The organism is Arthrobacter sp. NPDC057009 (assembly GCF_042673905.1).
GTDB lineage: Bacteria > Actinomycetota > Actinomycetes > Actinomycetales > Micrococcaceae > Arthrobacter.
Map to the genome: position 1 here is coordinate 1 of NZ_JBHUSB010000022.1, position 57671 is coordinate 57671.

Annotated in this window: 41 protein-coding genes and 2 pseudogenes; 27 read left to right on the forward strand and 16 right to left on the reverse strand. The window is 61.8% G+C overall.

The window, feature by feature from the left end; translation table 11 throughout:
- Window positions 1-90: 90 nt before the first annotated feature.
- Entirely contained in the window at window positions 91-711 is a 621-nt protein-coding gene (locus ACFTR6_RS18645; RefSeq protein ID WP_377958994.1) for a flavin reductase family protein, read from the reverse strand.
- A gap of 43 nt (window positions 712-754) precedes the next feature.
- On the opposite strand from ACFTR6_RS18645, the gene ACFTR6_RS18650 reads away from it, so the two are divergent.
- Together ACFTR6_RS18650 and ACFTR6_RS18655 are read left to right on the forward strand one after the other, a co-directional pair.
- Entirely contained in the window at window positions 755-1501 is a 747-nt protein-coding gene (locus ACFTR6_RS18650) for a haloacid dehalogenase type II (RefSeq protein ID WP_377958995.1), read from the forward strand.
- Between the two features lie 208 nt (window positions 1502-1709).
- On the forward strand, window positions 1710-2012 hold the full coding sequence (locus ACFTR6_RS18655; protein ID WP_377958996.1) for a YciI-like protein: 303 nt from the start codon (window positions 1710-1712) through the stop codon (window positions 2010-2012).
- A gap of 40 nt (window positions 2013-2052) precedes the next feature.
- Here the strand turns inward: ACFTR6_RS18655 and ACFTR6_RS18660 are convergent.
- A pseudogene (locus ACFTR6_RS18660) lies at window positions 2053-2214 on the reverse strand (nucleoside deaminase); the annotation flags it as partial.
- A gap of 239 nt (window positions 2215-2453) precedes the next feature.
- Between ACFTR6_RS18660 and ACFTR6_RS18665 the strand changes: the two are divergent.
- Window positions 2454-2966, forward strand: a complete 513-nt coding sequence (locus ACFTR6_RS18665) for an HNH endonuclease (protein ID WP_377958997.1) — start codon at window positions 2454-2456, stop codon at window positions 2964-2966.
- 20 nt (window positions 2967-2986) lie between these two features.
- On the opposite strand, the gene ACFTR6_RS18670 is transcribed toward ACFTR6_RS18665, so the two are convergent.
- Complete coding sequence (locus ACFTR6_RS18670) at window positions 2987-4042, reverse strand: 2,3-butanediol dehydrogenase (protein ID WP_377958998.1); 1056 nt, start codon at window positions 4040-4042, stop codon at window positions 2987-2989.
- A gap of 14 nt (window positions 4043-4056) precedes the next feature.
- Window positions 4057-5856, reverse strand: a complete 1800-nt coding sequence (locus ACFTR6_RS18675) for an NAD(P)-binding domain-containing protein (protein ID WP_377958999.1) — start codon at window positions 5854-5856, stop codon at window positions 4057-4059.
- 171 nt (window positions 5857-6027) lie between these two features.
- On the opposite strand from ACFTR6_RS18675, the gene ACFTR6_RS18680 reads away from it, so the two are divergent.
- A complete protein-coding gene (locus ACFTR6_RS18680; RefSeq protein ID WP_377959000.1) occupies window positions 6028-7314 on the forward strand; it encodes a GAF domain-containing protein in 1287 nt (428 codons plus the stop codon).
- A 214-nt stretch (window positions 7315-7528) separates the two neighbouring features.
- Here ACFTR6_RS18680 and ACFTR6_RS18685 read toward each other — a convergent pair whose 3' ends face one another.
- Entirely contained in the window at window positions 7529-8512 is a 984-nt protein-coding gene (locus tag ACFTR6_RS18685) for a nucleoside hydrolase (protein ID WP_377959001.1), read from the reverse strand.
- Window positions 8513-8545: 33 nt separating this feature from the next.
- Window positions 8546-9976, reverse strand: coding sequence for an MFS transporter (locus tag ACFTR6_RS18690; protein WP_377959002.1), 1431 nt, complete (start codon window positions 9974-9976; stop codon window positions 8546-8548).
- A gap of 142 nt (window positions 9977-10118) precedes the next feature.
- Here ACFTR6_RS18690 and ACFTR6_RS18695 point away from each other — a divergent pair, with 142 nt between their 5' ends.
- Window positions 10119-10988 carry a ribokinase gene (locus ACFTR6_RS18695; RefSeq protein WP_377959003.1) on the forward strand — a complete coding sequence of 290 codons (870 nt, stop codon included), beginning with the start codon at window positions 10119-10121 and terminating at the stop codon, window positions 10986-10988.
- 476 nt (window positions 10989-11464) lie between these two features.
- On the opposite strand, the gene ACFTR6_RS18700 is transcribed toward ACFTR6_RS18695, so the two are convergent.
- Window positions 11465-12934, reverse strand: a complete 1470-nt coding sequence (locus tag ACFTR6_RS18700) for an RNA-directed DNA polymerase (protein WP_377959004.1) — start codon at window positions 12932-12934, stop codon at window positions 11465-11467.
- Window positions 12935-13955: 1021 nt separating this feature from the next.
- On the opposite strand from ACFTR6_RS18700, the gene ACFTR6_RS18705 reads away from it, so the two are divergent.
- The 8 genes from ACFTR6_RS18705 (at window position 13956) to ACFTR6_RS18740 (ending at window position 29382) form a co-directional block, all read left to right on the forward strand.
- Window positions 13956-15161 (forward strand): DUF6361 family protein, encoded by a 1206-nt coding sequence (locus ACFTR6_RS18705; protein ID WP_377959005.1) that lies wholly within the window; start codon window positions 13956-13958, stop codon window positions 15159-15161.
- Entirely contained in the window at window positions 15154-17064 is a 1911-nt protein-coding gene (locus ACFTR6_RS18710) for a phospholipase D family protein (protein WP_377959006.1), read from the forward strand. Before ACFTR6_RS18705 ends, ACFTR6_RS18710 begins: the two co-directional genes overlap by 8 nt.
- Entirely contained in the window at window positions 17054-20203 is a 3150-nt protein-coding gene (locus ACFTR6_RS18715; protein ID WP_377959007.1) for a helicase C-terminal domain-containing protein, read from the forward strand. Before ACFTR6_RS18710 ends, ACFTR6_RS18715 begins: the two co-directional genes overlap by 11 nt.
- Before the next feature lie 231 nt (window positions 20204-20434).
- Window positions 20435-21901 (forward strand): DNA cytosine methyltransferase, encoded by a 1467-nt coding sequence (locus tag ACFTR6_RS18720; protein ID WP_377959008.1) that lies wholly within the window; start codon window positions 20435-20437, stop codon window positions 21899-21901.
- 27 nt (window positions 21902-21928) lie between these two features.
- The gene (locus ACFTR6_RS18725) at window positions 21929-23419 is read left to right on the forward strand and encodes an ATP-binding protein (RefSeq protein WP_377959009.1); all 1491 of its coding nucleotides are present in this window, start codon (window positions 21929-21931) and stop codon (window positions 23417-23419) included.
- Entirely contained in the window at window positions 23416-26307 is a 2892-nt protein-coding gene (locus ACFTR6_RS18730; protein ID WP_377959010.1) for a Z1 domain-containing protein, read from the forward strand. Before ACFTR6_RS18725 ends, ACFTR6_RS18730 begins: the two co-directional genes overlap by 4 nt.
- Entirely contained in the window at window positions 26300-27328 is a 1029-nt protein-coding gene (locus tag ACFTR6_RS18735) for a PD-(D/E)XK motif protein (RefSeq protein ID WP_377959011.1), read from the forward strand. The genes ACFTR6_RS18730 and ACFTR6_RS18735 overlap by 8 nt, the downstream gene beginning before the upstream one ends.
- Window positions 27325-29382 carry an AIPR family protein gene (locus tag ACFTR6_RS18740; protein WP_377959012.1) on the forward strand — a complete coding sequence of 686 codons (2058 nt, stop codon included), beginning with the start codon at window positions 27325-27327 and terminating at the stop codon, window positions 29380-29382. The genes ACFTR6_RS18735 and ACFTR6_RS18740 overlap by 4 nt, the downstream gene beginning before the upstream one ends.
- Window positions 29383-29461: 79 nt before the next feature.
- Here ACFTR6_RS18740 and ACFTR6_RS18745 read toward each other — a convergent pair whose 3' ends face one another.
- The 3 genes and pseudogenes from ACFTR6_RS18745 to ACFTR6_RS18755 form a co-directional block, all read right to left on the reverse strand.
- Window positions 29462-29935, reverse strand: coding sequence for a hypothetical protein (locus tag ACFTR6_RS18745; protein WP_377959013.1), 474 nt, complete (start codon window positions 29933-29935; stop codon window positions 29462-29464).
- Between the two features lie 145 nt (window positions 29936-30080).
- Window positions 30081-30444, reverse strand: a pseudogene (locus tag ACFTR6_RS18750) (DUF6308 family protein).
- 41 nt (window positions 30445-30485) lie between these two features.
- Window positions 30486-30692, reverse strand: coding sequence for a DUF6308 family protein (locus tag ACFTR6_RS18755; protein ID WP_377959014.1), 207 nt, complete (start codon window positions 30690-30692; stop codon window positions 30486-30488).
- Window positions 30693-30997: 305 nt separating this feature from the next.
- Between ACFTR6_RS18755 and ACFTR6_RS18760 the strand changes: the two genes are divergently transcribed.
- Together ACFTR6_RS18760 and ACFTR6_RS18765 are read left to right on the forward strand one after the other, a co-directional pair.
- On the forward strand, window positions 30998-31591 hold the full coding sequence (locus ACFTR6_RS18760) for a hypothetical protein (RefSeq protein ID WP_377959015.1): 594 nt from the start codon (window positions 30998-31000) through the stop codon (window positions 31589-31591).
- A gap of 170 nt (window positions 31592-31761) precedes the next feature.
- Entirely contained in the window at window positions 31762-33213 is a 1452-nt protein-coding gene (locus tag ACFTR6_RS18765; protein ID WP_377959016.1) for an SIR2 family protein, read from the forward strand.
- A gap of 994 nt (window positions 33214-34207) precedes the next feature.
- On the opposite strand, the gene ACFTR6_RS18770 is transcribed toward ACFTR6_RS18765, so the two are convergent.
- Both ACFTR6_RS18770 and ACFTR6_RS18775 read right to left on the reverse strand, forming a co-directional pair.
- On the reverse strand, window positions 34208-34858 hold the full coding sequence (locus ACFTR6_RS18770; RefSeq protein ID WP_377959017.1) for a hypothetical protein: 651 nt from the start codon (window positions 34856-34858) through the stop codon (window positions 34208-34210).
- Between the two features lie 107 nt (window positions 34859-34965).
- Window positions 34966-35637: an NUDIX domain-containing protein gene (locus tag ACFTR6_RS18775; RefSeq protein WP_377959018.1), complete on the reverse strand. Its 672-nt coding sequence runs from the start codon at window positions 35635-35637 to the stop codon at window positions 34966-34968.
- A gap of 95 nt (window positions 35638-35732) precedes the next feature.
- On the opposite strand from ACFTR6_RS18775, the gene ACFTR6_RS18780 reads away from it, so the two are divergent.
- From ACFTR6_RS18780 to ACFTR6_RS18825, 10 genes are all read left to right on the forward strand, one after another.
- A complete protein-coding gene (locus tag ACFTR6_RS18780; RefSeq protein ID WP_377959019.1) occupies window positions 35733-36695 on the forward strand; it encodes an ARPP-1 family domain-containing protein in 963 nt (320 codons plus the stop codon).
- Window positions 36692-38188 (forward strand): ADP-ribosylglycohydrolase family protein, encoded by a 1497-nt coding sequence (locus tag ACFTR6_RS18785; protein ID WP_377959020.1) that lies wholly within the window; start codon window positions 36692-36694, stop codon window positions 38186-38188. Before ACFTR6_RS18780 ends, ACFTR6_RS18785 begins: the two co-directional genes overlap by 4 nt.
- A gap of 107 nt (window positions 38189-38295) precedes the next feature.
- The gene (locus ACFTR6_RS18790; RefSeq protein ID WP_377959021.1) at window positions 38296-39786 is read left to right on the forward strand and encodes a hypothetical protein; all 1491 of its coding nucleotides are present in this window, start codon (window positions 38296-38298) and stop codon (window positions 39784-39786) included.
- Between the two features lie 27 nt (window positions 39787-39813).
- A complete protein-coding gene (locus ACFTR6_RS18795) occupies window positions 39814-40497 on the forward strand; it encodes a DUF6308 family protein (protein WP_377959022.1) in 684 nt (227 codons plus the stop codon).
- A 123-nt stretch (window positions 40498-40620) separates the two neighbouring features.
- The gene (locus ACFTR6_RS18800; protein WP_377959023.1) at window positions 40621-41367 is read left to right on the forward strand and encodes a hypothetical protein; all 747 of its coding nucleotides are present in this window, start codon (window positions 40621-40623) and stop codon (window positions 41365-41367) included.
- Window positions 41364-43043, forward strand: coding sequence for an NERD domain-containing protein (locus tag ACFTR6_RS18805; RefSeq protein ID WP_377959024.1), 1680 nt, complete (start codon window positions 41364-41366; stop codon window positions 43041-43043). The genes ACFTR6_RS18800 and ACFTR6_RS18805 overlap by 4 nt, the downstream gene beginning before the upstream one ends.
- A gap of 112 nt (window positions 43044-43155) precedes the next feature.
- Complete coding sequence (locus tag ACFTR6_RS18810; RefSeq protein ID WP_377959025.1) at window positions 43156-45819, forward strand: sigma-70 family RNA polymerase sigma factor; 2664 nt, start codon at window positions 43156-43158, stop codon at window positions 45817-45819.
- Between the two features lie 56 nt (window positions 45820-45875).
- Window positions 45876-48704 carry a PD-(D/E)XK nuclease family protein gene (locus ACFTR6_RS18815; protein WP_377959026.1) on the forward strand — a complete coding sequence of 943 codons (2829 nt, stop codon included), beginning with the start codon at window positions 45876-45878 and terminating at the stop codon, window positions 48702-48704.
- Entirely contained in the window at window positions 48701-51985 is a 3285-nt protein-coding gene (locus ACFTR6_RS18820) for a UvrD-helicase domain-containing protein (RefSeq protein ID WP_377959027.1), read from the forward strand. Before ACFTR6_RS18815 ends, ACFTR6_RS18820 begins: the two co-directional genes overlap by 4 nt.
- 216 nt (window positions 51986-52201) lie before the next feature.
- The gene (locus tag ACFTR6_RS18825) at window positions 52202-53464 is read left to right on the forward strand and encodes a hypothetical protein (RefSeq protein WP_377959028.1); all 1263 of its coding nucleotides are present in this window, start codon (window positions 52202-52204) and stop codon (window positions 53462-53464) included.
- Window positions 53465-53614: 150 nt separating this feature from the next.
- Here ACFTR6_RS18825 and ACFTR6_RS18830 read toward each other — a convergent pair whose 3' ends face one another.
- Complete coding sequence (locus ACFTR6_RS18830) at window positions 53615-53752, reverse strand: hypothetical protein (RefSeq protein WP_377959029.1); 138 nt, start codon at window positions 53750-53752, stop codon at window positions 53615-53617.
- An 88-nt stretch (window positions 53753-53840) separates the two neighbouring features.
- On the reverse strand, window positions 53841-54323 hold the full coding sequence (locus tag ACFTR6_RS18835) for a hypothetical protein (protein ID WP_377959030.1): 483 nt from the start codon (window positions 54321-54323) through the stop codon (window positions 53841-53843).
- A gap of 162 nt (window positions 54324-54485) precedes the next feature.
- On the opposite strand from ACFTR6_RS18835, the gene ACFTR6_RS18840 reads away from it, so the two are divergent.
- A complete protein-coding gene (locus ACFTR6_RS18840; RefSeq protein WP_377959031.1) occupies window positions 54486-54926 on the forward strand; it encodes a phosphohydrolase in 441 nt (146 codons plus the stop codon).
- 12 nt (window positions 54927-54938) lie between these two features.
- Here the strand turns inward: ACFTR6_RS18840 and ACFTR6_RS18845 are convergent, their stop codons facing one another.
- Window positions 54939-55187, reverse strand: coding sequence for a hypothetical protein (locus ACFTR6_RS18845; RefSeq protein WP_377959032.1), 249 nt, complete (start codon window positions 55185-55187; stop codon window positions 54939-54941).
- 228 nt (window positions 55188-55415) lie between these two features.
- Here ACFTR6_RS18845 and ACFTR6_RS18850 point away from each other — a divergent pair, with 228 nt between their 5' ends.
- Window positions 55416-56654, forward strand: coding sequence for an MFS transporter (locus tag ACFTR6_RS18850; protein WP_377959033.1), 1239 nt, complete (start codon window positions 55416-55418; stop codon window positions 56652-56654).
- A gap of 268 nt (window positions 56655-56922) precedes the next feature.
- Here ACFTR6_RS18850 and ACFTR6_RS18855 read toward each other — a convergent pair whose 3' ends face one another.
- Window positions 56923-57609 carry a hypothetical protein gene (locus ACFTR6_RS18855; protein ID WP_377959034.1) on the reverse strand — a complete coding sequence of 229 codons (687 nt, stop codon included), beginning with the start codon at window positions 57607-57609 and terminating at the stop codon, window positions 56923-56925.
- Window positions 57610-57671 lie beyond the last annotated feature (62 nt).

Sequence of the window (57671 nt, forward strand, 5' to 3'; positions counted from 1 at the left end):
TCCTCGCGACCCTGCATGACACCAGCATTAATCACCGGCCCCGAAAACCCGGCAGGCACGCCAGACCGTGACGATATATTCAGCGCGCTCCTAGGCCTTGGGCCGGAAATGGCCCGGCCAGTCCTTCAGCCGGATCCGGGTCAGGTCCTGGATGTCGCCGAGTGTGCCCCACTCATCCAGCCCCAGCCGGGCCAGCGGCTCGAGCAGGTCAATCCGCGGGTGGCTGCCGTCCAGCACGGCATCGCTCACGGCGGCATGAGTCACTTCGCCGAAAACCAGGGTGGAGTCCCCCATCGGCAGCACGGAATGGAGGCGGCATTCCAGCACCGCCGGTGATTCCTTCACACGCGGCGCGGCCACGGTGAGGCTCGGCTCCCGGGTCAGGCCGGCGGCGTCGAACTCGCTGACATGCGGCGGGAAGTTGGTGCCGGTGGCGTTGACCTCTTCCAGGAGTGCGGCCGGGGCCAGGTTGACCACGAATTCCCCAGACCCGGTGATGTTGCGGAGCGAATCCTTCTCGCCCACCGAAGTGAACTGCACGATGGGCGGGTTGGTTGAGGCTACGGTGAAGAAGGAGTGGGGAGCCACGTTGTCAACGCCCTCCGGAGAAACGCTCGAAACCCACGCGATGGGCCGGGGCACCACCACCGCGGTAAGCAACCGGTAGAAATCGCGGGCGGACGTCGCCGTGGGACTGAAATCAGTTCGCATGCTGCCAGACTAACGGTCAGGGCAGCCAGGAAGGAGACAGCACATGAGGTTCCAGCCGTACCGTTCACCATCAACCGGGCGGCCTGTGCGCGCCGTCCTCTTCGACACCTTCGGGACCGTGGTGGACTGGCGCACCGGTGTGGCACGGGAGGTGGCAGCTTTCGCCGCAAGACTGGGCAAGGAGCTCGACGGCGAGGCGTTCGCCGATGACTGGCGGGCCCTGTACCAGCCGGCCATGGAAGCGATCCGTTCCGGATCGCGTGGGTTCGTCACCCTGGACACGCTTCACCGCGAAAACCTGGACCAGGCGCTCCGCCAGCACGGCGTCGAGCCGGACCGGCTGGACACGGCTGGGCTGGAGGAGCTGAACAAATCATGGCACCGGCTGCCGCCGTGGCCGGACAGCGTGGCGGGCCTGGCAGCCATCCGCCGCGGCTACATCGTGGGTCCCCTGTCCAACGGCAACACCTCACTTTTGCTGGACATGGCCAGGAACGCCGGCCTGCCGTGGGATGTAATCATCGGTTCTGACATGACGCGCACCTACAAGCCGTTGCCCCAGGCCTACCTCCGGACTGCTGAATTCCTGGACCTCGAGCCCGGCGAGGTGATGCTCGCCGCGGCGCACAACAGCGACCTGCATTCTGCCAGGGAAGCGGGCCTGGCAACGGCCTTCGTGGCACGCCCCACGGAGTACGGCCCCGGCCAGATGGCGGACCTGGCTCCGGAAGGCGACTGGGACCTGGTGGCGTCAAGTGTCACTGAACTGGCGGACCGGCTCGGGGCCTGAACCGTGGACCCCTGCCCCAAACCCGGCCTGCCGCTGCCCTACTGTCTGCTAGGGGGAGACTGCAGTTAAGGGGCGAAGGTCCCCGATGCTTCCGGATCCTGCGGCCCGCGGGGCACACCCTTGCAAAGGGACGACGGCGGATTGAGTCCCGGTGGGTACGCTACTTCTACAACGAGTGAAAACCCCTGAACGAAATGGACGGACACCCATGCACGCCGTGCTCGAATACACCTATGAGGACAACTACCTTCAGACCCGCGAAAAATACCGCTCAGATCACCTCCGGGCGGCGTGGGAAGCAGTGGAACGGGGCGACCTTCTGCTGGGTGGGGCTGTTGGGGAGGGACCCTTTACTGGGCTGCTGATCTTCGCGGGCGAGAACGCGCTCGAGGCTGCACAGGCTTTTGCAGCCGCCGATCCTTACGTCACCGCCGGCGTGGTGACGTCGTGGACCGCCCGCCCGTGGACAACGGTGGTGGGAAAAGAGGCGGCCACACCCGTTCGCCCCTGAGCTGACCAACCCCACCCCACTGCAAGCAGGACCGAGGCGACTCGGCGATGTCCTCCGCCCACAGCGCCGGGTTGTCGGTCTGGAAGGTGCGCATCCTGTCCACGCAACGCTGATCGTCCAGGAGCTCCAGTTCGCCGGCGAACGTGCGCGCCTCCCCCACCACCACGCGGGGGATCTTGAACTGGATGATGGTCCCGGCGCACCGATGGGAATGCCGCCCACGGCCGGACCACCTGCGGGCCTAGCCTGCAATTCTTGGGAACATGGAAACTGGGCAAAAACTGCGCTGAACCTGGGAGACCGGCCTGCGCGAGGCTTATAGGATTCCCTAGTCATCCGGAGCCACGCGCTTCCGGCGAGCTGAAATTGGGGGAATCAATGCCGGAACTCGGCCGTATCTATTGGACCCGGCAGGGGCTTCGCCTGGCCTACTCAGCGGTGATGATTTGGCTCGCATTCGCGGTGATGTCGGCGCTCACCTCGAAGACAACACCGGCTGTCGGAGCGGGGCCGTCCTCCGCCGCAGGGGTTCTGAGCGGCATGGTGGAGAACGTCGTCGCCGCGGTCGCGCTCCCGGGCGTGGCCGCCGTCGTGCTTGGGGTTACCGCCGCCGTCATCACCGGCCGGGACGTCCGCCGCCGGGATCCGGTGCGCCGTTTCACGCGCCAGCAGCGCCGTGAAGGGATGACCAGGGCCGCAGGCCTGTGCGAGCTGGAAGCCGGCTTCGGCCGCCGCTGTGCGCGCCCGGCCGAGCACGGGGACCACTTCTATCCATGGTCCAAGGGCGGTTCCACGAGCCTGCAGAACTTCGTTGCGGCCTGCGCCAGGTGCAACCGGGCCAAGCGTGCCAACATCCCGTCACCTGGCCAGCAGCAACGGATGGAGCGACGACGGCGGGAGTACCTGCCGCCGTCGTCCTCCGTCAGCGTGGGCGAACGGCACCCGCTCCCCTGACGCGCGGCCGCCCGCAGCCCCTACGGGTGCACCAGCACCTTCACCGCCGTGTCCTTGTGGTTGATCAGGGTGTCGAAGCCCTGCTCCACCAGGTCCTCCAGCGCGATCCGGCCGGTGATGAAGGGTTTGAGGTCCACCTTGCCCTCCTGCACCATCTTGATCACGGCGGGGTGGTCCCGGACGTAGGCGATGGTGCCGCGCAGGTCGATCTCCTTGAGCACCAGCTTCTGCATGTCCACTGTGGCAGGCGCGCCCCAGATGGACACGTTGACCACCACGGCGCCGGGCCGGACGGCGTCGAGCATGGTGTCCAGCACCGCGTTCACGCCGGCGCATTCGAACGCGACGTCGGCCCCCGTCCCGCCGGTCAGCTCGCGCACCCGCGCCGGGACGTCCTCCTGGCTCGGGTCCAGCACGTGGTCCGCCACGCCGCTGGAGGTGGCCTTCTCCTTGCGTGCCTGGGTGAGTTCGCTGATGATCGTAGTCACCCCCATGCCCTTGAGGACGGCGGCGGTGAGCAGCCCGATGGGTCCGGAACCGCCCACCAGCGCGGTGTCGCCGGCCTTCACACCGCTGCGCGCCACGGCGTGGTGGGCCACGGACAGCGGCTCGATCAGCGCCGCCTCATCCAGCGGAATGTCCCCGATGGGGTGCACCCACCGCTGGTCCACCACGATCTTCTCGCTCAGCCCTCCCCCGCCGCCGGACAGCCCAATGAAGCCCATCTGCCGGCACAGGTGGTAGCTGCCGGCCTGGCACATGTCGCAGTCGCCGTCCACAAAATAGGGTTCGACGACGACGTTGTCCCCTTTCGCCAGGCCCGTCACCCCTTCGCCGATTTCCGAGACAGTGCCGGAGAATTCGTGCCCCAGGGTCACCGGGGATTCCTCGTGGGACAGCGGATGCGGATGGCCGGGAGGAGGACAGAAGATGGGCCCTTCCAGGTATTCGTGCAGGTCCGTGCCGCAGATCCCGCACCACGCGACGTCGATCTTTACCGCCCCGGCGCGGAGTTCCGGCTCCGGGATGTCCTCGATGCGGATGTCCTTGCGGGCGTGGAATCGTGCTGCCTTCATGATGGGTTCTTCCTTCAGCGGGTGTGGTGGCTGGGCTGCAGTTCGTACACCGGGGTCTCCAGCCCCTCCATCCGGGCCTTGAGCTGCAGTGCCAGGTAGGAGGAGTAGTGCCGGCTCTGGTGCAGGTTGCCGCCGTGGATCCAGAGGTTGGGGACGTTGGTTGGTTTCCACATGTTGCGCAGCTCCCCCTCCCAGGGGCCAGGGTCTTTTGGCGTGTCTGAGCCGTATCCCCAGCATTTTCCTACTTTGTCCGCGATTTCGGGAGAGACCAGGTCCGCCAGCCAGCCGTTCATGGATCCGTACCCGGTGGCGTACACGATGAGGTCGGCCTCCAGCTCGGTGCCGTCGTCCATCACCACCGCGTTGCCGGTGATTTTGGAAACCTGCCCGGACTTCAGCTTCACCCGGCCGTCGATGATCAGCTGGGAGGCGCCGACGTCGATGTAGTAGCCGGAGCCGCGCCGCAGGTACTTCAGGAACAGGCCGGATCCGTCCACGCCGAAGTCCAGGTCAAACCCGGCGGCCTCCAGCTGCGAGTAGAAATCGGCGTCCCGCCGGGCCATCTCCTGGTACACGGGCACCTGTGCCTCCGGCAGGATCCGGTACGGAAGGGACGCGAACAGCAGGTCCGCTTTCTCCGTGGTGACGCCGTTGGCGAGCGCCTTCTCCGAGTACAGGTCACCCAGTGCCAGGTCCATCAGCGATTCGCTGCGGGCAATGTGGGTGGAGGACCGCTGCACCATGGTGACGTCGGCGCCGTGCTCCCACAGGTCCGCGCAGATGTCATGCGCCGAGTTGTTGGAGCCGATCACCACCGCCTTCTTCCCGGTCCAGTCCCCGCCGCCGGGGTGCTGGGAGGAGTGCCGCTGCTCCCCCAGGAAGCTCTCGGCACCGTCGAACGCGGGGATGTTCGGGTAGCCGGAGACGCCCAGGGCGAAGACCAGCTGCCTGGGCCGGAGGGTCACCGGTTCGCCGTTGCGGAGGACCCTGACCGCCCATTCCTGCGTGCCGTCGTCGTACTCTGCGCCCACGCACTCGGTGCCGGACCAGTAGTTGAGCTCCATGATCCGGGTGTAGTGCTCCAGCCAGTCGCCGATCTTGTCCTTGGCGGCAAAGACGGGCCAGTCGTCCGGGAATTTCAGGTAGGGCAGGTGGTCGTACCAGACGGGGTCGTGCAGGTGCAGGGACTTGTAGCGGTTCCGCCAGGAGTCGCCCGGGTTCTGGTTCTTCTCGATCACGATGGTGGGCACGCCCAGCCGCCGCAGCCGCGCGGCGAGGCCGATGCCGCCCTGCCCGCCGCCGATGATCACGCAGTAGGGCTGCTCCTCGTAGCCCAGCCGCGCTTCCTGTTCCTCCTTGAGTTCCTTCCAGGAGCGGCGGCCGCGGACGATTTCGTGCGCCACGCCCTGTTCCCGGCGCGGGCCTTTCTTCTCCTCGAAGCCCTTCAGCTCCTGCATGGTGGTGAGCAGCGTCCAGCATTTGCCGTTCCGCAGCCGGAGGTGGCCGTAGCCGCGGGCAGCGCCGGTCTCGAACGTGATCCAGGCTTCCACTGTTCCGTCGGCGCCGGCGCTGCCGGTGGCGTCCTCGGCGAGCGCCCAGTTCCCGGGCTGCGCGTGGTCCAGCGTGGCCTCGAGCATCCGGCCGATGTCCGCTTTGCCTTCCAGCGTTTTCAGGTTCCAGGTGAACGCCACGAAGTCGCGCCAGTAGCTTTCGTCCTCGAAGAGGTCCAGCGCGGCGTCCACGTCGCGGCGCTGCAGCGCGCCGTCCAGGCTGGCCAGCCAGGCCTGCGCGGCGGCGGTGGGTGTTTCGGTCATCTCCACTCCTTTGTGTGCGGTCCATCAGGTGGTCCGGGCTGCCCCCTCCCGCCGGTGTCCCTGCGGTATGCTGGTGCGGGCGTGAGCTGCATCACTATTGGAACGCGACGGGGGTAACAAGCGCGTTACACGGGCGCTGCCGGCAAGGACGCCGGGGGTGAGGAGGAGACGGTGGACTACGGCCTGAGGTTCTCGGACCCGGCGAAGTACGCGCGCGCCCTGCGCCGGGCGCACGAGCTGGTCATCTCCGGTGTCCCGCGCCCGGAGATCCCCGTGCCGTTGGCTGAGTCGTGGCGCCGGTCGATGGCGCTGGGCATCAGCCCGGACCAGCACAGCCCGCGGCACGTGCACGATCCGTCCGAGGTGCTGCAGCTACGGCGGGAGCACCGGCTGCAGCGGGTGATGCCTGCGCTGCAGGACCTGCTGGCGGACGATTCCAGTTCCGGCCGGCACCTGCTGGTGCTCACCGATGCCGGCGGCGAGATCCTGTGGCGGGTGGGCAGCCGGGAGGCGCTGCGCCGGGCGGACCGGCTGGAGTTCTCCGAGGGGGCGGACTGGTCCGAGGCGGGGATCGGCACCAACGCCATCAGCGAGGCGCTGGTCACCGGCGGGCCGGTGCAGCTCTTTTCCGCCGAGCACCTGGTCCGCACCCACCACGACTGGGCCTGCACCGCGGCGCCCATCACGGACCCTTTGACGGGTGCGCTGCTGGGCGTGCTGGACGTCTCCGGCCCCCTGGACACCATCAGCGCGGACACGCTGCGGATGGTGCGGTGCGCGGTCCGGGTGGCGGAATCGCTGCTGGGAACGTCCGACGGCGGCGCCTCCTTGGGTGCCTCGTCTTCCGTGCGTACGTCCCGGCAGGGTGCGCGGCGGGCTGTTGCCGCTGTTTCTTCGCTGGAGCTGCTTGGGGACCGGCCTGCCGCGGTGTTTGCCGACGGGAGCCGGGTGCCGCTGACGCTGCGCCGGGCGGAGATCCTGGCACTGCTGGATTCACGGTCGCAGGGATGGAGCGCCGACGAATTGGCGTACGAGCTGTACGGGGATGCGGGCACGCCCCAGGCCATCCGGACCGAGATGTTCCGGGTGCGGTCGCTGCTGGGCGTTGCCGTGGAGTCGAACCCGTACCGGCTGGCTGCAGGCTTGGCCGGCTGTTCCGACTCGGGGCGTGTGCTGCGGCTGCTGCGGGAGGGGCTAGTAGCGGAAGCGCTGGATGCGTACTCCGCTCCCCTGCTTAGCCGGTCTGGGGCTCTGGCGGTGCAGCTGCTGCGCGACCAGCTGGACCTGGCGGTTGGCTCGGCGGTGAGGGCCAGCGGGGATGCCAACCTCCTGGTCCGATGGTTGTCCACGGATATGGGGTGCGCGGACGCGGAGGGTGTGAAAGCGCTGGGACAGCTGGTGGGACGTGATGATCCCCGGTATTCGGCGTTCCGCGCTTCCTCTGCCCTCTGTGGGTGAGCCCGGCAGAACGCCGTAATTGGCCTGGCAGGAGCCCATGGCCCTGGCGCCGTGCCCGCGGAACTGGCAGTTTGTTGGCCAAGGACCCATATCCCCCGGGCCCTTGAATCCCGTCGGGGCCGGGAGTCTTGGGCAGATACACGGGTTTGAACCGTTTCCAAGTCGTCGTATCTGCCCAAAAACTCTTAGTGGCAGGTGGGTGGTTTCGCCTGACTCAACCGGCGAGTGCTGCCTCCCCCGCCCATTGCAGGGTCAGCAGCGTCTCCACCAAATGCGGCGCAAAGTCGTCCTCCAGTGACAGCACCACGCGGCAGCGGGCACCGGGCTGCTCCGGGTAGTCCATGTACAGCCCGCGCATGTCGCAGACGGTCTGCCCGCGGCCCGGCCCGGACGTGGTGTCGACGTCGACATGCACCACCGGCGCAACGGCGGCACGAACAGAACCAACAGCGAGCGCCGCGGCCAGCGGATCATGCATGGCGGAGCAGGCACGGCCGAACAGGCCCTCGTAGAAGCGGAAGTAGTAGCCCAGCATCTCCCCCAGCGCCCCCGGCACGGCACCGGATGAGGCGAGCAGCTCCTGCCGGTGGTTCTCCTCCAGCACGTTGGTCATGGTCACGTCCAGCGGCACCAGGGTCACGTTCCAGCCGGCGGCCAGCACCAGGGCGGCGGCCTCGGGGTCGTTGGCGATGTTCGCCTCGGCCACGGGCGTGAGGTTCCCCGGGGCCAGGGCGGCGCCGCCCATGATGGTGATCTCCGCGACCAGCTGCGGCAGGGAAGGCTCCAGCCGCAGCGCCTCGGCGATGTTGGTCAGCGGGCCGATGGCCAGGACCCGCAGGGTCCCGGGATGAGAACGAGCGAGCCGTACCAGCATCTCCGCCGCGGTCTCGGACGCGAGCTCAGCACCCGCCGTCGAAAGCTCAACCTCCCCGATGCCGTTGGCACCGTGCACCCACGGCGCTCCCCCGCCGAAGGAACCGGCAAGGGGGTCGTGCGCGCCGAGGGCAACGGGGATGTGCGCGTGCCCGGCGAGCTCGAGCAGGTCTAGGGTGTTGCGGGCGCCGAGGGCGGCACTGACGTTGCCGCTGACTGCGCCGATCCCCCGCACGTCCGCCTGCGGGGAGGCGAGCAGGTAGGCCAGGGCGAGGGCGTCGTCGATGCCGGTGTCGCAGTCGAGGTAGAACGGGAAGCTGGTCATGAGATGGTTCTTCTTTCGGTCGGTGCTGAACGTCTAGTGGGTTTCGCCCTTGGGGGCGGGGACGAAGAGGCTGACGATGGACGCTGCGGCGGTGATGCCCACCGAGATCCAGAGCGCGGTGGCGTACCCGCCGGCGGTCGCCTGGGCGGCGAACGGCGCAACAACCACGACGCCGAGACTCGCCCCGATGCCGAAGGAGGCGCCGTTGACGCTCGGGAGAGAGGCAGGTGCTTCCTTGGGCGAGAGCAGGACGGAGAGTCCGTTGATGGCGGTGAGGAAGAGGCCGTTGTAGAAGATGCCGAGGGCGGCGACGGCGACGATCACCGCGATCTGGTTGCTGGAGAACGCGGCGGCCGCCGCGGCGCAGGCCAGGCTCATCGCGGTACCGGTGCGGAGAACCTTGATCCAGCCGCGGCGGCCGGCGAGCCAGCCGGCGAGCGGCGCGGCGAAGACGCCGATGAGCGCGGCCGGAGTGAGGAACAGCAGGGCGGACAGGGACGGGCTGAGCCCGAAGCCGGAGCCCTTGTCCTGGCTGAGCAGCACCACGGTGAAGTTCATGATGGCGAAGATGCCGGCGAGGGTCAGGACGGTGCTGGCAATGACGGGCCACACCTGGCGGGAGCGCAGGTGGTGGACGGCGATGAGCGGGTGGCTGCGGCGCTTCTCGATCATCCAGAAGGCGGCGAAGGACACGATCGTGCCGACTAGCAGGGCCAGGGTGCCGGGTGCGGTCCATCCAGCGGCCGATCCGCCGGAGACAAAGTACGTGATGAATACCAGGAACACCGAGAGCGAGCCCGCTCCCCACCAGTCCATGGCGCCGCGGACGTGCTGCGGCCGCCCCTTCGGGACGGTCTTGAGGATGCACCCGGCGGCGACGGCGGTGAGCACCAGCACGACGACGAAGATGGACCGGAAGCCGAGGGTCTCGGACATCAGGCCGCCCACATAGCCGTCCACTCCCCCGACACCGCCGTTGACGGCGGCGATGATGCCCACCGAGGTGCCGAAGACGCGCGGCTGCAGGTTTTCGCTGAGCACGATGTAGGACAGCGCGAAGACGGCGCTGGACACGCCCTGCAGGAAGCGGCCGGCGACGAGCAGCGGCAGCGTGGGCGCAGCGATGCAGAGGATGGTGCCGGCGCCCATGATGGCCAGCACCAGCAGGAGGGCCGGGCGGCGGCCGATAAAGTCGCTCCACCTTCCGATCACGGGGCCGGCGATGGCGCCGGCGAGGAAGAACATGGACTGCACGGGCGCGGCGGCGTCGGCGGACTGGCCGAAGCTGGCGGCGATCTGCGGCAGGGCCGGGGTGACCATGCTGGCATTGAGCTGGAAGGACAGCACGCCGAGCAGCAGGGTAGTGATCAGCAGGGCGGCCGGGCGGCCGGCAAGTTTGTTCACGTCGGTTTCGCTTTCGACGGCGGCGGGCGGCGAGGTGCTGGCCGTGGCTGGGGTGTTCACATCAAACTCCATTGTTCTCTGCAGGAGGTCCTGCCTTTGGGAAATCAGTTGTTATACAACCATGTATGACGAACAAGTACAACCATGCCGTACACTATTTCCTAATTCAGCCGCCCCTGGCTCGACCTGATAGGACTTCCTCATGAGCACTCAGCTTCCTGCCGTCACCGTCGTCGGCAGCATCAACCTCGACATGATCGCCACCACTGACCGGCTCCCCACCGCCGGGGAAACCATCGGCGGCGGTGTCCTGAGCCAGCAGCCCGGCGGCAAGGGGGCCAACCAGGCCGTGGCCGCCGCGCGGCTCGGCGGGAGCGCCCGAATGATCGGTGCGGTGGGTGACGATGCCCAAGGACGCCTGATGTTGGAGGCGCTTTCCTCTGCCGGCGTGGACACCGCGGACGTGGCAGTGCTCGACGGCGATGCGACGGGCACAGCATTGATCGTGGTGGACCGTGAGGGCGAGAACCAGATCGTGGTGTGCCCTGGGGCGAACTCTGGATTTTCCTTGGAGGGTGTTTCGTTTGCGCCGGACGAGGCGGTGCTGTGCCAGCTCGAGGTCGGTCTGGACGTGGTGCTGGAGGCGGCGCGAAAGTCCTCCGGATTCTTCGTCCTAAATGCGGCGCCGGCCATGGACCTGCCGGCCGAACTGCTGGAGCGCTGCGACCTGGTGATCGTCAACGAGAGCGAGTACGACCTGATTCCGGCGCTGGCTGACGCCAAGCTGGTCGCGGTGACGTACGGGAAGGACGGCTCGGCGATGTTCGAGCACGGCCGGAAGGTGGCCGAGGCACCTGCCGCTGCAGTCATTGTGGCGAACACGATCGGCGCGGGTGATGCGTTCTGCGCGACACTCGTCCTAGCGCTGCGGACCGGGCTTGACTACACCCCTGCCTTGGAGGTGGCGAATGCTGTCGGGGCGGATGCAGTCAGCGATCCGTCTTCTCAGCCCGGGCTGGCACCGCTGGAACAGTACGTTGCCCGCCTGACTGGAGCCGGCGGCCGCTGCTAATTGAAGTTGGATTTCGGGCCGGCAGGGCCAGCCGATTACTCAGAGGTACGAAGAATCCCCCGAGAGGCGTATCTCCACTTACAGCATTTCACTGCCGATCACCGCATATGCGTGTGCTGCACAACGTGTAACACGGGGGCGGAGCATGTCGAGTGTGTGGCGGAAGGTTCCGGCCCGATGGTCGCCGGTGACGCTGACCTTGGCAGGCCAGCCGTACAGCGAGATGGCAATGGTAAGTGAGCTCGAGTTCAAGATGCTCGCCGTTGATCCAACCGTTCAGGGCGGCGGCCTTAGGGGCACCCTTGTTCGGAGAAAGGGGCGTATGTTATGTACGAGTACGTGGACTTTCAAAGGGTTCGAAGCCTGGTCCTGATGCGGCTAGCCACCCTCTGAGACATCCTCCACCCTCGTCGGAGTCGTCTGCGGCAGTCTGCAAATAAGGGGGTACAGCAGAATCCGCATCCCCTTCTGCCAGTTCAGCCAAAGTCCTCGGCACCTGCCGGCGTCTTCTGGACGTGGTCAAAATCGATAGGCGTGCGAGGAAGTTTCCATTTGTGGTCTTCCAGATACTTGTGAGTGAGCTGATTCCGACGATCGCGATTCAAAATGCTTTCCACGGTAATACGGTCGGCATTTGCCGCCACCATCCCAAGCCCCAAGAGACGAAGAAGTTGCGGATCTGACACCTGATCCACACGAGCGCTGACCGTACTCCGAACATAGTTGGGATCCACTATCGAGAGCCTCTGGATCGCTACAGCGATTTTTTGAACATTGGAGCTCCCGGCCAGCCACTGCCGGAGCACGGTCAGAACCGAACTAGGCAAATCATCGGCTGCAAAAGCAAGGGCATACTGTGCTGTCACCCAGTCAAGCCTGCCCCAATTTGAGCTTTCAAATGTTGGAAACCAAGCTTCTAGGCCAGTCGATACGCCAGGAAAGGTTCGTGCTCCGGCAAAATAGCGGCTCAGCGCATCCGCCAGGTGGGGGAAATGGTGTGCATTCGCAATCCACTCACCAACTTGCTCAAACAAGAAGTTGTCACGCAGCGACCGCAGCACGGCCCTCCCCACAGGTCTGGGTACCGACAGCGGCGACTCCAAGATCTCGCGCTCCAAAGCAAGTAACTCACCAGGATCCGACTCAAAAGCGAACTCCGGTTCGTCATCTATATACTCTGATCCGCGCATGGCGACGACCTCTGGGACTCGGATACTGCGGATGGCTTCCAAACGAAAACGGTCGAGACCTTCTTTGTGCGTTGAGAGGTGAGTTTTCGACGCATTGATCTCGAGGCCGGCCTGTCGCGCCTTTGCCTGTATTCCCTGGCTGAGCGCATATAACTCATCCTCGGCACCTTCAACACTGATGTCGTCCATCCAGCGTCTTGCTGAACGAACGAGACCGTTCCTCAGCGCCGTCGATATCTCATCGTCGATCGGGCCAACAGCCACCTGAGCCAGAAATGCAGAGGCTGAGCTCCTCTGCGGCAGTCCGCTTCGAGACATCATGCCGTCGTGCGTTCGAAGCACCTCGGAAATCAACCCCACCGACGCATTTCGACCAAACGCGTTACTCAGAGTACCGATCAGAGTTTCTACATTTATCGAGGAGAAGAAGGAGGTTATATCGGTCTGAAGGGAATATGCACCGTCAGGAACCTCATCGATACTGCGGCCATACGCTGACCATTCCTCGGATGAATGAGGAATTGCTCCGTCCCGCTGTCGCCACCCGTACACCCAATCGGGCAGGTCTTTGTGCAGAGCTTCGACCAGACCTCGAGTTGCCGCGCTGTAGATCAGCCTGCTCCGCGGATCTTGAACGACGGCGGGTCGGGTGCCCAGCCTGGATTTCGGAACGTCCAGAGGATGAAAATGCGGCGGCTGTGAGAACTTGAACGGTTCGCCAGAGGCTCCTGGGACTATTCCGAAATCTTGCTCCACGCTGAGATTTTTGACGAACGGCTCAGAGAACTCGGGCCAACCCCATGGGTCTCGATACCAGTCCCCATACTTCTCCCCGTTCACGACCTTTGCTCCGAGCTCTAGGTCGATCCCCCACATAGCCACGTTGGTCCTTTGTACTGGAAGGTATCTGTGTGCTCACACCCCTCTCGATACTACCGGCCGGTGAGGGTTGGGTCGTCATTCATCCCCGTTCAGAAGACATATCCGGCAGGACCAAGGCACCGGATGCTAGCTATCCAAAAGGGACCGGGCTCGAAGCCGGGTCAGAACACCACCCATGGTCCGTGGACAACACCCCCGTGCGTTTTGACGGGGTCCCAACTTCCAGCTCCCAGATCACGTTGAGCTCTTGGCCCATTCGGTCTTCAGCCAGCGATTGCAGCGAGATCACATGGTTTAGCTGCGGGACCCCGTCGTCGGCCGAGCTGCGTGGAAGACCTTGCTCGCGGACGTCCGCCACGGCCCAGTTCGCTCCGCGAACCTCCACGATGTCACCAGGCTTAGGTAGACGCGGCATCTCTTCCAGCTGGACGGTCATCGGCTCGGCTCCCCACCGACCGATTCCGACGTAACGCTCAGTCCACTAGCACTAGGAACAGAAACCGCAACCACTTAAACTCCCCATGTCATTTGAACCACGGAATATAGCACTCCATGGTCAAACTTAGTGCATGGCTAAACTGCGTCTGGAGACGTTGAACCCACCGAGATAGACCACCAGCAAATCTGTCGCCTCAGCTGATGCATGTTGCGCCGTAGGTGGACAACATGTTGTCGATGGACAGCACCACAAGGACACGATGACCAGCACCCGAGAGGCCATCAGCAAGCTGTTAGCCTCGTCCGCCACCACTAAACTCAAAGGATTGGCTCAAGATTGTCCCTGTTTTGCGGCTGATTGAATCCTGTGCCATATGGTTCATAAGGGGTTCGTGTCGCGAAGGCACCCGCCGATGCAATACATTCGCCAGCAAGCAGAAGCGAGTCAACACACCACATGACCTCCCTCATCTCCTGGCTCGACGCGTCCGCCGAGGAAAACTCAAAGATGCGCGAGCTCGTGAAGCTCTTCGGCACGCCCGAGACCACGGACGACCTCGGCATGGGCCAGCTGCGCGACGTGATCAGCAACAGCCTCTTCCCCGGCACATCAGTGCTGCACTTAGGCGCCCGGTACATGCTCCTTGTCCCGTGGGCTTACCTGACCGCGCACAAAGGCAGTAAGAATCCGGACGAGCTTCGGAATCACGCGGAAGAATCGGAGCGGCAGCTGATCGACCGTTTCATGGAACTCAGGGTGGAAAGCTTCATCGGCCGCGACGCCGGCCGGAAGGTCCGGCAACTCCCCTCGGCCGCTTACTGGACAGCCCTTCGCACCTACGGGATAGTGCAGAAGGAAACCGACCGGGCCGCCGTCGCCCAGCTCATGTGCGCAGAAGCTCCCCCGCCGGAAGACGGCGAGCATCGTTACTCCGTCTGGCATCCGAGTCTGCCGAAGCCGCCTGCAGAGTTCCCCGAGTCCGATGAAAACGGACTCACGCTCTCTCACGACGAGGCCCGCTGGCTTCAGGAACGCATCCTGTCCTCATGTCCCAACACCCTGCTCGCGCACCTCGTGGGGTCGGAACAAAGTCCCGACCCCAACCTATGGGCGCCCTGGCTTGACCCCGCATGCCGCAATGTCGAGGGTGAGCCCGCGCAGTGGCTCCAGGACGCGGAGGCCTTCTCCTTCATCCACAACGGGGCAACTATCCTCTACCAGCACCTGCTCGCGGAGCTCTCCGCCTCGGTGTTCAGCTCCAGCGATGACGGGCCACCAACCCAAGCACTCCTCGAAGCCTGGGAGGACGAACGGGAAAGCAAGCGTGACCTCCTCGCCACGTGGGACGTCGACAGCTACCTCAGCCGCGCCAAAGCGTGGAACCCCGGCATCAACGGCAACACGGCCGACTTCGCCCGCCACATGGCCGAAGCATCGGTAAGCCCCGGCAAACTGGTCGACAACGCCGAGTTCCGTGCCGCCGTCGAAACGCGGGAGAAGCTGATGAAGAAGACCAACTCACGGTTTCGCAACGAACGCCGCCTGCGCGCCTGGCAGCCGCCAGATCGGGTGGGCGCGTTGACCTTCCGCTGGCAGCAGGTGCGGCGGAACGTCCTGGACATCCACGCAGGGCTTGGACTGACAGGACAGACACATGCTTGAGGCAGCCAACAGGCAGGCACTCACCCAGCAGCTGAAGCCGCCGGCAGGTTTCCGGCTTTCCCACGCTGTGGGCACCACCTTCACCCTGGACATGACCAGCGCGCTCTCCGTTCCCCTGAGCTTTGTGGCCGGCTCCGGAGAGGAGTTCACCAACACGGTCGCCGTACTCAGTGCCCTGCGCAAGGTCTCCGACCGCGTAGACATCTTCTGCCAGGCAGGACATATCAAGGCACCATCGAACGCCTCGGATCTCCTCGCACTCCTGGAGCCCATGGTCCATCAGGTCAGTGTCCGGAGCGGGCTCTTTCACCCCAAGATCTGGGTGCTCGAATTCGAGAACGACGACGAGCGCCGCTACCGCTTTCTGTGCAGCAGCCGGAATCTCACCACGGACGCCAGCTGGGACCTGCTTGTGCGGCTCGACGGCATGCCCGCCGAGGACGGCAAATCTGTAGGCCCCGACAGCGGCCCCTTGGCCCGCTTCATTGAGGGTCTCCCCAAGCTCTGCACGGTAAGGCCCGACGACGACCGGGTGGCGAAGATGAAAGGACTTGCCTCCCGCTTGGCTTCCGTGCAGTGGGAGCTCCCGGAGGAGATCCAGCGGCTAGCCTTCCGCCCAATGGGCGTCGGAGAGGAGTTCGAGCAGGAGTCCATCGTGGCGCATCTGCGCGATCCGGAGCACTTCATCGCGCTCAACCAGAAGACGGGGGCTGCCGCGCACCTGGGCCGGGACAAGCTGGTCATCTCGCCGTTCCTAGACGACACGCTGGTCGGTCGGCTGCGGGACAAGTGGACCGATAACCTCTACATCTACTCGCGCGATGATCAGCTGAACCTGCTTCAGAAACAGACAGTGGCGAACGCCAGAACCTCGTTCAAGGCTTTCGACGAACTCGGCATTCCGGAGTCGGCGGAGTCAGGGCAAAGCGATACGGACGAATCAGGGATTCATCGCGTCGCGGACGATCTGTCCGGCCTGCACGCGAAGGCCTACTTCTGCGACTACGACCACTACACCTATGCCCTTCTCGGATCCGCTAACGCAACAGAGGCGGGCTTCACTAGGAACGTTGAGTTCCTGCTCGAGATGCGGGGAGCCAAGAAACGGCTGGGTGTCCAGCGGATCAAGGAAAGCCTCAAGGACGTCCCCTTTGCTGACTACCTCGGCACTGGCGGCGAAACCCGCTCGGAGGCAGAAGAGGCTGCCTTCCGGCTCGAGAACGCACTCCGTGATGCGGCAGCGCAGAAATTCCTCCTGGACGCGTTCCCGACCCATGACGCAAGAAAAACTTTCACGGTGACGGTTTCACACAGCTGGTCCCCGTCTTCGGAATTCAATGCCCAGCTGCGGCTCCTGTCGCTCCCCCAGCCGAGCGTCGCCGTCGAGCCTTCCACCAACGCAGGTTCCGCAGGCGCAGCTTCCGGAGACGGCCACAAGCACGATTTCCTCGACGTCCCGCTGGCAGATGTGACACCTTACCTGGTGCTCACCTTGGAAGACCCGTCTGCCAAGCTGTCCAAGAGCACAGTGATCCAGGGCAGCCTTCGCACGGACCCCGCCGGACGCCTCGACGAGATCATTGCCCGCCAGCTGGACGACCCGCAAAAACTGCGACAGTTCCTGCTCCTGTTCCTGACGCCGGAAGACGCCCTTCCCGGCAGCGGCCTGGGAACGGAGTGGTTTGCTGGAGCCGGGTTTGGGGATGGAAGCGCTGCCGGCCTGTTCGAAGCTCTTGTCGGAGCGATGGCCAGCCCGGACGCCGCCTCAGTGTTTCCGGACCTCAAGGTTGTGATGGACAGGCTGTTGGCGCTGCGCCCCGACGATCCGGAGGTCCAGCAGCTGCACGTGCTGTGGGCATCTGCCACCGAGGCCTTGGAACTGGGGGAAGACCATGGGGTTTGACGCGACGCCGGCGCTCGACGGCCTTCGCGGCTTTCAGCGGCGGACCGTGGAGCACGTCTTCAAGAGGCTCTACTTGGACGAGCAGCCTGCAGACCGCTTTCTGGTTGCTGACGAAACCGGGCTGGGCAAAAGCATGGTGGCCCGCGGCGTCATCGCGAAGGCCATCGAGCGGCTCGACCGGCCCGATTCCGGAGTCGACCGCATCGACGTCGTGTACGTGTGCTCCAATTCGGATCTCGCCAAGCAGAACCTCGCCCGGCTGAACGTGACCGGACAGAAGGACATCATCGAGTCGGGCCGCCTGACGCTGCTGCCGACCGAGTTGGCCAAGCTGAACGCCCCTGCTGGCGAGGGGACGTGCAAACGCGTAAATTTCATCTCACTCACTCCCGGAACGTCGTTCAATGTCAGCAAAGCTCCCGGGCAGGCCCGAGAGCGCGCGGTCCTCTTTCGGATCCTTGAACAGGTCGGACTGATAGAAGAACGACGCCGGGACCACGCCGTCGAACTGCTGAGATCCGGTGCTGGCGTTCCCGGCTTCAATTGGGAAATCAGACGGCTCACTGAGCTTCATCCCGAGGGCTTCGTCACCTCTGTCTGCGACAGGTTCAGGCAACTCGCCACAAAGAGCGGAAATCTTACTGCCTTCGAGACTGCGATGGGGGATGTCCTGACCGACGGAACTGACGACGTCCGGCAGCGGATGAGCGGGATCATCGGTGGCCTTCGGGGCGACCTGGCCCAGGCCGGGCTGGACTGCCTGGAGCCGGATCTGATCATCCTAGACGAGTTCCAGCGGTTCCGCGATCTCCTGTACTCCCCCGGCGACGAGACAGATGGCGAGGACCCGGCGGCCGAGCTGGCGCGGCAGTTCCTGAACTACAAGGGCGCCAAGCTCATCCTGCTCTCGGCCACTCCCTACAAGGCGCACACCGCCGCCCATGATGAGGACGGTGACGACCACGCTGCGGACTTCCGGCAGCTGCTCCGCTTCCTGAGCAGCGAAGATGCCGGGTACATAGAGAGTCTCGAAGCCGACCTGGACGGCCGCAGGACCCAGCTGCTGAAGCAGGCGCCGGATGACGGACTGACGCGCCGGATCGAAGATGGCCTGAAGAAGTTTATGAGCCGAACGGAGCGGCCGCAGCTGGGCAAGGATGACATGCTCGAGGTCATCAAGATGGCACCAGAGGATGTCCGGCCTGGTGACCTGCGCAGCTACAGGTCCCTTTCCACGTTGTTCCGCGCCGCACGCGCCGGTAACCCCATGGAGTACTGGAAGTCGGTGCCTTTGTTTGCGCACTTCCTTACTGACTACAAGATTGGCAGGATGCTGGACGGGCGCATCCACTGCGATCGCGAGGCTGTTGAGCCGGTTCTTCCTTCCCTGGCCACGATCGACGCAGCGGCGTACCGGTCCTACGGAGCGGTGGAGGCGGACAACGCCAAGTTCCGGGCAGTGCGGGATCACACTGTTGGCCAGGGGTGGTGGAAGCTGCTGTGGATGCCGCCGTCGCTCCCTTACGTAGAGCCTTCCGGCGCCTTCGCCGAAGTGGGGCCGGTGACGAAGCAGCTGGTGTTCTCCGCCTGGAATGCGGCGCCGACAGCAATTACGACTCTTCTGTCGTACGAGGCCGAGCGGCAGATTCTGGAAGGCTCGGAGCTACACGGCGAAAACTCGGCGGAGGCCCGCAAGCGGTTCCGCGGCAGGCTGCGGTACCGTGTGCGCGATGGCGAGCCACTCGCGATGTCCACGCTTGCACTGTTCATTCCCCACCCCACCCTGGCAGTCGTAGGCGACCCGCTGGAGCGTGTCTCCATGAGCGGATCGAGGGTATCCGGGGAGTCGGTGCGGGAAGCCACGGCAGCATCAGTCCAAGCGATGGTAGGAGGCGCCGTCGTCGATCCGTCCAGCCGCCTCGGTACGTGGGCGTCTTACTTCTCGGTGCCGGGCGCCTTGCCGGCAGCATGGAAGAACGATGCCAAGCTGGCTGCACGGGAGCTGCGGCAGGTGGACGAGTACAGCCAGCAAATCGGCAAGGCTACGGACTCGGACGGCGCGGATCAGGACGGTGGTTCAGAGGCCGGGCTGTATCTCGCTCATGTTGACCGAATGCTGCAGGCCGCGGCTGGTGGTCCATCTGGCTGGGAGCACGGCGTCGAGGACCTGGCAGTCAACTCCCCTGCCAACTGCCTCTACCGGGCCCTCAGGCGTGTTGTCCCCGACGAGTTCGATGGCTCGGAACTGTGGAAGGCAACCGCGTTTGGGGCAAACGGGCTACAGACAATGTTCAACCGCCTCGATGCCACCGAGCTGCTGGACGAGCTGTTCCCCGAAGGCGATTACTGGCAGAAAGTCCTCCGGTACTGTGAAGCCGGGAACCTCCAGGCTGTGCTGGACGAGTATGTTTTTCAGCTCCGCAGCCAGCAGGCTCCCGGGGAGATCACCACGGATCAACTGTGGTCGCTGGTCGATGACATCCGGCGCGCGCTGTCTCTCAAGCCGGCGCAGATGCTGGCCAAGTACCCGGATGAGTCCCATGAGGATCTGCGGATGGGCGTACGTTTCGCTGTGCGGTACAGCAACGCCAAGACGGACGACGACGACAGTAACCGCATGCCCGAAGTGCGACGGGCCTTCAATAGTCCTTTCTGGCCCTTCGTTCTGGCCTCAACTTCGGTGGGGCAGGAAGGCATCGACTTCCACTGGTGGGCGCACTCCGTCATCCACTGGAACGTGCCTGGCAATCCCGTGGACTTTGAGCAGCGTGAAGGTCGGGTGCACAGGTACTTGGGGCACGCCGTGCGTAAGAACGTCGCGGAGCAGCACGGATCCGCCGTTTTGAAGCCGGGTGTGGTTGATCCTTGGACCGCGCTCTTCGCCGCCGCCACAGCCCATGTGGAGGCGCTTCCGGAGGACGAGACGAACGAATTCGCGCCCCATTGGATACATCGCGGGGCACACAGGATCCAGCGCCGCTTGCTGGACCACCCCCTGAGCCGGGATGTACCGCGGACCAATCAAATGCTGTCAGGGTTGGCAAAGTACCGACTTACGCTGGGGCAGGCACGGCAGGATGACTTGCTTGGCTTGATCAAGGACGGGGGCGAAATCAAGCCGCTGAATTTGCGGCCGTAAGTCCTAGGTGACGGGTAGGTGAGCCATCTGTTCGCAAGTCCGGGGAGACGTGAGCTGCCGCAACTTAGCCCTTGCACGGTCTGCCTCCCCGGGCCGGATATGCTCTATGGATGCTGCGTTGTGTGCCCAGGCAAAAACGTCGGCGGTAGGTAGTACGTTTATGCAAGCGCGGCAGACAGCCGCACGGGTTCTCGCGTCGTGGGGCGTGTGTTAGGTAGTAAAGAGGCAACCGTGGGAGTTATCCCCATTATTGATATTTTTGCCGGGCCAGGTGGCTTGGGCGAGGGGTTCGCATCAGTCGCGGCGGAGGGGCAGCCCGCTTTTGACTCAGTTTCTGCCATTGAGATGGAACGCTCAGCTCACTCAACTCTGACCTTGCGGAGTGCTTTTCGGGACCTGCGTGATCGAGGCCAAGTTCCCAGTGCGTATTACCGGTTCCTTCGTGCAGAGATCACTGAGCGTGAACTCCGCCAAGACGGCAAGATGGCCGCCGCTTTAGAGCGAGCCTCACGCCACGTCCACCAACTCGAACTCGGACCGGACACGCGAGAGGTATCCGACCTTCACATTAAAGTTGCCTTAGACGGGGCGACAAACTGGGTACTGATTGGTGGGCCGCCCTGCCAGGCTTATTCCTTGGTCGGCCGTTCCCGCCGAGCCAATGACTTGTCGTTTGAAGATGATAAGAAGCACTTCCTGTACCAGGAGTACCTTCACATCATCAGAAAATTCTCTCCCGCCGTTTTCGTCATGGAGAACGTCAAGGGCCTGCTCTCGTCGACCCACGGGGGTCAGCCCATGTTTGCCCGCATCCGGGAAGACCTTAGGAATGAGGGCGGAGATGCGGAGTATGTCATCTATTCACTTACTGTGCCTAGTGAACCTGAGGACCTATCGCCCCGAGATTTCATCATTCGGTCAGAAGAACACGGCGTTCCGCAGCAGCGGCACCGGGTAATCCTTCTAGGGGTCCGCTCCGATATAGACAAAAGGCCTACGGTCCTCCAAAAGCGCCAAAAGCAAGCAACGGTCAGGGAAGCTATAGGGAGCCTTCCGGCCATACGATCCCGTATTTCCAGGGGTCGTGACGAAGTGGATCTATGGGCAGGCATCCGCAGCTTGGCACACCGCATGGTCAAGGAGTCCGTGGAGGGATTTGCGGAGCCACTACGACCTGTCCCGCCTCTCGGCCAAGAATTTGTCCGAGGACGGAAGGATGTTGAAGCGAATACCGATCTCCAGCGTTGGCTGACTGATCCTGCTATCGGCGGATTCGCCAACCACGTCTCGCGGGGACACATGGAAGCGGATCTGTATCGCTACTTCTTCTCGGCGGCATTTGGGGCTGTCAACCTCCGGTCACCTCTCCTATCGGAGTTTGCAATTGATCTACTTCCCAATCACAACGCAGCCCGATTGGAATCCAAAGCGTTCGCCGACCGCTTCAAGGTCCAAGTTTGGGATAAACCGTCTTCGACTGTGGTTTCACACATAGCCAAGGACGGTCATTACTACATCCACCCGGATCCTTCGCAGATGCGGAGCCTGACGGTTCGTGAGGCAGCAAGGCTTCAGACTTTTCCCGACAACTACGCTTTTTTGGGCAACAGAACCCAGCAGTACACACAGATCGGGAATGCGGTGCCACCATACTTGGCCTACCAAATCGGAAACATCGTACGTGAACTACTGAACTAGATATTAAGTAAGACCATGGGGGTCAAATTGAACATCGACGATGATGGCTGGGATCTGGTTGAACCCAGCGCAAGTCCCATATTCGAATCGCTGCGCGCCTTTGGCTACACGCCAGAAACTGCGATCGCTGATCTGGTGGACAACAGCATTGCGGCAAAAGCGAAGAATATATTTATCTCATTCCAGTGGAATGACGGTGACTGCTATGTCGTCGTCAAAGATGACGGCCACGGTATGGGGGCAGAACAGCTTCTCGATGCGATGCGCCTCGGCAGCAAGAGCCCGCTCGAGCACCGCTCCCCTGGCGACCTCGGTCGTTTCGGACTGGGCCTAAAGACCGCTTCCATCTCCCAAGCGCGGGAACTTACAGTAGTGAGCTCCGAGGGAACCGGCACAGCAGTGCGACGCTGGGACTTGGACGAAGTTCGCGCGACCGGGCAGTGGAGGCTGAGGACCACCCTGCCGGAACAAGTCATCAACGATATTTCATTCACTGGAGCAGGAACAGCGGTCGTCTGGACAAAGTGTGATCGATTAGTCGGTCTTGACGATTCCGGCGGGAGCGCGACCAAAACGCAATTTCTCGCGGTGGCTGATCGCGTCGAGCGCCATCTAGCCCTGACGTTCCACCGCTTCTTGTCAGCGAGGCGCGCCCTAAAGATTCACCTAAACGGCCATCTGATCACGCCATGGGACCCGTTCATGGCATCGCATCTTGGGACCTGGTCAGGCGGGGAGGAGCACCTCCCCTTAGACGGCAGCGTTGTAAAAGTCACTTCCTACGTCCTCCCGCACAAGAGCAAGATTTCCGACGACGAGCATCGTCAGGCCGCGGGGGCTGCGGGATGGAACGCTAACCAAGGCTTCTATGTCTATCGCAACGACAGGCTTCTCGTGGCCGGCAGCTGGCTGGGGGTGGGCGGGATGAAAGAAGAGCATGCAAAGCTCGCCAGGATCGCACTCGACTTTCCCGTTGAGTTGGACCACCACTGGCAGGTGGACGTCAGAAAGTCGCATGTGCGCCCCCCAGCCGCTTTAGTGGCCGATCTTCGCCGAATTGCGCGGGATACGAAGTCGAAAGCTCAATCGGTCTACAGATTTAGGGGTCAGTTCAGCGCCCGCACCGCTGCCCAGGACTTTGTCTTTGCGTGGCGGGAATACAAGGACCGCGACGGAAAGATCACTTATAAAATCAACCGTGAAAACCCTGTCGTTACGCAGCTTATGGAAGCAGCCCCTGGAGCACAGGATGAGATACGGCGTCTACTTCGCTTCGTCGAGGAGACCCTCCCTCTGACGCAGATCGCCATTCATGTTGCCGACGGCATCGAATCATCTCACCGGCCCTTCGAGGGCAACGCCAATGAGGTGATGGCAGATCTAGATTTCCTATGCCAGCGCATGACAGCCCGAGGTCGTGATGCCGCCACTGCAATAACTGATTTATCCAGCGTGGAACCTTTTTCACTTTACCCTGAGATAGTGGCCGCCTATAAAGAGAAAGTTGGAGTCGAATGAGGATTCTTGAACGCGTTTTGAAGCTCGCCCGGGTCGACCTTGAGGACTTTCAGCATGATCGAGCGCTCCTCACGAGAGAAGACATCGAGTCCGCAGTCAAGGATGCTCATGACTTCTCCATTCAAAGAGGATTGGAGCCCGCGGATGACGAAGACCTCGTCGAGATCGTCCGCCAGCTAGAGAAAGAGTTCAACACCTACGTGGGACTCGGCGGTGGCCTATACGACCCAACAGACCACGAACCATGGCTGACAGCGAAGAAGTCAAACATCGAGTGGCGCTTCTGGGACAGATACCGACGCCTCATGATCGAGGATGAGGGTCGACCTGGCCACATTTTCGATAAGTCAGTAGGACTGGTTACGGACAAAATACTCGATTCGATCGAAGACCCCACCAAGGAAGGAAAATGGGAGCGCCGCGGACTGGTCGCTGGACAGGTGCAGTCGGGCAAAACCTCGAACTACATCGGGCTCATAAATAAAGCCATCGATGCAGGGTATAAACTCGTAATTATTTTAGCAGGTGCGCACGACAGCCTTCGAAGCCAGACGCAGCAGCGTGTCAATGAAGGTGTGCTCGGCTTCAATACAGTTGACACCTTTAGCAATACCGGCCAGTCCCCAAAGACGGGCGTCGGCCTTAAGTCCGGGCCCTTCCTAAGAATTAACTGCTCGACGACTGTGGAGTCAAACGGTGACTTCAGCCTCCGTACCGCCAAGCAAGCGCTGCAATCATTGGGTGGCGACCCCGTAATCCTCGTGGTCAAGAAAAATGCTTCCATATTGTCCAATGTCTACAGGTGGGCAACGGAGCTTACGCACACAGTTGACCCGGAAACGAACAAGAAAATTGTCCAGAAACTTCCGCTCCTTGTGCTGGACGATGAAGCTGACTACGCATCCGTCGACACCAGCCAGAGAAGGCTCACGGACGAAGAGTCGGATCCTTCGAAAATCAATGGTCTGATCCGTCAGATTCTGGACACCTTCGAGCAGAGTGCATACGTCGCCTACACGGCAACGCCATTTGCCAATATCTTCATTGATCCGAAGGCTCAACACAGCACTGTCGGCAATGACCTATTCCCTGAACACTTCATCATCAGACTTCCGGAGCCTTCCAATTATTCCGGGCCAATCCGATTCTTTGGGCTAGACGAAGACACAGACGTTGGGTTGGAAAGCGTAGCCCCGATTCCCACTCTTCGGACCGTGGATGATCATGAAACCTGGCTCCGTGACGGGCACAAGAAATCGGAAGTGCCAGAAGGCGAACTCCCCGAGTCGATGAAGACGGCCATTCAGTCCTTCATTCTCTCGGCCGCAATTAAACAACTTCGACCCGTCAAGAACAAGCATTCTTCAATGCTTGTTCACGTCACGCGGTTCAAAGATGTTCAAGAGGGTGTTCGCCTTCAGATCAAGGACTACGTGGAGGAACTCCGCATTTCCGTGCGGCATGAAGCCGTCGGGAACCCAGGATCCGCGCTCTCCCGGTTGAAAATGCTGTACGAGTCCGACTTCGTCAGCACGACATCGACGATGATGCGGCAAGAGGAATCACGTTCGGAATGTATGGAGATCTCGCCTTGGTACGAAGTCACAGGGGCCGTCTCTTCTGTGCTGGACGAAGTCGAAGTGCAAGTGGTCAACGGTTCCGTCAAAGATTCCCTCATGTATTCCTCTCGGCCAGAGGGACTTACCGTTATTGCCGTTGGTGGAGACAAACTTTCTCGGGGTCTTACCCTTGAGGGGCTGACGACCTCCTATTACCTCAGGGCGTCAAGGATGTACGACACCCTGATGCAAATGGGGCGATGGTTCGGATACCGTCCAGGTTACCTCGACTTGTGCCGAATCTTCACGACAGGCCAGCTGGTGACTTGGTACGAGCGCATTACCAACGCGACCGCTAAGCTGTATCGTGAATTCGACATCATGGCCCAGCTGAACAAGACACCCCGTGATTTCGGCCTTCGCGTGCAACAACATCCTGACGGCCTCATGGTCACTGCGCGCAATAAGTCTCGCAACGCGCAAAGTCTCCGGGTATCCTTCGCCGGAACTCAATGTGAAACTTTGCTGTTTGACACTTCTGCCAGTGCCCGCAATAGGAACTGGGATGCATTGGACGATCTTATGACTGCCTGCAACATCGAACCAGGTATCTTGGATCGATCGCAGGTTTCAGAAGTAAAAGGGAATGTCGTCATTGATTTTTTGAATTCCTATGTGGCACATAGGGATGCCGGTCGCGGCCTACCCAAACCACTCACAGACTACATCCGGCAATGCATGCATTTGGATGATCCGGAACTCGAGAACTGGACGGTCCTAATCGGATCGCGTCAAGCGCCCGATGGCCCGGAGGGATTCGGGACGACCTCCACCGGTAAGGTGTTGGGGCTGTTTGTTCGTGCCCCTTCCCCAAAGCGCGAGGACCAAGTCCAGGAATCTGAAAGCGGTCAAGTTCTGCAGCCGCGAGTCACGATTAAGAGACTCGTGAGTTCCGGAGATGAACTTCTGCCGCTTCCTAAGGGATCCGAAGAGTGGAACCGCGCCCTTAGCTGGGCTCAAGAACGCCATGATGCCGGAGATGCCAAGAAGGGGACTGACCGACCAACTCGACCGTCAGCCGCTGCTGAAAGGATGGTTCGAAACAAGAGCAGAGGGTATCTCATGGTGTACCCGCTGGATCCAAGGGGACTGCTACATGAGGATTTGCTGCATGAGGCCAAAACAACAGACAAAAAACCTACTCCCCTCGTGGGCTTCGCCGTGTCGTTCCCCCAGAGCGAAAATGATTTGGCCGTCGAATATCAAGTGAATTCGGTCTACTGGGACGCGATGTTTGAAGACGACGATGAAGGTGAAGCAAGTGAGTAGCGGCCACGCTGACGGAGCAGTTCGGGATCTAGACCTCAACGACGCTTGGAAATCACTGGAGTCCAGTCATTCAAGCCACGGGGAAGTTCGAAGGAGACTCCCTTCGCCACAGGACCAAGACCACTTTGCACTGATCAGCTTTACATCGGGGCAGAGAAGAGGTCTCCTCTTCAAGGCGCCTGGCCACCTAGCGGAGATCCAACCACTTCTACCCCTCGTAGCCGGGCTCGACATCAGTTTGGTCGACGCGGGGGCGGGCAACCTTGAGTTGCGGGTCCTCGAGTCAGCTTCGGAGATTACATCCGTATTCAAGGCTCTGGCCCGCGATGTCACTGGTTCAGTGCATGGATTGAAAGCGGGAGAACTAATAAGGTCAGTGGTCCGCCGCCTAGCGCTGTGGCAGGGATTCTTCATGGTTGCCCATCAGGGCCTTAGTACCCAAGCGCAAGCCGGATTAGTGGCAGAGCTACTGACCCTGCGCGACTATTTCATTCCATACGCTGGCGCGGAGAGGGCAGCTAACAGCTGGTTCGGTCCCGAGCGGGCACTCCAAGATTTTTGCGATGGAAGGCTTGCAGTTGAGGTCAAGTCCACCTCCTCTACCGGATCGCGCCACGTGACCATCACAAATGAGCGGCAACTCGACTTAGCGCAGACGGAGACCTTGCTCATGGCCGCTTACAGTCTCGACGTGAGGGGAGACGGTATCGGCTTCCGACTGCCGAGTTTGGTGACCGAGGTGCGGGACGCTATGAACGGCGATGAACAAGCTAGGCTGACATTGGAAGCCAGGCTCATCAGGAGCGGCTATATCGATGAGCACTCTGCTCGGTACACCAACACCTTCGAAGTGCGTAAAAAGCAGTGGCTGGAAGTACGTGAAGATTTTCCTAGGATCACTGAGGCTGACCTTCCAACAGGGGTTAGCCATGTCAGCTACAAGGTTGACCTAGAGTCTTGTGGTCCATGGGTTCTCTTCGCCGACGACGTTTTGGAAGTGTTCAGGAGGACCTACGCATGACCACAATCGAACAGTTTCATGCTGAGCTCACCCAGGAAGTCCGTTCAACAGCGGAGAATGAAGAGTCGCCCCAGAGTTTGGCGCAAGCCTTCACGGAGTACGCCGCGAACCTGCTCCTAGAGGCAGGCGAGGCAAATGACCCGAGGATCGCGGTGCTTTCTAAGCCGGGCTTGATCTGCTCCGGTATGGACTGGGATGAGGAAAGAAGCCGGCTAACCGTCTTTGGAACTCTTTTCCGTTCGACAGACGGCATCTCCAGCCTGACCAAGGCCGACCTTCAACCCTTGTTGACTGGGATGAGCGGATTTACGTCGCATTCGTCCATGAATTTGGACCAGTACGTTGACGAGTCATCCGACCTTCATGACGTCGTTTCCGAGATTAAGACTCTCTGGCCGGCGGTGGAATGTATCCGCCTGATGGTTCTGAGTAACCTGCGCCTCCGAACGGAAATCCCAGCTTTCGGGGATATCCGCGACCGCCCCGTGTCCGTCGAGGTGTGGGATTTGGAGCGCATTCACAAGATCGATAGCTCTGGGGAAGCGCAAGAGCCGGTGTATATAAACTTCCCCGATTACGGGATCGACGGCATTCAAGCTCTTGGGCCGTTTGGCGACCCCGATGATTACGAGTCCTATCTGGCGGTCATCCCGGGAGATGTTTTGGCCCGCATCTATGGCCTATACGGCCCCCGGCTTCTGGAGCTCAATGTCCGTTCCTTCCTACAGACGCGCGGCAAGATCAATCAAGGCATACAGTCAACCATCGCAGAAGAGCCTGATAGGTTTCTCGCTTACAACAACGGTCTGTCGCTGACGGCCGCCGGTGTTGAGAAAAGCTCCGACGGTGAACGAACCTTGGTGACGAACCTGCATGACGTGCAGATCGTCAACGGTGGTCAGACGACGGCTTCGCTCTACCACGCGCTTTCGAAGAGCAAGCGAGATCTCTCCGAGGTCCAAGTTCAACTGAAGCTGACCGTCGTCGCAGACGAAGTCCGCCATGAATTGGCTCGGTCTATCTCGCAGTTTTCCAACGCACAAAATCCCGTTCGCATGGCCGACTTCACAGCAAACGATAAGTTCCATGTGGCCATGGAACAGATCTCGCGTTCCAAGTGGGCTCCAGGCAAGGATGGCTCCCACCAAATGACGCGATGGTTCTTCGAGCGAGCTCGTGGCCAGTACGCCGATGCCGTCGCAAGGGAACGGACACCGGCGGCCCAGAGGAGCTTCAAGAGCGAGCACCCGATATCGCAGAAAATCCTGAAGACCGACGTCGCGAAGTACGAACACATGTGGCTGCAAAAGCCGCATGTTGTCAGCTTGGGTGCCGAGAAGAACTTCCGGGAATTCCTCCAATCACGCACTGAGAACGGCGATCGAACGCTCCCTGACGAGGCCTACTTTGAGCGCCTGGTTGCCAAGGCGATCCTGTGGAAGGAAACTGAGCGCATAGTCACGAAGCTGGCTCTGGGAGGCTACCGGTCTGTCACGGTCGCCTACACCTTGGCATTTCTTTCGCGAGGGTCCAAGCAGCGCCTCGATCTCAACAAGATCTGGCAAGAACAGCAGCTACCTGGGCGGCTGTCAGATGTGATCAGGGACTTGGCGCCCCAAGTGCATGAGGTAATCCTGCAAAGCGCAGGTACAAGGAACGTAACCGAATGGGCAAAGAAAAAGGAATGCTGGGATGCGGTGTGCGCCATTCCTTGGTTGGCCCCTGACGATATTCTCACAAAGTCCTCGACACCCTACTTAGGGCCAAACAACATGGCTGACACCCCCGAGGCTGCCGCCGCAAAATCCGACGAAGAAACGGAAGCGCTGAAACGAGTGATAATGGCTTCTTCCCACACGTGGAAAGCTATTTCTTCATGGGCCAAAGAAACCAGCAATCTGCAGTCCTTCCAACGCTCCATTGCTTACTCGCTGGGCAACCTACTCGAAAAAGGACGGGCACCTTCGGTAAAGCAGGCACTTCAGGGCGTCAAGATCTTGGATGAAGTCGAACGTCTAGGATTCGATCTGCAGGCCGACCATAGCCGTACGTGAGCCTCGGTACGCTGGGCAGGTTCCGATGCCTGTCTGCCCGGCGTGCCGGTTCTTCGTCTGTCCAAAGTAGAGCTGGCGTTCAATAACCGACCAGTAGCAACCCACGAAAAGGTAGCCTCAGGCGTTGTGATGCGTAAATCGCATCCAGCTGGCTTCTGGTATTTTGGTAGGCGCGAATTTCCGTTACTTTTTGTCCTCCATGCCTATAAAGTTTCGGCATGAACAAAACCAAGAAATCTGCGTCAAGCAGGAGCGACGTCCGCAGAATATCTCTATAGTCGGCGTTGTTGGAGGCACCGCGGCCCGCCTCCACTTCTACCGCGATACCGAACTCATCGTGGAACGCATCGAGTTCGTAGCTAACTTTAGCCAGGCCGTTTTCACCGAAAAGAACTGGCTTGCGGATCTTCTCTGCGTGCTTCTTTCCCGTCTCAACTGTGTAGCCAAGCGCTTCTAGGCCGGGACGAAGCTCAGCCAGGACTGCGTCACTTCGTATCGGAGTTGGGGTTTCCCGTTCTGTGTCAAGGATGGGGCCTAGCGCTTCAACCGCCAATGTCAGATCCCGAACCCATTCTGGACGGGAGCTGTTGCTTGGGTAATACATCCAAGACGGGTACGTCATTTTTCACCCTGTTCACTCATCAGCGATTCAAATCTCAAGCTAACGTTTCGATGCTTGGGATGCCGCGGGCTGCCTTTTAATCTGTGTCGTCCCGCGATGCCAGCGGCGTAAGCCCTTGCTTCATCCCATACATCCACAGCACTATATCCATTACCCCCAACTGGGAGACGGTCTCAGGGATTCCTGACTTCGCCCGGATGTTGTCCAAGTGCTGAGGCAGATCCGTTTTAGTTAGCGCCCCGTGCCAGTCAGTCCACTGCGTTCTTGCTGTGCCCCCGCCCCGTGACACGGTCGATGACCGAGTCGTAGATAGGGATCAGTCGGGGGCGCTTCCTGGCGAGTAGCTTGCTCGCCTTGGTCGCGCCTATGCTCCGTTTCGTGCCTTCAGCATTCGTGAAGACGCCCCATAGCTGGGAGGCAGGGCTCTGTCCGCTGCCGATGTCTGCTAATTTCGCTTGATGCTATTTCAGCCAAGTCCGTGTCAAGCGGAATTTCTTTCAGAAGTTTTGTTGATCTTGTCACGGTGAGTGCTCAAGAGCCCGAAGGCTGCCTCGCCTGTCACACGCATGCCGAGAAAAGAAACACCGAAGATATCATCCGCAGTCAGTTCATTGACGGATTCAGGCCTATCTCCGTCACCACGCCACGATTCGAAGTGTCTTCCCGTCCGCGGAAGTCCACTTCGCATCGGTTGATTAAGCTATTCATGCAACAGATCTGCAGCCTCTCTGGCTCGGCTTCGATCGGCAAGGATAGGGGGTAGTTCCATATTCTCTCTTTTCGCTTCCGGGCTCGTTTACATCAGAAATGGTTCACTAAGCGAAGAACTTATCGCGATCTGCCGCTTGGCACGATACCTCTACAAAGAGACGTTGCCCTTCCGGACGGCCGAGCGCGTTCCAAACGAAAACCTCTTTCTGACACAGACTGCAGAACTAGTGCTCAAGAGCCACTGGGTGTCGGCAAGAAGATCAATTCACTATAGTAAGCTTCATGCCCGTAGGTGACTGTGAGAATGCATTCCGAGAAGCAGCGCGCCAAGAAGGCATCGAATTGGTCCGATACAAGCAGCCGTGGATAAATCAGCGGGGCCATTTCGGCCTACCAGATCAAGCCGCGGCTGTCATGGATCCCCTCAACGGAATCTTCTACAGTCTTGGCGGTGACGCAGAAGAACAATCATCCAAGCGAGCCACGGCACTACCTGGCGACTTCATCCATCCGGACACCGGAACCATCATTGAGGTGGATGAGCTGCAGCACTTCACCAGCTTTCGTCTGAAGTCGTTCCACTACTACCCTCCCAAGCATCCCGTGGGCTTCGAGATCGCCGACTACCAAGACTTGTGCCGCCGTATGTCCTCTACTGCTGATAAGTATCGGCAAGCGAAGGCAGCACCAGCTTTCGGAATGGGAGGACGCCAGCGACAGCGTGCGTATTACGACGCCCTTCGGGACCTCGCAGTACCTGCTATGGGCCATCCACCAATAATTCGGGTTGCTGCTATCGATGGCGATGGCGCGTCCGCATTCCGGCGCAACCGCGACCGGATTCTGCATGCACTTGCACGAGCAGGAAGAATCTAAGCCATGGTCACCGCTCCCGCCGACGATGTTCAAACGACATGACACAGTCACACGTATTCGTAGCAATGGCCGACATCCTGCATCTAAACTGCGATGCTTGGCTACTTCCAACAGACTCGAGCGTAAGCATCAGCCCCTATTGGGCAAAGGCGCACCCCAGGCTTCAACAGTTGGCCGAAGCGTCATGTGATGAGCAGTTTCGCTTGGGACAGTCCCATGCTGCTGCTCTCCGTGCATGGGATCAGTCTTCAGCCCTGCCCGTCCTGACTGCTGTGCCAGACGATAATCAGTGGTCGCCTGAGGTTGTTGCTGAGCGACTCAATGCGTTCGTTACTGCCGCTTTGGGCGCCCTCGACAGGCCACGCAACCGTCGCCCCTACAAACTGTTGGCCCTTCCGTTTTTTGGCACGCGGGGAGGCGGTGCCGGAAACCATCTCGGCGCAGCACTGCGTGGCATCTTGGACTCGATTTCGGTGCTTTCCAACCGGCACGAAGTGGACATTGTTCTGGTACTGCGAGACCGGGCAGCCTTTTCCTTAGCGCAGAAGCTTCGGCGGGAAGCTGCCAACAATTCTCCATGGATGTCACTCGGCACCCATCGGCACGAAAAGGCTCAGGCTCTCGGCCAGCAGGCGCGCGCCGGGCAGCTGGTACCGTTCCTCGGGGCCGGTGTCAGCGTGAGCGCAGGCGCACCGAGTTGGAAGGAGCTGTTAAGCCGCCTCAGACAAGGAGTCCAACTCCAAGACGCACAGGCCTCGGCCTTTGAGTCGCTTGGCCCCCTCGACCAAGCAGGGGTCTTGGAGCAGTTTTATATCGAGCAGCACGGCTCGCGCGAGGCATTCGGCAGCGCGGTTGCTGCCGCCGTCGACCTTCCCCGTTATGGCTTGGCGCCAGCACTGCTCGCAGCTGTCCCGTCTTCGGGAGCCATTACCCTCAACTATGACCGGCTTTTCGAAATGGCTTGCTCAGACGCCCAGCAGCCACGGACGGTGATGCCCGAGGGCGTCCCCGCCGTCGGGAGTCGGTGGCTCCTCAAGCTACACGGATCAGTCAGACAGCCGGAGAGCATCGTGCTGACCAGGGACGACTACCTCGGCTACAGCAGCAACCGAGCAGCATTGTCAGCCTTGGTGAAGGCACACCTGCTCACGCATCATTTGCTTTTCGTCGGATTTGGCCTGGCAGACGACCACTTCCACGAGATTGTTCATGATGTCCGCCGGGCCATCCCCGCTGCAAGCAGCGACGGCCACCAAATGGGCACTGTGCTCTCTCTCTTTGACGAGCCGCTTCAGCGGCTTGTGTGGTCCGGAAAGCTGGACATCCTCCCGATGGCCGCCTCTGCTCCGGACAAGGTTTCGAAAGACGACGATGGGGCGGCGGCTGTGGCGGCAGCGGGGCGTGAACTCGAAATCTTTCTCGACATGATGGCTGCATATGCGACGGACAACCACTCGTACCTGCTTGCCCCCGCCTACAACAAGGGCCTGAGTGAGGGCGAAGCAGAACTTCGCCATCAGCTGCTGGATCTCGCGGGCCGGAAACGGACAACTGAGACTGCCGAGGTGTGGCAGGTCATTGACCGGGCGCTTCGCGACTTGGGACTGCCTAGCCAAACATAGATTGCGCGTCAGGTGCTCGTAGTGCTTCATCTCAACATTGGTGAGCGTAATTGTCTGTGGTGTGAATCATACTTCATCCAGCAGTTCCGTCACCGCCTGAAATGAGGACGCCATGCCATTCGAGTGGACCGTGGTATTCGTAGTTATTGTCATAGCGTGCTTAATTGCATATGCGGTCTCCCGAAGAGAAGATGCTGGCAATGACCTAATCAAGAGGTCGCCTCACGTCGGTTCCGATCGGTCGTCTGGCAACGCGCCGACCTCGTCGGGTCTCGACCCACGCAGCATAGAGCACCGGGAGCCGGCACCGTCAGCGGTGGATTCGGCGGGGCCGAATGAAAGGTCTCCCCAAATCACAGACCATCCTCAGGTGAGGCGTCCCCAAGATGGCCCGCCGACAGAGTCAAGTACTGATGCTTGGTTGAATAGGGCATCCAACGAAACTGAAAATACTAAAGGCATATCGGACGAATCGGACTGCCTCAGCCTGGAATCTGCGACATCCAACCAGCTTCAGCAATATCCAGCGGTTGATCTGCATGACAATGATGCAGACACGGTTGTTTGGGGTATGGATCCAAGCAACGACGCTGACGATAACCGTCGTTGGTCCCTCAGTGAACAGCGTCGCCTCCTCCATCTCTATAGCGACAATGAAGACTGGGACGTCCGGGACCTCGCGCGACATTTCGGTACAACGAGTCGATCCCTGGTCATCACTCTCATGTTTCTACTCCTTGAGCCGCAAGGCCCTATCGAGGACCCCCACTGTGACAAGTGGAGGAAGCCATGGACTCAAGGAGAAGTGGATGACGTTCACGACTTGTTCAGAACAGGAGCCTCACTCCCGAGTATTGCGCGAGCTTGCGGCCGAGATCAGTTGTCCGTGGCATTTCGCCTGTTCCGCGACAGACTTCCCGAAGCTGACGGGGCACTAGACAATTTGCTAATGATGTAGCGGCAGGAAAGTTCGGGAGACAACCGGATATGGCCATTACGGCAAAATACCGCCGAAAACTTCAAGCACGAGCGGATACAGCTGGCCATTTAGCTCCCTGTACCGGCTATGCAGATCGATCTTGCGCTCGCCAATTTCAAGCCAGCCAAAGTTGTCCAGAACGGCCAGTGGGTCACCGTCTCGATAAAGCGACCATCGCGTGTCTTCGTACTGATGAAGTCGTTCCCTGGTGGAGGCGGTATTTTGGTCAAGCGGACCGCCTTCTGCCTCATAGGTGAACCACTGCCTTCGGTCACCTACGGTCATTTCTAGCACCGAGGCCATGACCCTATAACCGAGGGCCCGAGGAGTGGTTGACGGCGATTTTTCAGGAAGGTGGATACCAAGGGACGCTTCCATGGCCATCGCAATCGCCCTGGCGCTGGGCATTCCGAAGGCCTGCTCCCACTCCATCTTAAATTGCCCGCTCTTGCCGGCCGTGAAGCCAAGCCCCATGCGCCTCGCCTGATATTCCGCCAGCCCGCCCGAGCTTGTCATCATCAAGGCATTAGCCTGAGCGGCCGAGCCCCCATCACCTGTCAGCCCGATGTAAACGCCTGCGTCCCTCCGACTCAACTCACTGGCTACACGCCAAGACAACGCATTAATGAGCCTGTATCGAAGTGTTCCGTGTTCTGCGTAGATCATGTCCTGCCCCCAAGTCCTGTCGCATGTCGAATCTTTTTCACCCAGGGACAACACACGCCGCGTGCCACTCCGGATCCTAACAACAATCAAAGCAGGTAATAGTGGAACTACTGCCGCGCGCGCCTCCACAACCGCGACGGCCTCCCCCGCGTCCCGTCCGACATCTGCCCCGTCCCGGCCAACTGCGGCTCCATGAACCGCCGGAACGTGTCCCGCATCAATGAAGTACCGGCGACCACCTCGTGCAGGTCCCGCAGGTCCTTCAGCGTGAACGGCTCATCCAGCAACGCGCCGGGATCCGGGGCCTCCGCGTAGACAGCCCGAAGCCACCCCACCGCCTTCGCCACGATCTCCGCATGCCCGTACGGCAGCTCAGCGGTTAGCTCCGGTTCTCCGGAAACAGAAGCCAGCCGGACGCCGTCGGACTTCAACGCGTCCTCCAGCTCAGCCAGCGGTACCACGTCCACGTGCGCGACGGACAGCACCCAGCCCCGGTCATCCCGTTCCGGATCATCGAAGACGTGCAACTGCCGGGGTACCCGGCCCGAGATCCCCGCCTTCTCCCGCAGACACCGCAATACGGCGTCCGCCAGCCTTTCCCGCTCGCGCAGGAAGGTGCCGGGCAACGCCCACTCGCCGCGATGATGCTCTTCGCCCCGCCGTACCAGGAGAACCCGCAGCGCCCCGTCAGCAACGGTCAGTACCGCTGTGTCGACCGCCACCGACGGCCGCGGATAGTCGAGCAGGGACGGCACAGGAGAGTTTTTCGAAGCCTTCACAGCACTATTTATTTCAGTATTGCGCAAAAGATTCAAGCCGTGCATACTGGAGTCAATTAGCTCAGATCTGAGCTAAACATCTGGAGGAGGTCATCATGAACGTTCCACAGCTGCACGTGGGCGCCGGCACGGTGCTGGGCCCGCTGAGCATCTTTCCCGTCTGGACCGCAGGCACCGGCGAACTTGGCATCAGCACCGGCACGCACGCCGACGTCGCCGTCACCGAGCTGGCAAGCGGTCCGCAGGTCGCCAAGCTCACCGTCACCAACAATGGCGCCCGCGCCGCCCTCCTGCTCGAAGGCGAGCTGCTCGAGGGCGGCCAGCAGCACAGGACCTGCGCCCGGGATGTCGTCCTCGGCCCGGGCGAGACCCGCGAGATCGACACCTACTGCGTGGAGGCCGGCCGCTGGGAAGGCAGCCACAGCCACCGCCGCCAGGCCCGCCGGGCGCCACTCAACGTCCGGTCCGAACTCGTTGCCACGCTTGCCGACCCCGGTGGCGCAGGCCGCCAGGGGCGCATCTGGAACCGAGTCAGCCGCTTCGACACCGTCCGCGGCCACTCCGCAACCAGCTCGCTGCTGGAGCACATGGACCGGTTCACCTCCGAGCCCCGGAGGGACAGCCGGTTCGATGCCGATGCCGCTCCGGCTCCGCTGGAGGGCCAGCGCGGCGTGGTGATCGGCCTCGGCACGCGGCCGCTCCTGCTGGAGGTCTTCGGCACCCACACGCTGTTCCGCCGCCATTACCGCCAGCTGGTGGAATCCGTGCTGCTGGACCTGGAGCTCCTGCCGCCGCACGTGATGGCGTCCGGTCCGATGCCCGCCCAGCGGGCCCGCGACTTCGCTGCCGTCGTCCAGGCTCTGGAGTTCGGGGCGTTCGACGGCGGCCTGCCGGCTCTGGAGATCCGGAACCACGGCGTCCTTCTCAGCCGCAACATCGCCCACACCACCGGCTCCGTCGCGGCGGCGGGGATCGCCGTCGCCCTCCCCCAGCGCAAGCCCGAGCTGGCCCACCTAACCGGCTGGAACACCAAGCACCCCCTGATGGAGATCGCATGAAACTGAACTCACTGCAGAAGGACCGCGCCGCCGGCGTCCTGGTCACCCTGGCCGCCGGCGACGCCCTCGGCGCCGGTTACGAATTCGGCGCACCGCTGCCCGACGGCACCCCGGTGAGCATGAAGGGCGGCGGCCCCTTCGGCTTCGCCCCCGCCGAGTGGACCGACGACACGTCCATGGCCATTGCCCTCGCCGAAGCGCTCGTGGATTCCCCCTCAGAGCCCGGTTCCGCTGGCGCACTGACCGCTACCGTCCGGGCCTGGACACGATGGGCCGCCGACGCAAAGGATGTCGGCGCCCAGACACGTTCCGTGATCGCCGCCGCCCGGCGGCTGGCCGCAGCCTACGGCCGGAGCGAGGCCGATGCGAGCGACTTCACCGCAGCTGCGGACGATTTCCACGCCCGCACCGGCCGCAGCGCCGGCAACGGCTCGCTCATGCGCACCGCTCCCCTGGCGCTGGCCTACCTCGACCGGAGCCCGAGCGAACTCATGGCCCAAGCCGGAGTGATCAGTGCCCTGACCCACGCCGATGTAGACGCACAGGAAGCGTGCGGCCTGTGGTGCGTGGCCATCCGGAAGGCGGTGCTCACCGGCGAGCTGGATGTCCGGTCCGGCCTTGATCTGCTGCCGGCAGCGCGGGCGGCTGTCTGGCTGGAGCGGATCGAGACGGCGGAGCGGTCGCGGCCGCGGGACTTCGCCCGCAACGGCTGGGCAGTGGAGGCGTTCCAGGGTGCATGGAGCGCGATCCATTTCACGTCGGCTTCCGCGTCCGGCCCGACACACCTCCGGGCGGCTCTTGAGGAGGCCGTCCGCGGCGGCCGCGACACGGACACAGTCGCTGCGATCGCCGGCGGGCTGGTTGGCGCCGCCTACGGCTTCTCGGCCATCCCGTTTGAGTGGTGGCGGCACCTGCACGGCTGGCCAGGTCTGCGCGCACGGGACCTGATGGTGCTCGGCATGGAGCTGGGCCGCGGCCAAGGCCGCCAATCGGATTCCTGGCCACGGGCGGCGACCCACGACTACAGCAAGTGGGGCCGCACCGACGCGCTGGTCCGCCACCCGCACGACGACGGCGTGTGGCTGGGCGGCGTTGCTTCTGTCGCTCGGGTGGCTGAGCTGAGGATTGAGGCGGTCGTGTCACTGTGCCGGCTGGGCATTGACGATGTTCCCTCTGTTGGCATTGCCGATCATGCCACCTTCTGGGTGGTGGATTCCTACGATCCCGCCGCCAACGCCCATCCCGACTTTGTGCTCCGGGAGGCGGCGGCCGTCGTCGAACGCTACCGGGCAGAGGGCAAGACCGTCCTGGTGCACTGCGTTCGGGCAGAGTCCCGGACGCCGACCGTGGCCGCGCTGTATGGCGCCCGGGTGGCTGGCGTGACTCCCCTGCGAGCGCTAGAAGATGTGCAACGGGTGCTGCCGGGCGCGCGGCCGAACCCGCTGTTCATTGAGGTGCTAAGAGGCGACAGAAGGCCCGCCGTCGAGTCATGAGGACGACCGCGCGTGGCAGTTGCCGAACAAAGTCCGCGGGTGCTGATAAGAATGACTTGGCATCAGAGAGGATGCATATTTGGCGCTCAGAATGGGGAGAGTTGCACTTGGAGGAACAAGAGTCCGTGTCGCACGGCCGTCAGCTAGATCGGCAGCAAGTTGCCAGCCGGGCATTGAAGGCCTACCAGGCAGGTGACCCGCTGCAGCGCATTGCGACGGATGCCGGTATGAGAGCTTACGACATGCTGCGTCTGCTTAGTATCCGGGTAGCTGATCAGAGCGAGCAGCAGCGGTCCGAAGCTCTTCGCAGGCGCTGCTCTGCAACTGCTGACGTTCTGCGAAAGGATGCCCACAGGGTCGTCCAGCTTCTAGAAGCGGGAAATGAAAGCTCCGATATTCCAAGAGTTCTGGCCGCTCTCGGCGCCACGATCGACATCGACATTGCTTCAGAACTGTTGAAAAACCGTGACCTTCTCATAGACCCCGTCCTTCGTAGAAGACCATTTAAGGTCACCGATATGATGTGGTTGCGCTACGTGACGGGGTACCGCCGAGGGATTGCACCGAATTACGCGCTGGCCCTGGGTAAGGTTCCGTTGCCCGAAATTCATGGTTTTCGAATGATCCTGTCCGAGGCGCTCTCGCGGCAACAGGTCGGTCAGATAATCGCTCTTATCGAAACAACGGCTGAGGCCATTGACGCTGGCGACGACGAAGGCATTTCATTCTCTGAGTATCAAGAGTCGCGGGAAGCTATCATTCGTAAAGCCAGCGGCGAGGGGATCCCCCTCGCCCCGCCCCCGGCCGAACGGATCCGCGAGGGAACGACGGGGAGATCATGGCACTTGGCGCTTGAATCTGTCGGTATGAAGTTTCCGGCTGTGGAGGGTGGATTTGCCGCGGCCGACTACGAAGACGCTTCTCAGGCGTACCGCGCTACAGAAGGTCTGTTCGGATCCCCGAAAGACGTTGACAGTTACGACAGCTGGATGATCGCCGAACGAGCCATGGGTCGGGATCGCCCCTCTGCGGTGGCCATCGGACGGCACTTTGGAGCCTGGGAGCCTGTGATCGGCGCCTACGTTCCGCTGGAAGAAGATGAGCTCCGCGGAATGATCAGCCATTTGAGAACCGAGGCTGCCGCAGACTACGCGTGGGCACGAGCTGCAGAACTCATCAGTGAAGTGCTCCGTACGATGCCGTGGAACTCGTTCCTCAGCATCCAATACGGGGCAGGCGCGGATGGAGGGCCTCAGCCGTACGCCCAGATCACCCCCGGGCCCGACGGGGCCTGGTGCGAGATCGTCTCCGAGGAATTCCTGCAGCCGGACGACTGGCCGATTTATCCCGAGCGCCTGCTGCAAGACGGTTGGTCGAATCCCGATGCGGAGTTCCCTAACTGGTTCAGGGAAGGTGTTGCGTTGGAAGATGCCGGCCACGTCACTCTTGAGGGCTTGAGAGAAGGCAGGTCTTGTCATGAAGCTGACGAGCTTCGATGGCACACCGGGAGTTTCCCCTCCGGAACCAACCCGGACGGCGGAGTCACAGTTGAAGACGTCCTGAAAGGCTCTGTGCAAACGCTCCGCAATGCCAGCTAAATTCCCATTTGAGTAGATAGGACCAACATGGCACTCCCCACGATCCTCACCGAAGGCAATGAAGAAGAAGCGGCCCGTCTCCTGGCCGCCTACTACCGGCGTACAGCAGATGGCCGGCCCGCCTACACCGGCAGCTATTTCAATTCGTGGGCTGGCGGCGGGGACTCAGGCAAGAATCGGGATTCGATTACGGCCGACGATCTTGTAGCCGTCTCATTTCTGGCGGTGGACATACCGGGCGAAGCTGCCATGGGCATCCTGGACACGCATAGAGTACAAATTTCGGGTCTCCTAGCCAAAATTCCTGCCGACCGAGACCTTGCCGAGATACCCTCCTGCGAATTCGCGGATACCTTCGGCCCGGACAGCCCCGCGACACAACTGTGGCATCTGCTTCGCGGCCGCGACACAGGCAGATGGGGCGTGGGAGAGACAAAGGCCAGCAAGATTATGGCTCGTAAACGTCCTCGGCTAGTTCCGATCTACGACTCAGTGGTTGGCCCGCTCATGGGCCTCAATGGGAATTCGATAGGCCAGTGGTCCACCTGGCACAACGCTTTCATGGAGGATCCAGGCCTGTCGCCACGTTTGCGGCAGATACGCGATAAATCCGGAATCGAAGAACCAATCTCTGACCTCCGAGTCATGGACATCGTCCTATGGATGGATGGGAAACAGCGTCCATCGTCTGCAGCAACTATCAAGACCTAGAGCACCGGAAGAGTCATGCCCCTATACCTCGAAGAACTTGCCTTGAGTGTTGCTCGGTGTAGTGAACTTGTGCGTGCTGCTACGGACACGGAAGAGGGCCGAGCCCACCCCTGCCGAAGGATCGTGGACTCGCAGGATGGATTGGCTGGCCCATTTCAAGTGCCAGAAGCATGGGCCGGCAATTTGGCGTCGGCCCGTATCGTATACCTGTCCTCGAACCCGGCTATTAGTGCGGGCAATCCAGCTGCCAGATGGCGCGCGAAGCGCGTAGCCGAAAAGTACCCCACAGTGGATTGGGACGACGCCGACATCTCGGACTTTATGATCAACCGCTTCGTCCCCGAACACGGGTGGGTCCTTAACCGCCGGCACCGAAAGGTAGAAACAGCAGACGGGCCGGCTTGGGGTACTCCCGAGCCGTACCGGGGCTGGGTAGAGCAACAGACTTACGCGCTGCTCGGTTCAGGAACACCGTGGTACGAGCAGGCCGTGATGACGGAGGTGGTCCACTGCAAGTCCAACGGGGAGGAGGGCGTCGCCGAGGCGGCGCCGCTCTGCGCTTCCAAACACATGGACCGCATTCTGGCTGCGTCACCGGCGGGGCTGATCGTCGTCGTCGGCAGCAAAGCCGCGCAGACGCTGCGACTTGCCTATCCGGACGTCTTCCAGCGGCGACCAATGTTCGGGAAGTACACCAAGTTCGGCACTCCGCACCGAGAGCAGAACCTCGTCCAGATGAGGCTTGGTGGGCTGGATAGGCTTGTCTGCTTCCTCAAACATCCAAGTGCGCACGGTACCCGGCCATCGCTCGCAGCGAGTTACCCCGAGGACATCGAGCGGCTACGAATGGCTGCCGGAGGAACCGCATGAGGTGTATTCCGGAAGAACCGGAGTTCGGCGACGGACAGATAGCCGAGAAGGCCGTATGGGAAGCGCTGCGGAACAGCCTTCCGGATGACTGCGTTCTGGCCCATTCGGTCCAGGTACGGGACGGCCGGGCCGAGCATGAGATCGATCTGCTCGTGCTGTGGCCCGGCGTCGGCATGGCCGCCATCGAAGTGAAGGGCGGGCTTGTCTCCATCGACAACGGGCAGTGGTACCAGTCCGACCGAAGTGGGAAGCACCGCATCCTCAGCCCCATCGCCCAGTCCCAAGGGTCGCTCCACGCGTTCAAGGGCTGGATTGGCAGGCAGCTTGGTACGCCCGTGACCAGCCGGTTCGCCTATATGGTTGCGCTGCCGTACACCCCCGTGCGGCAGGACTGGGATATGGCTGGCTGCCCGAGGACCCTTGTCCTTGACCAGGCCGACGTCGCGTCGCCGGCGGAGCTGGTACGTGAAGCGATAGAGCGCGAAGGAGGCGGAGCCAACGTGCTGGCTTCGTCCTTCATGGATCGCATCGTCAAGCACTTGAGCGGGGATTTGAATACGCAGTCCGTTGATTCCCTGGATCCACAGGAAGCCGAGGACGCACAGGATCACCTAACGGAGCGGCAGGCAGTGCTGCTTCAGGCCACGAGGTCACTCAGCCGGGTGAGGTTCACCGGCGGTGCCGGCAGCGGGAAGACCTGGCTCGCCGTGGAGAAGGCCCGTCTGCTCAGCAAGCAGGGCAAACGCGTCGGTCTCTTCTGTTACAACAAGGGCCTCGGGCAGTACCTGCAGGACCGGGTTTCCGGCTGGCGCCAGGCAAAGCCCGTCTTCACCGGCGAGTTCCACGAATACGTACGGGGGCTGGGCGTTCCCGATGGTTCGGGGCAGGAGTATTTCGACGTGGAGATGCCCCGCCTGCTAAAGGAACTGGCAACCACGATGGAGCAGCATGAACGGCTGGATGCCGTCGTCGTCGATGAGGCACAGGACTTCGCCCCGCTGTGGTGGGATGCGCTGCTCGCCTGCACCAAGAACCCCGACGACGGCGAGGTGTATGCCTTCATGGATGACCGTCAGGATGTCTATCGCAGGTGGGGAGGGGCGACGGCGGACTTCACCTTTGGGCCCACGGCAAGCTTTGTGCCCATCCACATTGATGAGAACCTACGCAACACTCGCAAGATCGCGGAAACCTTCAAGCCTCTGGCCGGAGAGCATTTCACTCCGCGCGGCAGCACGGGCCTGCCCGTTCGCTTCGTGGATTGCGCTTCGGACGAGGCGCTCGACATCGGCGGAGACTGCGTGGATGCGCTCATCACCGAAGGGTGGGCCAACAACCAGATTGCGCTCCTCACCACAAAGGAACGTCACCCAATCCATCTGGACTTCTTCGAACGTGGCGCCACGGAAGACTACTGGCGCGAGTTCCACGCGGGCGAAGCAGAATTCTATGGCCATGTACTGGGCTTCAAGGGCCTGGAACGCTCTGTTGTTGTGCTGTGCGTCAACGGATTCAAGGACATGGAGCGCGCCGCGGAGCAGCTGTACGTCGGCCTGTCCCGGGCGAGGAGCCTGCTGGTGGTGGTTGGCGACAGCACTCTGCTGGAGGAAGCCGGCGGCAGGGAGCTGAAGATGGCGCTCTCGAGGGCACAGGCATGGTGGCCTCCTCAGGCGTGACGTCACTGCTGGCCGCTGCATAGGCGAGCACGACGGCGGGCAGTTCAGTTTTTGTCAGACCCGCCCAATAGTCTTCATTCACTGAGTTCCAAACCGTCCAATGGGGGATGAAATGCCAGAACTTGCCGACGACGCGTCGCACCTAAGTGGCACGCTCACCCGGGTGCCCGAGACAGCAGCGGCCGCGTCTGTTCCGACCGAGTACGACTATGCCTTCCTTTACACCTGGCAGCAGGAGGCGCTGAAGGCCTGGCATTCCAATGCACGCCGCGGCGTGGTGGAAGCTGTCACCGGTGCAGGCAAGACCCGCGTGGGCATTGCTGCGGCATTCGAGGCAGTCCGCCAGGGCATCAAGGTTCTCATCTTGGTGCCGACTGCCGAACTCCAAAGCCAGTGGCTGGCTTCCCTGCAACGAGACCTTCCTAATGCCAGGCGCGGGGCGCTCGGCAACGGCCGAGTGGACTCGCTGGATAACGTCGACATCCTTGTGGCGATTGTGCACTCGGCCTCCAACCGCGAGACCCTGCGCAGCCACAAGGCTGGGCTCATCATCGCGGACGAGTGCCACCGTTATGCAGCGCCGATGTTCACTGGCGCTCTCCAGGAAGGGTATGCCTGGCGTCTTGGGCTCACGGCCACCTACGAGCGGTCCGACGGCGAGCACGAGAACCTGCTTACTCCGTACTTCGGCGGGGTGGTCTACAAGCTCTGGTATGACCGAGCGCTGCAGGATGAGGTCATTGCGCCCTTCGACATTGCGCTCGTCGGCGTTGACCTGACGGCTTCAGAGCAGGTCAGCTACGACGAGTTCTCCGACACGATGGCGGAGACGGCCCGCCACTTGGAGTCCTATGCCGGAATCCCGCGACGGCCTTTCCACCAGTTCATCGCCGCCGTCGCTGCGCTGGCAGCCTCCGAGTTCCCGAGCCGGGAAGCGACCCTCGCCCGCAGATACACGCGCGCCATGTCATCCCGACTCACTCTGCTGGCAGAGGCACGGACTAAGTACCTCGCCCTGGCCGCGCTGAAGGAGACCGTGGACCAGTCCCACGGCACACTTGTCTTCACCCAGACCCAGGAATCCGCGCGCCGTGCCGAGCAGGTCTACACCGCGCTGGGCTCCAAGGCCTCCGCACTGTACAGCGGCATGGCCAAGGACGACCGGAAACAGGGCATGGAGGACTTCCGCAGCGGCGCCTCCCAGATCCTCGCCGCTCCCCGGCTGCTGGACGAAGGCATCGACGTGCCGGAAGCGGACCTCGGCATCATTGTGGCGGCCAACCGCAGCCAGCGGCAGATGGTGCAGCGCCTGGGACGTGTCATCCGTAAGAAGGCGGACGGCCGGGTCGGCCGGCTTGTTGTTCTCTACTCCAAGGGGACCGTCGAGGATCCGGATGTGCAGGGCGAGGAATTCCTTGGCAAGGTGTTGCCATTTGCCCGCGAGGTTGATTTCTTCGACATGAAGACCGACCTCTGCCGGCTGCAGGAGTTCCTACGCCAGCCGGAGCCTGAGGCACCACCTGCACCGGAACCCAAGCCGACACCCCCACCACGGCCCACAGATAACCACGGCGGCCCGGCGGGGGAAGATGCCTCAGATGGCCCCGAGTTCGAGCCCGGCGAGGATGTCATCGACGACCCCGGGCTGGAGGACTACCTGCTGCCGTCCGGCTACGACGACGAGGACGAGTCCGCACCGACTTCGTTCGATCTTGAAGATCCTGACTGGCCGGAGGAACTCGCCGGCGTAGAAGGCTTCAGCGATGACGCCGTGCGGGACTATCTTCGCCGCGCCGGCCGCGCGGAGTTGCTGACTGCAGAGCAGGAAGTGGAACTGGCACAGGAGATCGAAGCAGGGCTCTACGCCGCACACCTCCTGGGCGACGGCACTCCACGAGGCCGCAAGCACTCCCGGGAGCTCCGCGCGATAGCACTGCTGGGTGAGCGGGCCGCCGACGCCCTGCTCGAAGCAAACCTGCGGCTCGTGGTGTCCATCGCGAAGCGCTACATAAATCACGGCTTGGACTTTCTGGACCTCATTCAGGAAGGTAACCTCGGCCTCCACCGGGCAGTCTGCAAGTTCGACTACACCAAGGGTTTCAAGTTCTCGACCTATGCGACGTGGTGGATCCGCCAGTCGGTCACCCGCGCTTTGGCTGACCAGGGGCGCCTAATCAGGCTTCCCGTTCACATGGTGGAGCAGATCCACAAGGTCCTGTCCGCGCGACATAGTGCTGCCATGGAAGGCAGAAGCTGCACCAACCAAGAAATCGGCGAACGAACGGGCAACACGCCGGCCAAGGTGGAGTATCTCCTGACCTTGGACAAGCTTGTGTATTCATTGGACGTACTTGTCTCAGATGGCAAGGGTGGGCTCGAACCGCTGGGAGAGCAAATAGTCGATCCTTCCGATGTGGACGTAATCGAGCGCCTCTCGGCGGCTGAGCTCACTGCGCAGATCCACACGATCCTCGACACGTTCACCGAGCGGGAGGCTGGCGTGATCGCCATGCGCTTTGGGCTCACTGATGGCGAGCACAAAACGCTGGACGAAATCGGGAAGGTTTACGGAGTCACCCGGGAACGTATTCGTCAGATCGAAAAGAAGACCATGGACGTGCTCAAGGACCCAGCCGTCTCGGGCCCGCTGCACGAATTCCACTTTGACTCAGATAAGCCAGTGCCAGCCGCCCAGCAGGCCGATTCATCAGAGCCTGTCAGCTCGGTACAGCCCAGCGACGACATCAGTCGGAATGACGGGGCAGGGACGCAATGACAATCCTGTCAGTGCAGGTTGCTATGTTGTTCGAAACGTCAGGATGAGGGAACGAAATGACCTGCAGTAACTTCTCTTCGGTAAGCGACGCCTTGGCTGAGCTCGCCGGAATCATCGGCCATGCACAGGCCACGGACCCTCTGGCGCCTGTCACCGTGTTGGTCCCGTCCCACGCTTCCGGCCTAGATGTAACTAGGTACCTCGGCCGGACGCTTAACTCAGGTGCGGGAAGTGCCGGCATCAGAGCCTTCACCTTGAAGGACCTGGCAGCTGAGCTCATCGCCGACGACCCAGCGCTCAGTGGAAGGAATCCGCTCCTGCCGGTCCTCAGGCTGGGCGCTGTCAGCAAAGTCTTGAATGATGCTCCGGGTTTCTTCAAGGATGTTGCCGACCGGCCCGCCACGGCCAGCGCCATCGCTAAGACAGCCGAACTGCTGGATGCCGCACCGGATCCAACCGACCCCGCGCTTCCGGGGCTCACGCATGAAGTGCTCCGGATCCATGGGACTGCCAAGGAGGCGCTGGCCTCCAAGTGCTACACGGACCATGACGCGTTTGCCCTCGCGGGCCAGAAACTTGGAACCAACTCAGTACAACGACGGCTTGGTACCGTCATTGGCTTCATGCTCGGAACGGAGCCCCGCCCCTCCGAATCTGACTTCCGACGAAACCTCGAGGAGGCCGGCATGCAGAGCATCACTGCGTCCGGTGCCGTGGGTGACATCACAACCCTCATGACAGCGTCGGATGCCGATGACGAAGTCCGCGCTGTCGTCCGGCTTGTCGTCGAAAAGCTGGCAGCGGGCACTCCTGGCCACCGCGTCGGAATATTCCACTCAGCCTCGCGGCCCTATGCCGCCTTGCTGTCCCAGCGGCTTACTGAGTCGGGAATAACCTTCGTCGGTCCGGCAGCCCATCGGCTCAGCGACTCGCCGCTCGCCCGCGGCCTTCTTCAACTACTGAAACTCGATCCTCAGCAACCTGACGCGCGCGCCATCCTGAACATACACGCCGAAGGAACGTTCGCTTGGCAGGAACAGAAGCTGCCCAGCAGCGCCGTCTGTGAAAAGCTGTACGCCAGTCCACCGGCGGAGGACGAGACCGGAGAAAAGAGCTCGGATAGCCGAGCCCGTCAACTTGGGCAGTTCGAAATATTCCAATCCTTTGTCACGGCACTCGCAGCCCGGCTTGAGCAGATCCACTCTAGCGGGACTTGGGGCCACGCGTCAGCCGGGATGATCTCGCTTCTTGAGGATTTCATGGGCCCTCGAACAGCGACAGAACGGCCGGAGAAGGCGGCTGCCCGTGACGCCGTAAGCCAGGCCGCTTTTGACCTCCGGCACTTGGACCTCGTCGGCCTGCAGCCTCGTCCAACGCTTGTGCAAAGTGCAATGGAGGAGGCGGTAGCTTCGAAGGGTGCCTGGACCGGTAAGAGCGGAACCGGAGTCGTCATCGGCAGCTACGCCGACGCCGTTGCCAGGGATTTGGACGTTATGTTCCTCGTCGGAGCGGCCGAAGGGCTGGCGCCAGCCAGAATCCGGGAGAACCCGCTCCTTCCGGACACCGTCAGGGCAAGGATGGACTGCGGACTCCCCACGGTGGAGCAGCGGGCAGAAGCCAGCAAGGAACAGTTCTTCGCCGCCCTAGCCGCGGGATCAGAGCGAATCGTCACGAGCCCCCGCGGGGACCTGCGCGGATCCGGAAGCTACCAGATTTCCCGATGGCTAAACACCCGTCCCGACAAGGAACTGCAGTCCTTCGCCCACGGCATAGAGAACGGTTCCCCCACTAAGGCCGCACTTCCCCCAACGGCCCAGGAGTGGCGGCTGCGACGCATCCTCACGGCCGATGAGCGTACAGCGGCGCTTCGGGATGATACAGCGCTGCAGCAGGCACTTGCTGTCACCCGGGACCGGCGTGATGGCATTTTCTCCAGATTCAACGGCAATCTCGGAGCCCATGCGGGCAGCATCGTCGAAGCGGAAAAAGCATTGTCGCCGACTCGCCTCGAGGACTGGGTGACCAGTCCGCTCAGTTACTTCCTGAAGCACGTCCTGAAAGTGAACATCCTGGAGGATGTCACCTTGGAGGTTCAGATTTCACCGCAGCAGCGGGGTATTCTCGTTCACCAGGTGCTGGAAGATTATGTCCGCAGCATCACCAAAGACGGCCTTCCCCCGTCGTCGGACCGCCTCATGGAGCTGGCAGATGCCGCGTTTGCGGATTTCGCCAACCCTGCGTGGCTTAGTCACGTCTGGGAGCGGAATCAGGCCATGATCCGCCAAGACCTGCAGCGGGTAGCAGCTGAGGACCACGGCAGCCGCACCGAGGGCTGGAGCTACCTCGCCGAGGAAGCAAGCTTCGGGCCGGAGGACACCGATAGCCACCCGCCAGTCGAGCTGGCCCTCTACGACGGCACCGTGATCCGGTTCCGGGGAAAGGTGGACCGGATCGACCGGAATGCCGACGGCACCGTCAAAGTCATCGATTACAAAACCGGCAAGGCCGACAAGTACGCACCACTCAAAAACCATCCCACCGCGGACGGTACCCGGTACCAGCTTCCGGTTTACGGCCTGTTCGCGCGGACGCTCGCAGACCCGCAGTCACCTGTCGCCGCCGAATACTGGTTCATCTCCAAGGCCGGCAACTTCGCGAAGATTGGCTACACCGTGACTGACGACGTCGTGGAGCAGCTCCGCGAAGACGCCGGTCTCATCATGTCGGCGCTGCGGAACGGCGTATTCCCCCCTCGGCCCGAGTCTGACCGCTACGTCAACTTCACCACAATGATGGGGGCACAGGAGCTTGGCCAGCAGTGGCTAAAGCTTCAAAACGCCCACGAACTCCAGCCGTATGCCCAGCTCCTGAAGGCGGAGAAATGAAATCCCAAGTCCTGGAACTCACCGACCAGACAGACCGCACGCTGATCGAGCAGGAGCTCGAAGCCAACATCTTCGTCGAAGCAGGCGCAGGCAGTGGCAAGACGCATGAACTTGTCGAGCGCATCTGCGCGATGGTCGACGCCGGCGTCGAACTCAAGAGTGTCGCCGCCATCACCTTTACGGAAAAAGCGGCGGGTGAGCTCCGGGAGCGAGTCCGCCGGCGGCTGTCCGATGCAAGCCCCACGGAACTGCGCCTTAGGGCGCTGAATCAGTTGGACACTGCTCCCATCGGTACCATCCACTCCTTCGCAGCGCGGATCATCAGCGAACATCCCATCGAAGCCGGGGTGCCGCCCCTAATCACCGTGGTGGACGAGCTGCGGTCCCAGATCGCCTTCACGCGCCGGTGGGAAGCGGCCCGGCAAAAACTCTTCAGTGATGCGTCCCTTGACGACGCACTCCGCATAATCCTCGCCGTCGGCGTTTCCTTGGACCACCTGCAGAATGTGGCCGCTGACTTGGACGCGAACTGGGACCGGCTGGAAAGCCACCCTCCCCGGAAGCGGCACATCCCGGCTGTGGATCTTGGCCCGATCCTGCGCCAGACTGCCGAGGTCCTCGCACACGCTGATCACTGCACGGATTCGGCCGACAAGTTGTTCATCGCTTTCGAACACATCAGGAGCTGGCACGGCCGGCTGGCCGAGGCCGAGACCGGGGAACTCGGCCTGGTGCTCGAACTTCTGCACTCTGTTCCACAGAAGGGCTTCGGCGGCGGGCAAAAAGGCAACTGGTCCATTAACGTGGCTGACGTGCGAACCTCCTGCAAGGACCTGGCCGACCAGGCTATCGCCCTGCGCAACAGCTTCGTCGAACCCGCCGTCGAAACGGTCACAGCCGCCATGGCTGAGGTTCTCGTGCAGGCTGCACGCGAACGCCAGCACAGCGGCGAGCTGGAGTATCACGATCTCCTAATCCACGCCCGGGACCTGCTGGTCGGCGAAGACAAGCAGGCTGTACATACGACGCTCCACAATCGCTACCGCTGCATCATGCTGGACGAGTTCCAGGACACGGACCCCATTCAGGCGGAATTGGCCACCCGGATCTCAGCCGACGACGTGTGTGGACCCGACGGGTGGGAGCAGCTAGCCATCCCCGCAGGCCGGCTGTTCACAGTGGGCGACCCCAAGCAATCCATTTACCGTTTCCGCAGGGCGGACATCGCCACTTACTTGGCGGCCCAGGAGCGCTTCTCCAACGACCAAAGGTCGGCAATCGCTTCGCTCCAGACCAACTTCCGGTCAACCGGACGCCTCCTCGATTGGATCAACGCCACGTTCGGGCAGCTCATTAGGCCGAGTGGAACCATTCAGCCTGAGTACCACGCGCTGACGCCCGATCCGCAACGCCCCGAATGGAGCGAAGAAAACGGTCCGGCTGTCTCCGTTATCGGCCGTGCAGGCGCCCAGCCCGGAGAATCCGGGAAGGTCTCCGCTGATGACATGCGCCGGCAGGAAGCAGCCGACGTTGCTGCTGCGATCAGAATCGCGACCGGCACCGCAGGGCTGCCGGCGTGGCAGAAGCAAAGCAAGCGCTCCGGCGATTTCACATGTTCACCGGTCCAGCTGAAGGACATTTGCGTCCTGATCCCCACCCGCACGTCCCTTGCCGCCCTCGAGGATGCGCTTGATGACGCCGGCATCGAGTACCGGGCGGAAGCGTCATCGTTGGTCTACTCCACCCAGGAAGTCACCGACCTGCTACTCGCCTTGCGGGCAATTTCAAACACGGCGGACGAAGCTGCGCTGGTATTGACCCTTCGATCGGCGATGTTCGGATGCGGCGATGATGAGCTGTTCGAGTGGAAAAAAGCCGGAGGACATTGGAACCTCTTCTCCACCCCGCCGGACGCGGTCAAAGACTCCACCGTCGCGCACTCCCTTCAGTACCTTGCCGCACTGTGCCGTTACATCGAAGTTTTGACGCCAGCTGAAATCATGGAGCGGCTGGTAACTGACCGGCGCATGCTGGAAGCAGCGATTGACGCCCCCCGTTACCGCGATGTGTGGCGTCGGCTCCGGTTCGTCATTGATCAGGCCAGGGCTTGGACGGAGGCAACGCACGGCGGGCTGCGCGACTACCTCGTGTGGGCGGCGGTACAGCAGGAGGAAAATTCGCGGGTCAAGGAAGCCGTAGTGCCGGAGACCGACGTCCAGGCCGTACGAATCATGACCATCCACGCCTCCAAGGGTCTGGAATTCCCCATGGTGATTCTGGCCGGGACCGGATCAGGTCCCAACAATCAGAAGTCCGCTGCCCTCTGGGATCAGAAGTCGCAACTGCAAGTGCACTTCATCGGCGATATCCGGTCAGCTGGATACGGGAGCGCGGAAGGCGTGGAAAAGCTATTCGATGACGCCGAGCGACGCCGTCTGCTCTACGTCGCCTGCACCCGTGCGGAAAGCCATCTGGTCGTCTCGCACTACGTGAACGCCAAGAATAGTCTTGGCCAGTTCCTCAAGGACTCCGACGACGTAGCCTCAGCGCCGGACCTGCGTGTCCCGGAGGACATGCCGTTACTGGGCAGAACGCCTCACAAGGTCTTGCCAGTCGAACCGTACGAAGCCTGGGAGCACCGTCGCGAGGCGTGGCAAATGTCCTCAGCGATAGTGTCCGCCACTTCGGTCACGGCCACTGCAAAGGACGCGGCGAACGGACAGAAGAGCGTGGAAACCGCTGGGGCACCCCAGTTTGCGGGCATGGAAGACGACGCACAGCTGCCGTCATTCGCGGAGCCAGGAGGGGATCACGGCACGGACTTCGGAACCGCATTGCATCGGCTGCTCGAACTGACCGACCTGCGTGAGGCCGAGAATTTTGAGGCGCTGACCGAAAGGGTCGCCAGCGCAGCCGGTCTTAATGATCCTGCCGGCCTCGCCGAGCGCGCCCGCTCTGCCCTGAGGAGTGCACCTGTTCAGAGGGCTGCCGACCGGGATCACTGGCTGGAGCTTCCGATTGTCACCTCGCTCGAGAACGTGACGCTGGAAGGCGTAGTGGACCTGATGTATCGCGAGGACGACGGAAGCCTTGTCATTGCCGACTTCAAGACAGACATAAGCGTCAAGCAGGAAACCATGGCAGCATATTGGCGTCAGTTGTCGACCTACGCGCAGATGGTAGAGCGCATCACCGGGCAGACGGTGAGCGAGCTCATCCTGATCTCCTGCAGGCCCGGGCAAGCCGAGGTCTTTAGACGGCGTACCGTGGAGCAGAAGTGATGGCGGCACAGCACTTCTGCTCCCTAATAAACGTGAACTCGGATGAAGGGCCCAGCCCCATACGCCAGTTCGGTGTGCTCCCGACACCTACTCGCGCAACCGAGCAGTCGTGTCCGGTTCCGGTACTCACACTCAATCTGGGTCCGCCGCGCTCACCTCGACTTCAGCCTCAATTCAGAGATGCCGCATTCCCTTCCAACGTTTTAGGAGCCAACAATGGAAAATGAGATTCAGCTGATCAGTGACGGTGATGGCCTGGCGGTCATCGGTGATCCGGCGGCTGTCGACCGCTTCTTGGTGTCCGAAGGATTGCCGTCGAAGGATCTGGGGCTGCAGCGGCTGAAGCCTGCCCTCGGTAGCGCGGCCGGAGTCTTGCAGCTAAGTTCTGAAATTGCTGCCAATTCAGGTCGGTGGGTGAAGCTGACTGAGGAGTCCGCGCAGGCCATCAAAAAGTACGGCCTGATGCAGAGTTCGACGACGGGGCTCAGTTTAGGCGTTGTCCAAGCAAAGGGCCAAGCCCAAGGGATCAAAGCAATTGTCCAGTTCGCCCAAGGACCAGGATCGCTTCTGGCAAACCCGGCCATTCTGGCTGGTGCCGCGGGGATCATGGCACAGGTTGCGATGCAACAAACCATGGACGAGATCACCGACTATCTTGCCACGATAGATGAGAAAGTCGACGATGTGCTCCGCGCCCAGAAGGACGCTGTGTTAGCGGACATGATCGGAGTGGATTTCGTTATCGAGGAGGCTATGACCATTCGAGAGCGAGTTGGCAGGGTCTCCGAGGTCACGTGGTCGAAGGTCCAGGGGACATCGATGACGATCGCGCGGACCCAAGCGTACACTCTGCGTCAACTCGACGCGCTAGCGGAGAAGATGGAAGAAAAATCGAAAGTGGGTGACCTGGCCACGACTGCCAAGGAGGCCGAGTCCAAGGTTCAGGAGTGGCTCGCCGTTCTGGCTCGTTGCTTCCAGCTGCAAGACGCGATCGCCGTGCTCGAACTTGATCGCGTACTGGACGCGTCTCCGGATGAGCTGGACCAGCATCGCCTTGCTCTGAGGGCTGCCCGGCAAAACCGGTTGGAACTCATCGCACGGAGCACCGAACGACTGATGGCCCGCATGGATGCGGCTGCTGCCACAGCCAACGCGAAGGTCCTACTGCACCCCGCCGCGTCGCGGGCAGTGGTGCATTCGAGCAACTATGTCGCGACCGGCGTCATGGACTTTCACGGGCGGCTCGGGATCGAGGACGGCCGGCAGTCATTGGAAGCGCGCCGATGGTTGGACGCGGTGACGGAAGTGAGGGACAAGGCGCTCGAGACAGGAGCCGAGGGAATCGATGCCGCGGGTCGCCTCGGCAACGAGACCCTCGACCGCGCCAGATCGGTGAAAGGCAAACTTTCCAGCATGATCGGCGAGCGAGGCTCTGCCAGCGCAGGGATAACGAAAAGGGTGACGAGGAAATCTGAGTGAGCCCCGGCTGTCAACCGTCCATAGGACAGTTCATTGCGATCTACTGCATTCGAACCCGCTCTCGCCCCGCGACGACCTCGTTTAGTTAGCAAGGCGAGGCCCGACTAAGGCAACTGGCTTTAGTTAAAGGTGGTCCGAGACAGGAAGCGGTCAGGCAGGGTGGTCGCCGTCAGTCGGTTTGATGGGCACGGACCGGGGGAACAGCGGCGTGTCGTCAGGCTGACCCCGGTCCACAAATGCACCCGTGGCGATCCAGTCGAGGCTTGGGACGTAGGGCTTATCCTTCATCTCCTCGTGGAGCTTCCGGAGGTCACCTACAGTCGCATCATGACTCCACATTCGGCCGCCAGGTTCGGGGGCATTCAGGACTCATAGATCATCCGTAAACGTGCAGTGACGCGCCATAGCCCAGCGGCAAGCCGTGGCCGTTCAGCCAAGACACCATCACTTCGCAAGCCCCGGCTAGGCTCAGATTCTGTGACGGAGCAACTCCCGTGTGTGGCTCGTTCGCCGCCTCATCTGCCAAAGGTCCCAGTCCGATGCGCCAGTTATTGGTGCTCCCACCGCTGACCATTGCAACCTCTACCTGGTAACCGCTTCCCGTGCTCATGGCCTGGGCGTACCTCCCGTAACGCGTCACATCGATATACCTGGTCTGCACAACCAGCCAGTTGCCGTCGTGACGGACCGCTTGAATAAGGCCAACCAGATGGGAGGATGACTCCACGTCGTGCCAGCCCGTGTCCCACGTCCCCACCTGGGCCTTCCATTCCAACATTCCCCATCCCAGCGCTCCCTCGGGCTGAAGCTCCGGCATTAGTTCCAGTGAGGATTCGGGAAGTGCGGTCGTATCTAGCATGTCGGTGCCTTTCATCTCTAACCGATGCCCTCATTGTCAGGGCCCCCACTGACATTTGTTCGGTCGAAGCGACTCCTGCCCGAGCTGACCGTATGTCAGGGGGCGTTTATACTCTGCCTGTATCGCTGCAGGAGGCCGAACGCTCGGCAAAAAGGGGTACCAATGGAAAACCTGGAAGCTAACCCGGAAGTGGCTGCGGCGAAGGCGATCGCGACCATCGCTCACAGGTTCCAGACAGACAAGCTGGGTGACCCCTACATCGAGCATCCCCGCAGAGTGGCAAACAGGCTGGATGACCCGAAGCATGTTGCGGCGGCATGGCTGCACGACGTCATCGAGGACTGTTCCATCACAGCCAAGGATCTCAGGGCCGCCGGCATCAGCGCGGAGGTGATTGACGCCGTCGTCCTGCTCACCCGCACCGTGGAGAACGAGGGCGACCGGTACTACGAGGCCATCCGAAGCAATCCCATCGCCTTGGCTGTGAAGCTGGCGGACATCGCGGACAACACCGATCCGGTACGGACGGCGCGCTTGGACCCTGACGTGCGGGAGCGGCTGGCGGGGAAATACGCTAAGGCGCTGGAGCTTCTGGCGCACTGAGAGCCCGCGCCGTCACCACCAGCGGTGGCGGCACTCCGGGTTCTGGCAGGCCCACTCCGGCACCCCGGTCTCGACCTTTCCTGTGGCGGGATAGATCCTTTCCTCCACTATCACGCAGCACCCGGCGAACTCCGTCTTCGGATGCTCGGCCCATGCGTCCGACGTCATCATGCCGTAAGCGATCCGCCACGACTCGTGGCCGCACACCGGGCACTTCCGGACGGCTTCCCGCTTCTTTGCGGGCTTCACTTCATTGGTCATGGCTGCAATGTATCCCTGGGTACGGACAACTGCAGCAGTTACAAAAAACTCTTAGGGCTATGCAATTTTTGTAACTGCTCCCGTGAGGTGCCGTACACCGAGTGCTCCCAAACAGGGACTGGCAGACCCTGCCTCAGGGAGAATAAATCCGGTAACTTTGTGGTTGGAACTTCCGGGCCAGCGACGTCCCTTTCCGCCCCACCCCCTTTTGAATGGATCCGCTCCCCCATGTCCTCCGCCCTGCCCTCGCCTGCGCCCAAACGCTTCCCGCTCGCCGCGATGCTGGTCCTGGCCACCATCGCCTTCACGGCCATCACCACCGAGCTCCTGCCGTCCGGTCTGCTGCCCCAGATCAGTGAGGGCCTGGCCGTGTCCGAGCCCGTGGCCGGCTACCTCGCCGCCGCCTATGCCGCCGTCATCGTGGTCACCGTCATCCCGGCCGCCCGGCTGCTGGCCCGGGTTCCCCGGAAAAGCCTGCTCGTGTCACTCGTCCTGACGTTTGCGCTGAGCAACGTGCTCGTGGGCCTCGCCCCCAACTTCACCGCCGCCATGGGCGCCCGGCTGGTCGGCGGCCTGGCGCACGGCCTGCTCTGGACCACCATGGCGCCGTTCGTCTCCCGCGTGGTCCCGGCCGACAAGGTGGGCAAGGCCCTGGCGATCGTCTTCAGCGGCAACAGCCTGGGCCTGGCCATCGGCGCTCCCCTGGGCACCGCGCTGGGCACGCTCTTCGGCTGGCGCGCGGCCTTCCTCTTCCTCGCCGGCTTCGGCCTGCTGCTCACCGGGCTGGCCCTCTGGCTCCTGCCAGGTCTCCGCCGGACGCCCGACGCCGTCCGCCCCTCCATGCGCCTGGCCATCGCCCAGCCCGGCGTGAAGTCGGTGGCCATCGCCTGGCCGCTGCTGGTCCTGGCCCACTTCGCACTGTTCACCTACATCGCGCCGTTCATCCGCGAAGCCGGCCTCCCCGACTACGCCATCAGCCTCTCCCTCACCGTCCTCGGCGCCTCCGGCCTCATTGGCATCTGGATCGCCGGCATCACCGTGGACACCCGGCCCCGCCGCTCGCTGCTGATAACGACGGCGGCCATCGCCGCCGCGATGCTCCTCCTCCCGCTCGGCGGCGGAATCTTCCCGGTTGCCATGGTCCTCATGGCCGTCTGGGGCGCCGGGCTCGGCGCGATCGGCATCTACAACCAGGCCGCCATCCTCCGCGCCGGCGGCGAATACCGCGATGCCGCCAACGGCCTCACCGTCCTGACCATCCAGCTCGGCATCACCGTCGGTGCCCTCTACGGCTCCGCCGCCCTCGTCCTGGCCGGCCCGCTCATGGTGCCTGTCGCCGCGGCGCTGCCGGTCGCCGTCGCGCTTGTCATTACGCTGGCCGGGAAGCGGCACGCCTACCCGGCCGGACGCAAAGAGCGGGGCTGGTCTAAGCCGGAAGCCGCGGAGCCCGCGCTCCAGCACCAGTAGGGCTGCCGCTAGGCTGCGCGTCAGGAAGGGTTTCTCGCTACACTAGCGGCGGAAAGAGCCCCACATTAGCCAGAACTCCGCTCCGCCAAGCCTTCGCATCTCTTGGCGGCACGGTGGGCATTTCCCGGGCCGATACGCTCCCCATCTATGCTCGACCGAGCGTATTACACGGAGCACACTGTGCGACCGTATGGCCAGATGGTTGAGTGGCGTCACCTAGAAGTCCCTCGTCTTCAGACGTTTGCCGATTGTGGGCCTCAGACCCGCGCTACTTTGAGCCATCGAGCAGATCCACTTTTCTTCGCCCCCAGGACTCGAACTTCCACCACAGCATCAAAGAACTCATACGAATCTTCGCCCCTGGACCCCAATAACGTTCGTAGTCCATAGCTACGACAGTCAGCAGAGTTTCGGCTTCAGTGATTCGTTTCCACTGCGCCGCGTATTCCTCTGCTGTTGTTACAGGCCCAAGTGCTTCCGGTTTACCTATACGAGCCATCAGATCCGCTCTTATGTGCGCGTTCAGCGTCTTCGATATCAAGAAGCGAAATTGGCTGACCTCAGCTACGAGACTCAGCATTCTCTGGCTTATCTGTTCCGGGGATGTAAGTTGAATGAGCTTTGATAGTGACTCGAGCTTTTCGAGCGGCTCATCGGTGCGGTCCGCCGCTGCCCTTATTTCAGGAACGTCCAGTCCTGATATATCGCTGTCCGCGGCCTCGGTCGAGATCTCGGTGAGAGTTTTCACTGCGAAGTATTCGTCCATGACTGTACGCAACACGGTCAACGCTTCGGCGACATCCTTCTTCGACTGATGCAAAACCTGGCGCTCATGCTCCCGCCTACTAACTCCAACGGCGACTAGGACAGTAAACAAGATCCCGACCATGGTGGCAATGGTTTGAATCCAATCGGTCACCATTGGACCGGGGGAAGACTCTACGGCAAAGGTCATTTAGGACTTGATCCTATGGACTGGAGGTTTAGGGCTGACAGGCGGATCATACCGGCTGGATC

Bases quoted from the DNA above. Each gene is read 5' to 3' on its own strand.
- ACFTR6_RS18645 (WP_377958994.1), bottom strand. From the start codon at position 711: ATGCGAACTGATTTCAGTCCCACGGCGACGTCCGCCCGCGATTTCTAC.
- ACFTR6_RS18650 (WP_377958995.1), top strand. From the start codon at position 755: ATGAGGTTCCAGCCGTACCGTTCACCATCAACCGGGCGGCCTGTGCGC.
- ACFTR6_RS18655 (WP_377958996.1), top strand. From the start codon at position 1,710: ATGCACGCCGTGCTCGAATACACCTATGAGGACAACTACCTTCAGACC.
- ACFTR6_RS18665 (WP_377958997.1), top strand. From the start codon at position 2,454: ATGATTTGGCTCGCATTCGCGGTGATGTCGGCGCTCACCTCGAAGACA.
- ACFTR6_RS18670 (WP_377958998.1), bottom strand. From the start codon at position 4,042: ATGAAGGCAGCACGATTCCACGCCCGCAAGGACATCCGCATCGAGGAC.
- ACFTR6_RS18675 (WP_377958999.1), bottom strand. From the start codon at position 5,856: ATGACCGAAACACCCACCGCCGCCGCGCAGGCCTGGCTGGCCAGCCTG.
- ACFTR6_RS18685 (WP_377959001.1), bottom strand. From the start codon at position 8,512: ATGACCAGCTTCCCGTTCTACCTCGACTGCGACACCGGCATCGACGAC.
- ACFTR6_RS18695 (WP_377959003.1), top strand. From the start codon at position 10,119: ATGAGCACTCAGCTTCCTGCCGTCACCGTCGTCGGCAGCATCAACCTC.
- ACFTR6_RS18705 (WP_377959005.1), top strand. From the start codon at position 13,956: ATGACCTCCCTCATCTCCTGGCTCGACGCGTCCGCCGAGGAAAACTCA.
- ACFTR6_RS18710 (WP_377959006.1), top strand. From the start codon at position 15,154: ATGCTTGAGGCAGCCAACAGGCAGGCACTCACCCAGCAGCTGAAGCCG.
- ACFTR6_RS18715 (WP_377959007.1), top strand. From the start codon at position 17,054: ATGGGGTTTGACGCGACGCCGGCGCTCGACGGCCTTCGCGGCTTTCAG.
- ACFTR6_RS18730 (WP_377959010.1), top strand. From the start codon at position 23,416: ATGAGGATTCTTGAACGCGTTTTGAAGCTCGCCCGGGTCGACCTTGAG.
- ACFTR6_RS18740 (WP_377959012.1), top strand. From the start codon at position 27,325: ATGACCACAATCGAACAGTTTCATGCTGAGCTCACCCAGGAAGTCCGT.
- ACFTR6_RS18755 (WP_377959014.1), bottom strand. From the start codon at position 30,692: ATGCGAAGTGGACTTCCGCGGACGGGAAGACACTTCGAATCGTGGCGT.
- ACFTR6_RS18760 (WP_377959015.1), top strand. From the start codon at position 30,998: ATGCCCGTAGGTGACTGTGAGAATGCATTCCGAGAAGCAGCGCGCCAA.
- ACFTR6_RS18770 (WP_377959017.1), bottom strand. From the start codon at position 34,858: ATGATCTACGCAGAACACGGAACACTTCGATACAGGCTCATTAATGCG.
- ACFTR6_RS18780 (WP_377959019.1), top strand. From the start codon at position 35,733: ATGAACGTTCCACAGCTGCACGTGGGCGCCGGCACGGTGCTGGGCCCG.
- ACFTR6_RS18785 (WP_377959020.1), top strand. From the start codon at position 36,692: ATGAAACTGAACTCACTGCAGAAGGACCGCGCCGCCGGCGTCCTGGTC.
- ACFTR6_RS18795 (WP_377959022.1), top strand. From the start codon at position 39,814: ATGGCACTCCCCACGATCCTCACCGAAGGCAATGAAGAAGAAGCGGCC.
- ACFTR6_RS18805 (WP_377959024.1), top strand. From the start codon at position 41,364: ATGAGGTGTATTCCGGAAGAACCGGAGTTCGGCGACGGACAGATAGCC.
- ACFTR6_RS18810 (WP_377959025.1), top strand. From the start codon at position 43,156: ATGCCAGAACTTGCCGACGACGCGTCGCACCTAAGTGGCACGCTCACC.
- ACFTR6_RS18815 (WP_377959026.1), top strand. From the start codon at position 45,876: ATGACCTGCAGTAACTTCTCTTCGGTAAGCGACGCCTTGGCTGAGCTC.
- ACFTR6_RS18820 (WP_377959027.1), top strand. From the start codon at position 48,701: ATGAAATCCCAAGTCCTGGAACTCACCGACCAGACAGACCGCACGCTG.
- ACFTR6_RS18825 (WP_377959028.1), top strand. From the start codon at position 52,202: ATGGAAAATGAGATTCAGCTGATCAGTGACGGTGATGGCCTGGCGGTC.
- ACFTR6_RS18830 (WP_377959029.1), bottom strand. From the start codon at position 53,752: ATGAAGGATAAGCCCTACGTCCCAAGCCTCGACTGGATCGCCACGGGT.
- ACFTR6_RS18835 (WP_377959030.1), bottom strand. From the start codon at position 54,323: ATGCTAGATACGACCGCACTTCCCGAATCCTCACTGGAACTAATGCCG.
- ACFTR6_RS18840 (WP_377959031.1), top strand. From the start codon at position 54,486: ATGGAAAACCTGGAAGCTAACCCGGAAGTGGCTGCGGCGAAGGCGATC.
- ACFTR6_RS18845 (WP_377959032.1), bottom strand. From the start codon at position 55,187: ATGACCAATGAAGTGAAGCCCGCAAAGAAGCGGGAAGCCGTCCGGAAG.
- ACFTR6_RS18850 (WP_377959033.1), top strand. From the start codon at position 55,416: ATGTCCTCCGCCCTGCCCTCGCCTGCGCCCAAACGCTTCCCGCTCGCC.
- ACFTR6_RS18855 (WP_377959034.1), bottom strand. From the start codon at position 57,609: ATGACCTTTGCCGTAGAGTCTTCCCCCGGTCCAATGGTGACCGATTGG.